Source organism: Nocardia sp. MDA0666 (assembly GCF_003023875.1).
GTDB classification, from domain to species: Bacteria; Actinomycetota; Actinomycetes; order Mycobacteriales; family Mycobacteriaceae; genus Nocardia; species Nocardia aobensis.
Map to the genome: position 1 here is coordinate 1 of NZ_PYHT01000022.1, position 57671 is coordinate 57671.

General features: G+C 68.8%; 49 protein-coding genes and 1 pseudogene (1 of these 50 running past the window's edge). 25 read left to right on the plus strand and 25 right to left on the minus strand.

Translation table 11 applies throughout. The features are described 5' to 3' along the window. The 5 genes and pseudogenes from C8258_RS33340 to C8258_RS25165 form a co-directional block, all read right to left on the minus strand. A pseudogene (locus tag C8258_RS33340) lies at positions 1-227 on the minus strand (hypothetical protein); the annotation flags it as partial. Positions 228-360: 133 nt separating this feature from the next. Next, a complete protein-coding gene (locus C8258_RS25150) occupies positions 361-2448 on the minus strand; it encodes an AMP-binding protein (protein WP_106957300.1) in 2088 nt (695 codons plus the stop codon). A gap of 305 nt (positions 2449-2753) precedes the next feature. Further along, positions 2754-3566, minus strand: a complete 813-nt coding sequence (locus C8258_RS25155) for an SAM-dependent methyltransferase (protein ID WP_158271310.1) — start codon at positions 3564-3566, stop codon at positions 2754-2756. Between the two features lie 5 nt (positions 3567-3571). Then, positions 3572-4870 (minus strand): diguanylate cyclase domain-containing protein, encoded by a 1299-nt coding sequence (locus C8258_RS25160; RefSeq protein ID WP_106957302.1) that lies wholly within the window; start codon positions 4868-4870, stop codon positions 3572-3574. A gap of 177 nt (positions 4871-5047) precedes the next feature. Continuing rightward, positions 5048-5383, minus strand: coding sequence for an Lsr2 family protein (locus C8258_RS25165; RefSeq protein WP_036503185.1), 336 nt, complete (start codon positions 5381-5383; stop codon positions 5048-5050). A gap of 349 nt (positions 5384-5732) precedes the next feature. Between C8258_RS25165 and C8258_RS25170 the strand changes: the two genes are divergently transcribed. Together C8258_RS25170 and C8258_RS25175 are read left to right on the plus strand one after the other, a co-directional pair. Beyond that, complete coding sequence (locus tag C8258_RS25170) at positions 5733-6746, plus strand: cation diffusion facilitator family transporter (RefSeq protein ID WP_036503181.1); 1014 nt, start codon at positions 5733-5735, stop codon at positions 6744-6746. Positions 6747-6814: 68 nt separating this feature from the next. Then, positions 6815-7807, plus strand: a complete 993-nt coding sequence (locus C8258_RS25175; RefSeq protein WP_106957363.1) for a cytochrome c oxidase assembly protein — start codon at positions 6815-6817, stop codon at positions 7805-7807. Positions 7808-7864: 57 nt separating this feature from the next. Here C8258_RS25175 and lexA read toward each other — a convergent pair whose 3' ends face one another. Next, on the minus strand, positions 7865-8635 hold the full coding sequence (gene lexA, locus C8258_RS25180; RefSeq protein ID WP_233225329.1) for a transcriptional repressor LexA: 771 nt from the start codon (positions 8633-8635) through the stop codon (positions 7865-7867). 300 nt (positions 8636-8935) lie between these two features. On the opposite strand from lexA, the gene C8258_RS25185 reads away from it, so the two are divergent. From C8258_RS25185 to nrdR, 3 genes are all read left to right on the plus strand, one after another. Then, positions 8936-9427: a LysM peptidoglycan-binding domain-containing protein gene (locus tag C8258_RS25185; protein ID WP_106957303.1), complete on the plus strand. Its 492-nt coding sequence runs from the start codon at positions 8936-8938 to the stop codon at positions 9425-9427. Positions 9428-9562: 135 nt separating this feature from the next. Continuing rightward, entirely contained in the window at positions 9563-10816 is a 1254-nt protein-coding gene (locus C8258_RS25190) for a hypothetical protein (protein ID WP_106957304.1), read from the plus strand. Between the two features lie 159 nt (positions 10817-10975). Then, complete coding sequence (gene nrdR / locus C8258_RS25195) at positions 10976-11452, plus strand: transcriptional regulator NrdR (RefSeq protein WP_106957305.1); 477 nt, start codon at positions 10976-10978, stop codon at positions 11450-11452. On the opposite strand, the gene hrpA is transcribed toward nrdR, so the two are convergent. Then, entirely contained in the window at positions 11453-15562 is a 4110-nt protein-coding gene (gene hrpA, locus C8258_RS25200) for an ATP-dependent RNA helicase HrpA (protein WP_106957306.1), read from the minus strand. A gap of 138 nt (positions 15563-15700) precedes the next feature. On the opposite strand from hrpA, the gene C8258_RS32395 reads away from it, so the two are divergent. The 4 genes from C8258_RS32395 to C8258_RS25215 all read left to right on the plus strand — a co-directional run bounded on the left by C8258_RS32395 (position 15701) and on the right by C8258_RS25215 (position 18769). Next, a complete protein-coding gene (locus C8258_RS32395; protein WP_146161325.1) occupies positions 15701-15889 on the plus strand; it encodes a hypothetical protein in 189 nt (62 codons plus the stop codon). A gap of 119 nt (positions 15890-16008) precedes the next feature. Continuing rightward, on the plus strand, positions 16009-16641 hold the full coding sequence (locus tag C8258_RS25205) for a Pr6Pr family membrane protein (RefSeq protein WP_106957307.1): 633 nt from the start codon (positions 16009-16011) through the stop codon (positions 16639-16641). Positions 16642-16768: 127 nt separating this feature from the next. After that, positions 16769-17992, plus strand: a complete 1224-nt coding sequence (locus tag C8258_RS25210; RefSeq protein ID WP_106957308.1) for an aspartate aminotransferase family protein — start codon at positions 16769-16771, stop codon at positions 17990-17992. A gap of 126 nt (positions 17993-18118) precedes the next feature. Beyond that, on the plus strand, positions 18119-18769 hold the full coding sequence (locus tag C8258_RS25215) for a DUF5134 domain-containing protein (protein ID WP_146161326.1): 651 nt from the start codon (positions 18119-18121) through the stop codon (positions 18767-18769). 10 nt (positions 18770-18779) lie between these two features. Here the strand turns inward: C8258_RS25215 and C8258_RS25220 are convergent, their stop codons facing one another. The 3 genes from C8258_RS25220 to C8258_RS25230 form a co-directional block, all read right to left on the minus strand. Next, the gene (locus C8258_RS25220) at positions 18780-19475 is read right to left on the minus strand and encodes a PhzF family phenazine biosynthesis protein (protein WP_106957310.1); all 696 of its coding nucleotides are present in this window, start codon (positions 19473-19475) and stop codon (positions 18780-18782) included. 85 nt (positions 19476-19560) lie between these two features. Then, on the minus strand, positions 19561-20100 hold the full coding sequence (locus C8258_RS25225; protein WP_036503144.1) for a carboxymuconolactone decarboxylase family protein: 540 nt from the start codon (positions 20098-20100) through the stop codon (positions 19561-19563). Positions 20101-20124: 24 nt separating this feature from the next. Then, on the minus strand, positions 20125-20712 hold the full coding sequence (locus tag C8258_RS25230) for a peroxiredoxin (protein ID WP_030517257.1): 588 nt from the start codon (positions 20710-20712) through the stop codon (positions 20125-20127). 134 nt (positions 20713-20846) lie between these two features. Between C8258_RS25230 and C8258_RS25235 the strand changes: the two genes are divergently transcribed. The 3 genes from C8258_RS25235 to C8258_RS25245 all read left to right on the plus strand — a co-directional run bounded on the left by C8258_RS25235 (position 20847) and on the right by C8258_RS25245 (position 23310). Next, the gene (locus tag C8258_RS25235) at positions 20847-21755 is read left to right on the plus strand and encodes a hydrogen peroxide-inducible genes activator (RefSeq protein WP_106957311.1); all 909 of its coding nucleotides are present in this window, start codon (positions 20847-20849) and stop codon (positions 21753-21755) included. A 60-nt stretch (positions 21756-21815) separates the two neighbouring features. Beyond that, complete coding sequence (locus C8258_RS25240; RefSeq protein WP_106957312.1) at positions 21816-22610, plus strand: MBL fold metallo-hydrolase; 795 nt, start codon at positions 21816-21818, stop codon at positions 22608-22610. 247 nt (positions 22611-22857) lie between these two features. After that, a complete protein-coding gene (locus tag C8258_RS25245) occupies positions 22858-23310 on the plus strand; it encodes a gamma-glutamylcyclotransferase family protein (protein WP_106957313.1) in 453 nt (150 codons plus the stop codon). Between the two features lie 160 nt (positions 23311-23470). On the opposite strand, the gene speD is transcribed toward C8258_RS25245, so the two are convergent. The 4 genes from speD to C8258_RS25265 form a co-directional block, all read right to left on the minus strand. After that, positions 23471-24688, minus strand: coding sequence for an adenosylmethionine decarboxylase (gene speD, locus C8258_RS25250; RefSeq protein WP_106957314.1), 1218 nt, complete (start codon positions 24686-24688; stop codon positions 23471-23473). Positions 24689-24696: 8 nt separating this feature from the next. Beyond that, complete coding sequence (locus C8258_RS25255; protein ID WP_369974817.1) at positions 24697-25758, minus strand: type III PLP-dependent enzyme; 1062 nt, start codon at positions 25756-25758, stop codon at positions 24697-24699. A gap of 287 nt (positions 25759-26045) precedes the next feature. Next, positions 26046-28553 (minus strand): RNA helicase, encoded by a 2508-nt coding sequence (locus tag C8258_RS25260; RefSeq protein WP_106957315.1) that lies wholly within the window; start codon positions 28551-28553, stop codon positions 26046-26048. A gap of 89 nt (positions 28554-28642) precedes the next feature. Beyond that, a complete protein-coding gene (locus tag C8258_RS25265) occupies positions 28643-29575 on the minus strand; it encodes a PAC2 family protein (protein WP_106957316.1) in 933 nt (310 codons plus the stop codon). A gap of 424 nt (positions 29576-29999) precedes the next feature. On the opposite strand from C8258_RS25265, the gene C8258_RS25270 reads away from it, so the two are divergent. Further along, positions 30000-30611: a DUF5642 family protein gene (locus tag C8258_RS25270; protein WP_146161327.1), complete on the plus strand. Its 612-nt coding sequence runs from the start codon at positions 30000-30002 to the stop codon at positions 30609-30611. A 707-nt stretch (positions 30612-31318) separates the two neighbouring features. Continuing rightward, a complete protein-coding gene (locus C8258_RS25275) occupies positions 31319-32782 on the plus strand; it encodes a DUF4192 domain-containing protein (protein WP_158271311.1) in 1464 nt (487 codons plus the stop codon). Positions 32783-32817: 35 nt separating this feature from the next. On the opposite strand, the gene galE is transcribed toward C8258_RS25275, so the two are convergent. Together galE and C8258_RS25285 are read right to left on the minus strand one after the other, a co-directional pair. After that, the gene (gene galE, locus C8258_RS25280; protein WP_106957319.1) at positions 32818-33798 is read right to left on the minus strand and encodes a UDP-glucose 4-epimerase GalE; all 981 of its coding nucleotides are present in this window, start codon (positions 33796-33798) and stop codon (positions 32818-32820) included. Positions 33799-33801: 3 nt separating this feature from the next. Next, positions 33802-34488, minus strand: a complete 687-nt coding sequence (locus tag C8258_RS25285) for a metal-dependent transcriptional regulator (protein ID WP_106957320.1) — start codon at positions 34486-34488, stop codon at positions 33802-33804. Between the two features lie 252 nt (positions 34489-34740). Between C8258_RS25285 and C8258_RS25290 the strand changes: the two genes are divergently transcribed. From C8258_RS25290 to ppc, 3 genes are all read left to right on the plus strand, one after another. Continuing rightward, the gene (locus tag C8258_RS25290) at positions 34741-35973 is read left to right on the plus strand and encodes an acetoin utilization protein AcuC (RefSeq protein ID WP_106957321.1); all 1233 of its coding nucleotides are present in this window, start codon (positions 34741-34743) and stop codon (positions 35971-35973) included. Continuing rightward, on the plus strand, positions 35966-38665 hold the full coding sequence (locus C8258_RS25295) for a bifunctional GNAT family N-acetyltransferase/acetate--CoA ligase family protein (RefSeq protein ID WP_106957322.1): 2700 nt from the start codon (positions 35966-35968) through the stop codon (positions 38663-38665). Before C8258_RS25290 ends, C8258_RS25295 begins: the two co-directional genes overlap by 8 nt. 80 nt (positions 38666-38745) lie before the next feature. Further along, the gene (gene ppc / locus C8258_RS25300) at positions 38746-41532 is read left to right on the plus strand and encodes a phosphoenolpyruvate carboxylase (protein ID WP_106957323.1); all 2787 of its coding nucleotides are present in this window, start codon (positions 38746-38748) and stop codon (positions 41530-41532) included. A 200-nt stretch (positions 41533-41732) separates the two neighbouring features. Here ppc and C8258_RS25305 read toward each other — a convergent pair whose 3' ends face one another. The 3 genes from C8258_RS25305 to C8258_RS33345 form a co-directional block, all read right to left on the minus strand. Beyond that, entirely contained in the window at positions 41733-42701 is a 969-nt protein-coding gene (locus C8258_RS25305; RefSeq protein WP_030517242.1) for a sigma-70 family RNA polymerase sigma factor, read from the minus strand. Positions 42702-42824: 123 nt separating this feature from the next. Beyond that, positions 42825-44411 carry a methyltransferase gene (locus C8258_RS25310; RefSeq protein ID WP_106957324.1) on the minus strand — a complete coding sequence of 529 codons (1587 nt, stop codon included), beginning with the start codon at positions 44409-44411 and terminating at the stop codon, positions 42825-42827. Between the two features lie 66 nt (positions 44412-44477). After that, positions 44478-44774 (minus strand): DUF3099 domain-containing protein, encoded by a 297-nt coding sequence (locus C8258_RS33345; protein WP_051024742.1) that lies wholly within the window; start codon positions 44772-44774, stop codon positions 44478-44480. A 396-nt stretch (positions 44775-45170) separates the two neighbouring features. Here C8258_RS33345 and C8258_RS25320 point away from each other — a divergent pair, with 396 nt between their 5' ends. Together C8258_RS25320 and C8258_RS25325 are read left to right on the plus strand one after the other, a co-directional pair. Continuing rightward, the gene (locus C8258_RS25320; protein WP_030517239.1) at positions 45171-45404 is read left to right on the plus strand and encodes a DUF3039 domain-containing protein; all 234 of its coding nucleotides are present in this window, start codon (positions 45171-45173) and stop codon (positions 45402-45404) included. Positions 45405-45525: 121 nt separating this feature from the next. Continuing rightward, complete coding sequence (locus C8258_RS25325; RefSeq protein WP_106957326.1) at positions 45526-46560, plus strand: PHB depolymerase family esterase; 1035 nt, start codon at positions 45526-45528, stop codon at positions 46558-46560. A 69-nt stretch (positions 46561-46629) separates the two neighbouring features. Here C8258_RS25325 and C8258_RS25330 read toward each other — a convergent pair whose 3' ends face one another. Next, a complete protein-coding gene (locus tag C8258_RS25330; RefSeq protein ID WP_233225336.1) occupies positions 46630-47760 on the minus strand; it encodes a YihY/virulence factor BrkB family protein in 1131 nt (376 codons plus the stop codon). A 251-nt stretch (positions 47761-48011) separates the two neighbouring features. Here C8258_RS25330 and C8258_RS25335 point away from each other — a divergent pair, with 251 nt between their 5' ends. Then, positions 48012-49730, plus strand: coding sequence for a DEAD/DEAH box helicase (locus C8258_RS25335; protein ID WP_232329592.1), 1719 nt, complete (start codon positions 48012-48014; stop codon positions 49728-49730). A gap of 55 nt (positions 49731-49785) precedes the next feature. Here C8258_RS25335 and C8258_RS25340 read toward each other — a convergent pair whose 3' ends face one another. Continuing rightward, positions 49786-50400 carry a TetR/AcrR family transcriptional regulator gene (locus C8258_RS25340; RefSeq protein WP_106957328.1) on the minus strand — a complete coding sequence of 205 codons (615 nt, stop codon included), beginning with the start codon at positions 50398-50400 and terminating at the stop codon, positions 49786-49788. A gap of 102 nt (positions 50401-50502) precedes the next feature. On the opposite strand from C8258_RS25340, the gene C8258_RS25345 reads away from it, so the two are divergent. Beyond that, entirely contained in the window at positions 50503-51240 is a 738-nt protein-coding gene (locus C8258_RS25345; RefSeq protein WP_036503068.1) for an SDR family oxidoreductase, read from the plus strand. Positions 51241-51252: 12 nt separating this feature from the next. Here C8258_RS25345 and C8258_RS25350 read toward each other — a convergent pair whose 3' ends face one another. After that, positions 51253-51843, minus strand: coding sequence for an SWIM zinc finger family protein (locus C8258_RS25350; RefSeq protein ID WP_106957329.1), 591 nt, complete (start codon positions 51841-51843; stop codon positions 51253-51255). A 1-nt stretch (position 51844) separates the two neighbouring features. Beyond that, complete coding sequence (locus C8258_RS25355; protein WP_369974814.1) at positions 51845-53557, minus strand: DEAD/DEAH box helicase; 1713 nt, start codon at positions 53555-53557, stop codon at positions 51845-51847. Positions 53558-53682: 125 nt separating this feature from the next. On the opposite strand from C8258_RS25355, the gene C8258_RS25360 reads away from it, so the two are divergent. Further along, positions 53683-54453, plus strand: a complete 771-nt coding sequence (locus C8258_RS25360) for a TetR/AcrR family transcriptional regulator (RefSeq protein WP_106957331.1) — start codon at positions 53683-53685, stop codon at positions 54451-54453. A gap of 64 nt (positions 54454-54517) precedes the next feature. On the opposite strand, the gene C8258_RS33350 is transcribed toward C8258_RS25360, so the two are convergent. Then, positions 54518-54712, minus strand: coding sequence for a hypothetical protein (locus tag C8258_RS33350; RefSeq protein ID WP_030517230.1), 195 nt, complete (start codon positions 54710-54712; stop codon positions 54518-54520). A gap of 430 nt (positions 54713-55142) precedes the next feature. Between C8258_RS33350 and C8258_RS25370 the strand changes: the two genes are divergently transcribed. From C8258_RS25370 to C8258_RS25380, 3 genes are read left to right on the plus strand one after another with little or no spacing between them, the layout of a single operon-like run. Next, positions 55143-55517 (plus strand): DUF952 domain-containing protein, encoded by a 375-nt coding sequence (locus C8258_RS25370; protein ID WP_106957367.1) that lies wholly within the window; start codon positions 55143-55145, stop codon positions 55515-55517. Positions 55518-55532: 15 nt separating this feature from the next. Further along, complete coding sequence (locus C8258_RS25375) at positions 55533-56015, plus strand: cation:proton antiporter regulatory subunit (RefSeq protein WP_036503064.1); 483 nt, start codon at positions 55533-55535, stop codon at positions 56013-56015. Between the two features lie 4 nt (positions 56016-56019). Continuing rightward, positions 56020-57198, plus strand: a complete 1179-nt coding sequence (locus C8258_RS25380) for a cation:proton antiporter (RefSeq protein WP_063014600.1) — start codon at positions 56020-56022, stop codon at positions 57196-57198. On the opposite strand, the gene C8258_RS25385 is transcribed toward C8258_RS25380, so the two are convergent. Continuing rightward, positions 57163-57671: the 3' portion of a rhomboid-like protein gene (locus C8258_RS25385; protein ID WP_199195847.1), read on the minus strand. Its footprint extends 358 nt past the window's final position; only the last 509 of its 867 coding nucleotides appear in the window; its start codon lies off the right edge, out of view — the gene reads right to left on this strand; its stop codon occupies positions 57163-57165. The two genes, C8258_RS25380 and C8258_RS25385, sit on opposite strands and share 36 nt — an antisense overlap.

Genomic DNA, 57671 nt, shown 5'->3' on the forward strand with positions numbered 1-57671 from the left:
CGGGTGATGGTGGTGATGTCGCCGTGGATGGCGTCGCCGGGGAGGGTGCCGCAGGGGGCGACGTTTTCGACGAAGTGGCCGACCATGTGCCGCGACAGCGACCACACATCCTTCAACGGCGACGACAGCAGTTGACCGGACATGGTCAGGCCGGGGCGCGTCGAGGTGGCGGTGGCGTCACCGGATGCGCTCGACGAGGCGGCAGAACCCGGCGTGGCAACAGACATTGGCGAAAACTTCCTTCCCCCGCCCGTTTACTGCGCTGCCTTTATAACGTAACCGTAACGAGACCCCGATGGATGTCTTTCGCCCATCCTCGTGACAAATGAGGAGGCCACCCGGGTGTGGCCTGGTGAGCGGTCACAACTCGGCCGCCGGATGAAACGGGCCGGTCAGTTCGGCGTTCCCGCCGATCAGCAGGCGCTTGAGCACCTTGCCGGTTTCGCCGCGCGGCAGTGCCGACAGGAAGGTGACGTCGCGCGGCACCGAGAACCGGCTCAGCCGGTTGCGGACGTAGGTGCGGATCATGTCCGGGTCCAGGCCCGAACCCTCCCGCTTGACGATGAACGCGGCCAGCCGTTGCCCGAATTCGTGGTCCGGCACGCCGACCACGGCCACGTCGGCGATCTGCGGCAGATGCGACAGTGCCTCCTCCACCGGCCGCGGGAAGACGTTCTCACCACCCGAGATGATCATCTCGTCGTCGCGGCCGGCGATGAACAGCCGGCCGTCGGCGTCCAGGTACCCCAGGTCGCCGGTATCGAGCATGCCGTCGGTCTCGTCGGGCGGCGCCGAATTGACATATCCGTCGAACAGCATGTGGTTGCCCACGTAGATGCGCCCGGTCGCGCCGATCGGCACGGGCTTCCGATCCGGGCCCAGCACAGCGATTTTCGTGCCGAGCGGCGGCCGCCCGGCGGTGGTCGGCGCGGTCCGCAGATCCTCGGGGGTGGCGATGGTCGCCCACGACACCTCCGTGGAGCCGTAGATGTTGTACAGCACATCGCCGTAGTTGTCGGCGAACCGCAGCACCGTGGCACCGGACAGCGGGGCGCCGCAACTGGCCGCGATACGGAGGCTGGAGGTGTCGTAACGGGCCCGCACATGGGTCGGCAGATCCAGGATCCGCTGCACCATGGTCGGCACGAGAATCACTGTGCCGACCCGGTTCTCGGCGATCCGGCGCAGGGTGTCGCGGGCATCGAACTGCTCCGGCAGGACGACGGTGGCGCGCAGCGCGGTACTCAATTGCAGCGCGGCCAGACCCCAGGTGTGGAACAGCGGCGCCGGAATCAGCATGGTGTCGTTCATCCGCAGCGGAATGCGCGACAGCAGGGCCGCCACGGTGGCGAACCCCTTGGCGTGCGGTCGGCGCGCGCCCTTGGGGGTGCCGCTGGTCCCGGAGGTCAGCACGATCAATCGGCCCGGCCGCGCCGGTTTGTCGAAACCGTTGTCGCCCTGGGTGATCAGATCCTCGATGGTGGTGCGGCCGGGGGTGCCGTCGTCGGTGGCGATGCGGACGATGTCGGAGTGCAGGTAGTGGATCAGTTCTTCCAGTTCGGCGTCGACGAAGACGTGCGCCAGCCGGTGCCGCTGCACGATCTCCTCGATGCGCCGGGCCGACAGACCCGCGTTCAGCAAAATCGTGTCCACACCGAGTTTGCCCGCCGCGACCATGGTTTCGACCATTCCGGCGTGATTGCGGGCGAGCAGGCCGATCGCATCGCCGGTGCGCAGGCCCAGTCCGGCCATCCCCCCGGCCAGTGCGGTACTGCGCCGGTCGATGTCGGCGAAGGTGCGGCTGCGCCGATCGTCGACGACGGCGATGCGGGTGGGGGAATGCGCGGCCGCGGCGGCGTAGCCGCCGGCCAGGTTGAATCCCCACCGTGCGAGTCCGCGCAGCTGCCCCACACTGCGGTCCGGCCGCGCGGTGCGTACCACGCCCGTGCCGAGGATGTGGCGAGCGACGTCCGCGTTCCGCCGCAGGGGCGTGTTCTCGCGGTTGACCACGACCGAAGTCGGTGCGGCCGTGACCAATTCGCGCAGTCGCCGCAGCCCGGCGTCCAACCAGGCCTGCGCGCCGGCGGTCGAGGTGCGCGCGGCGACCGGATGTATCCGGCCGGCGGCGAAACAGGTGATCACCGCCCGGGTGCCACCCTCGATATCGCGCAGCCGCACGGAGGCGAAGCTCCCGGTTGCCGCGCAGTACAACTCGAAGGCCTCCCCGCGCGGGCCCAGCCGCACCGTCAGCGACAGGGTCCGGATCTCGGTGTCGGCGGTTCCGATGCGCAGCTGCCACAGCGGCGCGCCGGCGACGGTCTCGAGCCGTTCACAGGCGCCGATTCCGGTGAAGATGCGCGGATACAGCTGGGGGTCGACGAGCAGCTTCCAGACGGCGCTGCGCTCGACCGGCAGCTCGACGGCGGTGTCGAAAACCTCGGTAGCCAACTTCTTACACTTCTCGCGGGCCGGTTCCTCGAGCGCACCGGCGGGAATTCCTTTGTAACCGGGATTGACTTCGCGCAGAAGATGCCTTGTGACAATTCCCGGCGCGCCCGGGCCCGCGGTTGTGAGTTCGCCGCCGATCGTCCGGAGCGTGATGTGCGTCCGCAGCCCGGAACGGAACGTCGTCCGCCGCCTCGATCGTCGAGCGCTCCACGCCGGGTGGGTTGCACGACTGGCGGTATCGGGAGCGGTCCCCGTACTTGGCGGGGCCGGGTTTCGCGCGGGCGCTCGCCGGTCAGCGGCTCGGATCAGGGCTTGCGGGCGACACCCGCGTAGCCGTCGAGGGGCCGGACCTCCGGCAGGGGCTCGTCCGGATCCGGCCGCCACCGGGCCAGATATTCCAGGCCGGGTTCGACCAGGACCAGATCGCCGAGCAGATCCATGATCTCGGCGCGGGTGCGCAGCCGATCGCCGCGGCCGGTGACGCGTTCGGTCACCGCGAGCATGCGGTCCATCTGCTCGGGCGGTCCCTCACTGGTCAGATGTGACAGCGCCAGATAACTACCGGAAGCGATGGTGGCGCGCAGTCGCTCGAATACCGTCGCGGCCAGGGCGTCGTCGGCCACGAAATGCAACATCGATACCAGCAGGACGGCGACCGGCCGATCGAAATCCAGCAGTTCGCGGACCTGCGGATGCTCGAGTACCCCGTCGATATCGGTGAAATCCCCGTGCACCGCGGTCGCGTTCGGATTGTCCGCCAGTAGCTTGCGGCTCATGGTCACCGCGACCGGATCGATATCGACATAGACCACCCGCGCGCCCGGGACGACGCGCTGCGCGATCTCGTGCACGTTGCCCGCCGTCGGAATTCCGGAGCCCAGATCGAGGAATTGATCGATACCCGCCTCGGCGAGAAAACCGACCGCACGCTGCAAGAATGCGCGGTTTGCCCGGGCCGTGCGCGGAACTTCGGGAATGACCTCGATCATTTGCGCCGCGACCGACCGATCCACCTCGAAATTGGCGAATCCTCCCAGCAGATAGTCGTACACTCGCGCCGGGCTGGGAATCCGGGGGTCGATGTCGTCGGCCGCCCAGTCGGGTAACAGAGGTTGCACGCCGCTCATCCTAGGCCGCGCACCCGGGCGGCGACATCAGCCGCATGAAGGACCCAGCGGTTGCGTCCGCTGGCCTTCGCGCGGTACAGCCCGGCGTCGGCGGCATCGAGCAGCCGCTCGGCGTCGGTGCCGGTGACAGGGGTGACGATCGCGCCGATGCACGCGGAGATCATCAGGTCGTGATTGTCGACGGGGATGGGTTCGCCCAGCGCGTCGAGCAGGCGCTGGGCCACCGCGGCGATGTGGTCGGTGTCGCAGGTCGGGCGTACCAGCCCGACGAATTCGTCGCCGCCCACCCGGGCCAGCATGATAGCCGGAACCGCCGCAGAGAGCCGCTCCGCGACGGCCGCGAGCAGCCGATCACCGACTCCGTGGCCGTAGGTGTCGTTGACCGATTTGAATCCGTCGAGGTCGATGAAACACAAGCCGACGCAGTCCTCGGGCCCGGCGTCGGTGATGATGGCCGAGAGCACCTCGACCAGTTGCCGTCGATTGGGTAGGCCGGTCAGCGGGTCCAGCCGGGCCTGGCGGTGCAATTCGGCCTGCAATTCCCGCCGCTGCGTGGTGTCCTCGCCGACCACCAGGAGATACGCCGCCCGCCCGCCGGTCGCCGGCACCAGGGTGATCGCCCACGCGGCCCAGCCGTCGACGCCCTCGGGACGCGGATAGCGCAATTCCATCCGGATCGTGCCCGAGCCGGCGCGGAAAAGCTCGCCCAGTACCCGGCGCCGCAATTCCACGCGGTCGTCCGGATGTATCAGATCGGTGACCCCGCGTTCGAGCAGATACTCGCGGCTGACGCCGAGCATCGCGGCCATCGCGGGATTGACGTCGACCACCCGGCCCTCGGCGTCACCGATACCGATGGCGATGGCGGCATTGTCGAATACCACCCGGAATCGGGCCTCGGCGGCATTGCGGGCGTCGGCCATCGCCGAGTGCAGCATTTCCTGATGCCGCGCCCGGGTGGCGAGTAACTCCTCGGTATATCCGCGGGCCATCTCGCCCAGAACCGCGATCACCCGATCGCCCGGCGGGAACACGGTGGTGGCCAGCGGTGTCAGCGCACGAGCGGAGCGGGGCATGACCTGCGGATCGGTGAGATTGGCGCGGACCAGGGCGGCGCCGATCGTGGCCGCGGCCGCGGCGTCGAACGGTTCGGCCCCGACAATCGCGACGAACTGCTCGAGCAGACCTGCCAGCAGTTGCTCCAGCTCGCGCATGGACATGGGAACGAAGCCGGTGTCGGCGATCGCGATGCGCCATCGTCGAGCCAGTTCACCGATCCCGGTTTCCCCTGTCATGCACACCAACCCCGCCTCGGAACTACTCCCAGCGACTTGTGAGTACGGCGCGGCGCCGAACCAGAGAACCAGATTACCGCGCCGAGCGGGCCCGCAAGATCACGGCTGTGACGTGAACCTGCGGGCCCGCTGGGTGCGTAGCGTACGTGCGATCTCGGTCGAAAGATCGGATGCCGGCTACTTGCTCGCTTTGTGATAGGCGGCGACAACCTCGGAGGAAATGCGGCCGCGCGCGGAGACGTTATAGCCGTGTTTCTTGGCCCATTCCCGGATCGCCACCGTCTGCTCGCGGTCGGCCGCCGACTTGGTGCGGGTCCCGCCGCCGGACTTCAGGCGGCCCACCTTGCGGGACTTTTCCGTCCAGGGTTCGAGTGCCCCACGCAGCTTGCCGGCATTCAATGTCGACAGGTCGATTTCATACGCCACACCGTCGATCGAGAACTGCACGGTCTCATCCGCTTTGGACTTCCCGTCGTAATCATCGATGAGTGTGACGGTGACTTTCTTGGCCATGATCGAGCCCTTTCGCACTGACACGGAGCAACTGGGATTGTGTATACCGTACCGTATTGCGACCGGCCGTAGTGAATCCCGTGCTATTCGGGCGGTTTCGATCGTGAATGTTCCCGGAATGAGAAAAGAATCGGCAGGACGCATTTAGTGCGAGGCCCGCAAAAGTTATCCGGAATGCTCGCGGTCTTCGGACACCGCCCGGGAGTTCGGAACGCGGGGTTCGGATAAAGGGATCGGCGCGCGGGTACCCGGCTGTCGACCCTTGTGGCGGGTACGAGCAGGGGATATTGCATACATAGTGATGTATGCATATGATGACGAGCGGTAGCGACGGAGAGGAGTACGGAGCATGGGTGCCGGACATACACACGGCTCGGGCCACGGGCACGCGCACAGTCATGCGCACGCCACTCCCGACAGCGATCGGCGCTGGCTGGCCGGGGCGCTCGCGGTCATCGTGGTCTTCCTCCTCGGCGAGGTGGTCGTGGGTGTGGTGGCCGGCTCGCTGGCCCTGCTGTCCGATGCCGCGCACATGCTCACCGACGCCGCCTCGATCGCGTTGGCGCTGTGGGCGATTCGCCTCGCGGCGCGACCGCCGGCCGGTCGGATGACCTTCGGCTGGAAGCGGGTCGAAATCCTGTCCGCGCAAGCCAACGGCCTGACGCTGCTGGTCCTGTCGGCCTGGCTGCTCTACGAGGCGATCCGCCGCCTGATCCAGCCACCCTCGGTCACCGGTGGACTGGTGCTGGCGACCGCGCTGGTGGGTGTGGTGGTGAATCTCGCTGCCACCTGGATGATTTCGCGCGCCAATCGCAGCAGCCTGAATGTCGAGGGCGCGTTCCAGCACATCCTCACCGATCTCTACGCCTTCCTGGCGACCGCGGTGGCTGGGGTGGTCATCATGCTCACCGGCTTCGAACGCGCCGACGCGATCGCGACGCTGGTGGTGGTCGCGCTGATGGTGAAGGCGGGTGTCGGCCTGGTCCGTGCGTCGAGCCGGATCTTCCTGGAGGCCGCCCCGGCCGATATCGATCCGGCGGCGGTGGGTGTCGGCATGGCCGCCCGCGACGGGGTGGTCGAGGTGCACGATCTGCACATCTGGGAGATCACCTCGGGGTCCCCGGCTCTCTCGGCGCACGTGCTGGTCGAGCCCGGCCGCGACTGCCACGCGGTGCGCCAGGATCTGGCGCGGTGGCTGGCCGCCGACCATCACATCGAGCACGCCACGCTGCAGGTGGATCACGCACAGCCCGAACTGATCGAACTCGGCGCCGTGCCGAGCGGCCACTGCGCCGAGTCGCACGGCCCCGCGCATCGCTCCCGGGATGTCGCGCACACCCACGAATCCGGTAATCAGAACTAACCGGACACCCCGTCGGACCGGCGCAAACGCTCCCGAACGCCGGGTGGATACTGGCTGCCGTGGGATGGATCGACACGCCGCTGACCGTGCAGTCCGTCATCGAGGAATGGCGCTGGGACACCTCGACGATCGTGGTGACCGCCGCGCTGGGGATCGGCTACGGCCTGGCTCGCCGGCGGGCCGACCGGCGCGGGAGTGCGGAGTCGGCGGGACGCAGTTGGGCGTTCGGCGCGGTCGGCCTCGGAGTGTGGTTGCTGACCGGCATCAGCGTGATCGGCGTGTACTCGGGCACCCTGTTCTGGATGCGGGCGCTGCAGATACTGCTGCTGCTCTACGTGGTGCCGTTCGGCCTGGCGACCGGTCGGCCGCTGACGGTGCTGCGCGACGGGCTCGGCCCGGCGGGACGCGAGCGGCTGGACCGCGTACTCGCCTCGGCGCCGGCCCGGGTGGTGACCTATCCGCTGGTCCCGTCGATCGCCATCCTGGCCACACCTTGGCTGCTGATACTGACGCCGTGGTTCGAAGCGATGCTGCGGCACGGGATGGTCGACGCGCTCACCCGGCTGCTGCTGGTGGCCGTCGGATTCCTGTACTTCTATTCGCGGCTGCAGACCGATCCCGTTCCGCATCGCTATTCGCAGGCCGTCTCGTTGTTGATCACGGTGTTCGAATCACTGGCAGACGGAGTGCTGGGGCTGGTGCTGTGGTTCGGGCCGCTGGTGGCGGTGGACTACTACACCGAGATGGGCCGGACATGGGGCCCGGATCTGCGGATGGACCAGATCATCGGCGCGGGCATCATCTGGGTGCTCGGCGACGTGCTCGGCCTGCCCTATCTGCTGACCCTGATGCGGTCGTGGGCGGCCGACGAACGTCGCAATGCCGCGCGGATGGACGCCGAACTCGATGCGGCCGAAGAACTTTCGGCGCCGCCGGCGAGCGAGCCGGCGCGGACCTCGGCCGCGCCCGCCGCCGCGACGACGGCGCATGCGGAAGCCCCGGTCCAGAGCGGACTGTGGTGGGAAAACGATCCCGTGCTGCGCGACCGCTTCCGGCGCTGACGGATCCGCCCTTCCGGGCGGCAGCCGACGAGGCCGCGCCCGGACGAGCCACCGCGCTCAGATCTTGCGGATCACCGTGACGACCTTGCCCAGGATCTGGGCGTCGTTACCGTCGATCGGGTCGAACAGCGGGTTGTGCGGCATCAGCCACACCTGATCGCCGGTGCGTTTGAACGTCTTGACCGTCGCCTCGCCCTCGATCATCGCGGCGACGATATCGCCGTTGTCGGCGACGTTCTGCTGGCGGACCACCACCCAGTCACCGTCGCAGATCGCCGCGTCGACCATCGATTCGCCGACGACCTTCAGCAGGAACAGCGAACCCTCGCCGACCAGTTCGCGCGGCAGCGGGAACACATCCTCGACCGCTTGTTCGGCGAGGATCGGCCCACCGGCGGCGATGCGGCCCAGCACCGGCACGTAGGTGGGCGCCGGGGTCGCGTCGGAGCTTTCGGTCGCCACCGCGCGCAGCACCGGCGCGGCACCGGCCGCCCGCACGGCGGTCTCGTCCAGGCCGCGGACGTCGACCGCGCGCGGACGATTGGGATCGCGGCGCAGATAGCCCTTGCGCTCGAGCGCGCGTAGCTGATGCGCGACCGACGAGGTGGAGGTGAGTCCGACCGCGTCGCCGATCTCGCGGATGCTCGGGGGATAGCCGCGTTCGTTCACCGAGGTCCGGATGACCTCGAGTACCTTGCGCTGGCGGACGGTGAGATCCGCTCCGTTGCCGGGGGTTTCGGTGTCTCCGGCCGGCGCCTGGGCACCGTCGGGGGAGACCGTGCCGTTGCCGGCCGCCTCCTCGTGTCCGACCACCGTACGTTCGCTCACGCTCGCCGTCCTCCGTTCGTCTGTCTGCCGGGGCGTGTCTGTCGGGTTCTGCCGACGTGGGTTCTGCCGGCGCGGGGTTCTGCCGGCGCCGCCGGATCGCGTGCTTCGAATGTAGTCCGCCCGCGGCCAGGTTTCAAACATCTGTTCGACGCATGTCGGCGTGGCTGGTGACTTTGTCGGCCCCGCGTGGTAAGAATTCGAACATCAGTTCTTCGAACAGATGAGCGAATACGCCACAACTCTCATACCCCTGTGATCCATCCGCCCAGCACTCGTCACAGCATTCATGGAGGTCGTCAGATGCGTACCGCGGTCGATGAATTCAGCACGATCGGCACCCGGGCCGGTTCGTCCGGCGATGCTCCCGTCCATACCGTGCGGCCGGTCCGGCGCCACCGCCGGGCCGACCTCCGGCGTCCCCGCGGTCTGCAGCGCCCGCATGTCGTGGCCGGCTACGACCGGGTGCCGGTCACCGCGCCGGCCCGCGGGCCGCATCCGCTCCAGCGGGTGGAACAGGCCCGTATCGGGCTGGCCACGCTCGCTGCGACCGCACTGCTCACCGCGGCGGCGGTCTGCGGACTCCTGGGAGTGGCGCAGCTACGTGACCCGGGCGGCCCGGCATCCACGCAGACGGTCCAGGTGCAGCCCGGCGAGTCGCTGTCCGACCTCGCGCAGCGGGTGGCGCCGGGGGATGCGGTGCGCGACACGGTGGCTCGCATCGTGGAATTGAACGGACTGCGTGGCACCGAAGTGGCCGCCGGGCGCACGCTCGTGGTTCCGGCGTCGCGATAGGCCGTGGCCGAGGGCTCCCGGGACACGCAATCGCGTGGCCGGATTTATTGATCCACAACTGAAACATGTTGCTACTCTGCTCGGAATGTGATCGGGGCTACATTCTCCGCCAACGGATTTCGAGGACGAGGCATCATGGTGCACACCCTCCATCGGGCGCTGCCGCGACTGTTCGCACGCACGGCCGCACTGCTCATCTGTTTCCTGATCGCCTGTGCCGCGGCACCCGCCGTGCGCGCGGAGGCGGGATACACCGCATATCTGGACATTCCGGTAGTGAACGGGGCTGGGGAGAGCGCCGGTGGCCTGAATCCGGAGCTGCCGCTGGATACTTCGACGCTGGCCGCGGCGCTCGAGCAAGCCCGCGCGGGCGGGATCGCGCCACGGCGGTATGCGGCCCTGCTACACCAGTATTGGCTGACGGTGGCCACCGCCGATGCCGATATCGACCTGGCCGCGTGGGATCCGATCCGCGGGGTGGCCGCGAATTCGCGCATCTTCACCCAGGTCTACGTGAACTACCTCCGGCTGACGAATGCCCATCCGGAGTTCTACTGGACCGGGCTGGCCGGACTGGCAGGCGGATCGTTCGCCTCCGGATTCTTCGATATGAGCGATGTGGCAACCATTCTCAGCGTGCCGGGTATCCACCAGATCGGCGGCGCGGTCGCGGATCTGCTGCGGGCCACACCGCCGCAGCTCGTCGCGGCGCTGCCCGCCGACATCCGGCTCCTGGCCGCCGAGGGTCCGCGGCTCACCGCCGGGGATCTGGCGTGGTTCCAGACCCGGCTGATGATCATGCAGAAACACATCTTCCTCGACCAGGTGCCGATGCACGAGGCCTATATCGCGGGAGGATTGCCCGCGATCGAGGAGATGTACGCCGCCGGAGTGCTCGACGACAACGCGGTGCAGGCCTGGCGCTCACTCGCCACGGGCACGGTCGCCGGGTACGACGACGCGCTGATGCGGATGACCGATCGCGAACAGAATCAGATCATCGCCGATCAATGGGATGTCACCGCACGGGGACAGGGCGCGATGGGCCGGGTGATGACCTACGTCAGCACCCTGGCGGCGAAACCCGCGGTTCCCGGGGTGCGCGCACCCGGTGTGTTCGCACCGAGCACCGTCTCGGCCGAGGTCGACGGGCGCACGATGACGCTGCGCACTCCGTTGCCCGCCTTCAACTGGGCCGACCGCGACCCGCGCTGGACCTACATCACCGGCGATCTGGTGCCCTGTTACGAACGGATGCAGGCCGCTCCGGGGCTCACCCGCCAGGTGCTGTCGGTTCCGTTCGCCGGTGATCTCGCTGCCGGACGGTTGCTGAATCGCTTGCCGGATCTGCTCACCGACCTGACGAGCCAGTGGCAACTGACGGCGTGAGCGGGCCCGGTCGCGGGTCCGCATGGGCCGGGGCGAACGCTGTACGGGTATCCTGAAAGACGCTCAGGACATACGTGGTGAGTGCGGCTGTATCGGCGGAACAGGTCGAGGGCAGGCAGCTCGTCGCGAACCGACGCAGGCATCGACGAAGGATCCCGGATGCATTGCCCGTACTGTCGGCACCCGGATTCGCGGGTGGTCGACTCGCGTGAGGCCGAGGAAGGCAGCGCAATCAGGCGCCGTCGCGCATGTCCGCAGTGCGGGCGCCGCTTCACCACGGTCGAGACCGCGATCCTCTCGGTGGTCAAGCGCAGCGGTGTCACCGAGCCGTTCAGCCGCGAGAAGGTGATCCGTGGCGTCCGCCGGGCCTGCCAGGGGCGTGAGGTCGACGACGACGCCCTGAACCTGCTCGCCCAGCAGGTCGAGGACGCGGTGCGCGCGAAGGGTTCTCCGGAGGTGCCGAGCCACGAGGTCGGTCTGGCCATCCTCGGGCCGCTGCGCGATCTGGACGAGGTCGCCTATCTACGCTTCGCGTCGGTCTACCGGTCCTTCAGCTCCGCCGACGATTTCGAACGCGAGATCGACGATCTGCGCCGCCACCGCGCCGACCGTTCGGTGGCCGCCGGCACCGACTGATCAGCGGGGCCGGGCCCCGGCCGGCGCCGCGCCGATTCCGTCGATGACCTTGATGATTCGCTTGGCGGACACCGGATACGGCGTGCCCAGCTGCTGTGCGAACAGGCTCACCCGCAGCTCCTCGATCATCCACCAGATCTCGGTGACGTCGGCGGCCGTGCGACGCGCGCCCGGAAGACGGTCGAGCAGTCGCGCGTACGCGGCATGCACCCGATCCAGCTCGGCCGCGCCTCGACGGTCGCGATCGGCCGAGGCGGGCAGCGCGAGCAGCCGTGCCTCGGCGGCGTGCAGATACCGCGGAATCTCGCGGAGCCGGGTGGTGCCGAATTCGCTCACGAAACCGGCGAAGACCAGTTCGTCGAGCTGCCCGGCGACATCGTCGGTGATATCGCGATCAATGGTGTCGGCCAGGGCGGTCCGCACCCGGTGCGCGGCCGCCAGCACCGGGACAACCAGTGCGAGGACGCGCGCGACCGCACCGGCGAACTGCGGTCGCACCTGGTCGACGAGCCGGGTGAACTGCTCCGGACTGCGTACCGGCCCACCGTGTGCGGCGATCAGTTCGTCGGCCGCGCAGGCGCGGCAGTCGTCGAGCAGCGCGTCCATCGATCCGTACGGGCTCTGGCTCAGTGCGAGGCGGTCGGCGGCCGACAGTCCCGAGGTGACCGAGCGCTGTGCGGCCGGCATCTCGCGCAGCAGCAGCGCCCTGGTGCCGGTGCGCATCGCGGCGCGCTGCGCCGCCGGCGACGACAGCACGCGCACGGCAACCCCGTCACCCTCGCTGACCAGGGCGGGATAGCCGGTGATGGTCTGACCGCCGACCTCACGCCGAATGGTCTGCGGTACGGTACCCAGCGTCTGCGCCGTCCACACTGTCGCCGGCGCTCGTTCGGCCGCACTCGTCGCTTTCGCCACCGATTGCGAAACCTGCTGGGACAGCTGGGTTTTCAAAGCGGCCAGGCTCTTGCCCCGGGCGAGGTCGGCGCCGTCGGGACCGGTGACGGCGAACGTCATCCGCAGATGATCGGGCAGGGCGCCCGGGTCGAGGTCGGCCGGCGCGATCGAGGTCGACGCCAGTGCCGACAGCTCACGGGCCAGTCCGGTGCGCAGCGGTTCGGCGCGCGGGGTCAGCCGTGCCAGCGCGGCCTTCGCGAAGTCCGGCGCGGGAACGACGCTGCGGCGCAGCTGTTTCGGCAGGGTCTTGATCAGTGCGGCGGCGAGTTCCTCACGCATGCCGGGGACCAGCCAGTCGAAGCCCACGGCCCGCACATGGGCGAGCTGGGCGACCGGGATGTGCACGGTCACGCCGTCGTCGGCCTGTCCCGGCTCGAACTGGTAGGTGAGCGGGAAACTCAGTTCGCCCTGCCGCCAGCTGTCCGGGTAGGCGGCCGGATCCAGCTGGGCGGCTTGCGCATTGACCACGGTGGCGGTCGAGAAGTCCAGCAGATGCGGATCCTCGCGTTCGGCCTTGCGCCACCAGCTGTCGAAATGCCGCACCGACACCACGTCGGCGGGGACGCGCTGATCGTAGAAATCGAACAGCACCTGGTCGTCGACGAGAATGTCGCGCCGGCGCGCCCGATGCTCCAAGTCGGCCACGTCGTCGAGCAGTTCGCGGTTGCGGTGGAAGAACCCGTGCCGGGTCTGCCATTCGCCTTGGACGAGTGCGTGCCGGATGAACAGTTCCCGCGACAGCTGCGCATCGATGCGGCCGAAGTCGACGCGGCGCTGGGTGACCAGCGGAATGCCGTAGAGGGTGACCCGCTCGTAGGCCATCGCCGCGCCCCGCCGGGAGGACCAGTGCGGTTCCGAGTAGTTGCGTTTGACCAGGTCACCGGCGAGCCGTTCGGCCCATTCGGGCTCGATCCGCGCGGCCATGCGGCCCCACAGTCGCGAGGTTTCCACCAGTTCGGCCGCCATCACCCAGCGCGGCGGCTTCTTCGCCAGGGCCGATCCGGGGAAGATCATGAACTTCGCGCCGCGGGCGCCGAGGAACTCCCGCGATTCCGCTTCGCGTACACCGATATGCGACAGCATGCCCGCCAACAGCGCGCGGTGGATCCCGTCGCCGTCCCACGGCAGCGCTTCCGGATCCTGTTGCGGGGCGATCGATTCCGCGGCGGACCAGCCGAGGCTCTTGGTGATGGTGCGCAACTGCCCCTGCAGATCCTGCCATTCCCGGATGCGCAGATAGTGCAGGAACTCGTCGCGGCACATCCGCCGGAACTGATTGGACGACAATGATTTCCGCTGGCCGCGCAGATAGTCCCACAGGCGCAGATAGGCGAGGAAGTCCGACCCCTCGACGGTGAACCGGGCGTGTTTGGTGTCGGCGGCCTGCTGGAATTCGGCCGGCCGTTCCCGCACGTCCTGGATCGACAGCGCCGCGACGATGACCAGCACTTCGGACAGGCAGCCGTTGGCCTCCGCGGCGACGAGCATGCGCGCCATCCGCGGATCGACCGGGAGCTGGGCCATCTGCCGTCCCACCGCGGTGAGTGCCAGTTCGTCTCCGCCCTCCGGCGCGCGCAGATGGCCTCCGGCGGCGGCGTCGCTGCCGCGTCCGCGGCGCCGGCGAGCACCACGCGCGGGCGCGGACGTCTCGCCGGGCCGCCCGAGCGCGCCGAGTTCCAGCAGCAAGGCGATACCGTCGCGGATCGCCCGCCGGTCCGGTGCCTCCACGAACGGAAAGCTCTCGATGTCGCCGAGCCCCAGCGCGGTCATCTGCAGGATGACCGCGGCCAGGTTGGTGCGCAGGATCTCCGGTTCGGTGAAGGCCGGGCGGGCCTCGAAGTCCTCCTCGGAGTAGAGCCGGATGCAGATACCGTCGGCCACACGTCCACAGCGCCCGGACCGTTGCCGTGCGGAGGCCTGTGAAATCGGCTCGATCGGCAGGCGCTGCACCTTCGTGCGCATCGAATACCGGGAGATGCGCGCGGTGCCCGGGTCCACCACGTAGCGGATGCCCGGCACGGTGAGCGAGGTCTCGGCGACGTTGGTGGCCAGCACCACACGGCGGCCGGTGTGCGGCTGGAAGACCCGATGCTGTTCGGCCGCGGACAGGCGCGCGTACAGCGGAACGATCTCGGTCCGTGGCAGTTTCAGGTCGCGCAGGGTGTCGGCGGTGTCGCGGATCTCGCGTTCACCGGACAGGAAGACCAGCACGTCGCCGTCGCCCTCGGCGAGCAGTTCGCGCACCGCGTCGCCGATGGCGTCGGTCTGGTCGCGAGCGTCCTCGGCGCTGCCGCGTCCGCTCGCCCGGCCGCGACGCGGCGCCGGCTGCTCCTCGAACTCGTCCTCGTCGTCGGAGTCGGTCATCTCGGGAGCCAGCGGGCGATACCGGATTTCGACCGGATAGGACCGCCCCGACACCTCGACGATCGGCGCGGGCTCTCCGGAGACGGGATCGGCGAAATGGCGGGCGAACAGTTCCGGGTCGATGGTCGCCGAGGTGATGATCACCTTGAGGTCCGGACGCTTCGGCAGCAGCGACCTCAGGTAGCCGAGCAGGAAGTCGATGTTGAGGCTGCGCTCGTGCGCCTCGTCGATGATGATCGTGTCGTAGCGGCGCAGCAGCCGGTCGCGCTGGATTTCGGCGAGCAGGATGCCGTCGGTCATCAATTTGATCAGGGTGCGATCGGAGGCCTGATCGGTGAAGCGCACGGTGTAGCCGACGACGTCGCCGAGTTCGGTATCGAGTTCGGCCGCAATACGTTCGGCCACCGTCCGGGCCGCCAGCCGCCGCGGTTGGGTGTGGCCGATGGTGCCGCGGATCCCGCGTCCGAGTTCCAGGCAGATCTTCGGGATCTGCGTGGTCTTACCAGAGCCCGTCTCACCGGCAATCACCACGACCTGATGGGCGGCGATCGCGGCGGCGATATCGTCGCGATGGGCGGAGACGGGCAGTTGTTCGGGATAGCGAATGGCCGGGACGGCGGCGCGACGGGTCTCGATACGGGCCTGCGCGGCGGTTATCTCGCGCTCCAGCCGCTCGATCTCACCGTCGTTGCCGTGCGCCTTGTCCAGCCGTCGGCGCAGCCGGTGTTCGTCGCGGAGGGAGAGGTCGGCCAGGCGAGCGCGCAGCTCGCGGGTGGTGGCAGTCGAGGTCATTGCATCGACCAGCGTAGCGAAACCGGCCGTCCGCCCCGTTCCCGCGCTGGTCGGGGCGCCGAATCGTGAAGATAACCGAATCGTTGCTATTGGATGATCTTGGTTCCCGGCGGGGGCCGGGTATGTCACCATCGGGCCATGACTGCTGGTTCCGGAACGCCGATGTGGGTCCGTGGACTCCGCGTGGTGTCGGTGCTGCTGGGCATTGCCGCACTGGTTCGCGAGGGCGTGCACGCGGTCGCGACGGCCGCGTCGAACACGCTGCGCCGGCCGGTGGCGGCGGAGCCCGCGACGAGGCAGCGCACCTCACCGATCGCATCGGCCTAGGCCCGGAGAACGTGCCGTGCCACCGGATGACGCCGGTGGCAGCTGTCGTCGTCTGCCCGTGGCCCTGGTGCAGGTGGTGAAATCGCCTCCCGGGCCGACCGGTATGCGAGGATCGAACGATGATGGCCCGCGCGGGGACGCCGATCTGGATCCGGATCCTGCGGATCGCCGTCGGTGTACTGGGAATTGTTGCCCTGCTGTGGATTCCGATCCGCGCCCACGGATCGCCGGCCTTCTCCCTCGGTAACTACCTCGGCTACTTCACCATCCACTCCAATATCGCCGGCGTGCTGGTTCTGCTGGGCGGCGGCCTGCTGGATCCGGCCGCGCGGCGCTGGCAGGTGGTGCGCGGCGCGGCCACGCTGTATCTGCTGATCACCGCGGTGATCTACGCGGTGCTGCTGGCGAACATCGATGTGATGCTCACCGACAAGTGGATCAACGACACACTGCATCGGGTGCTGCCGATCGTGGTGGTCGCCGACTGGATTCTGGTGTCGGCGCGGCTGCGGGTCTCGGCCGCGCTCATCGGCGGGTGGCTGAGCTATCCGATCCTCTACTGCGGTTACAGCCTGATCCGCGGCGAGATCGTGGACTGGTATCCGTACCCGTTCCTGGATCCACGCGTGCAGGGCTATCCGTCGCTGCTGATCGGGGTGGTGATGCTGGCCGCGGTGATCACGCTGCTGGCGATCGCGGTGGCGTGGCTCGGGTCGCTGCATCACCGTCGCGACGCTCCCGTCCTCGTCTGACCGCGCGGTTGCCGGTGGATTGCGCAGACCGGACGACCGGGCCTGCTCGGGCGCGGCGCGGGTAGTCTGGCGGCGCAGGCGATCGGGTAGTCCCATCGCCACCGGATGACGGGAAGAGGAGCCGAGCATGGGTTCGCTGTGGCACGGATTCGCGGATATGGGCGCGGTGGAGCGCGACGGCGCCTTCGTGGTCGCCCGCGGTGAGGGCGCCTACATCTGGGACGAGGCCGGGCGGCGCTACCTCGATGCGACGGCGGGCCTGTGGTTCACCAACGTCGGTCACGGCCGCCGCGAGATCGCCGATGCGGTCGCGGCGCAATTGTCCACGCTGGCACACTATTCGAACTTCGGCGACCTGACCTCGCCGGTGACGCAACGGCTGGCCGAGCGGTTGTCGGAGCTGGCGCCGGTGCCGGGCAGCAAGATCATGTTCACCTCCGGTGGGTCCGATTCGGTCGACACCGCCGCGAAACTCGCCCGCCGGTTCTGGCGTGAACAGGGCCGTCCGGACAAGACGCTGCTGGTCGGCCGCCGGCTGGCCTATCACGGAATGCACGTCGCCGGAACGGCGCTGGCCGGCATCGAGGTCAATCACGAGGGCTACGGCGAGTTGATGGCCGATACCCGCACGGTGGAATTCGATCAGGCGCAAGCACTGCGGGCACTGATCGACGAGGTGGGCGCCGACCGCATCGCGGCATTCTTCTGCGAGCCGATCATCGGGGCGGGCGGGGTGTATCTGCCGCCGGAGGGATATCTCACCGAGGTTCGCCGCCTCTGCCGCGACAACGACATCCTGTTCGTCGCCGACGAGGTCGTCACCGGCTTCGGGCGGATCGGCGGATCCTGGTTCGCCTCCACCCGATTCGGGCTCGAACCGGATCTGATGACCACCGCGAAGGGCCTGACCTCCGGCTATCTGCCGATGGGCGCGGTCTTCGTGGCGCCGCGGGTGGCCGAACCGTTCTTCGGTGGCGGGGTGTGGTTCCGGCACGGCTACACCTACGGCGGCCACGCCGGATCGGCCGCGGCCGCGATGGCCAACCTCGACATCATCGAACGCGAACATCTGCTCGACGCCAGCAAGAACATCGAATCGCTGCTGCACGAACACCTCGCGCCGCTGGCCGGACATCCCCGGGTGGCGCAGGTACGCAGTGGGCTGGGCGCGGTGGCCGGGGTCCAGCTCGCCGATCCGTCCGAGGGTCCGGCCATGGTGAAAGCGTTACGCGCCGAAGGGGTTTCCACCCGCTCGGCCGGGCAGGGCGCGCTGCAGATCTCGCCGGCGTTCGTCATCACCGACGAGCAGATCGCCGAGCTGGCGGCGGCGATAGGCCGCGCGCTGGGCTGAGTCCGCGCCCTGCCCGTCAGCTGCCTCTTCGGTGCCCCCGCCCGCCCGACGAGCGGTGCCCGATGCCTCGCCGTGCGAGCATGGTGTGCGAAGGCGGACACGCCGCGCGTCGGAAGGTGGTGGGGTGTGGGCTCTTTCGTGACCGAGCACGAGATGTTGCGCTGGGGCGTGATCGTGGCGTTCGTCGCCGCGGCGGGCATCGTGCTCGTGCGGCACGTGGCGGTGCCGGTGGCGCCGGGAGGATCGGGTGGATCACGGCCGGGGACGTGGCCGATCGGCGTCGACGAGCACGAATCCGATGCGGCTCATCTCCTGATGTGCCTGGTCATGCTCGCGATGTTGCTGTTCCCCGCGGCCGCCGCGCCCGATGCGATTCGCGGGGTGCTCATCGCCATGATCGTCGTGTACGCGGGGCTGTCGATCGTGCGCATCGCGCACTGGCGGACGACATCCGGGGAAGGCGGCGCCGAATTCCGCCTTCCGGCGGTGGTCTACCACCTGGTCGCGGCGGCGGCGATGCTGTGGGTGATGGCCGGGCATCACCACGGTATGGGGCATGCGGAGATGCGCGGCGCGGGTGGCCCGCCGGTCGTGCCCGTGGCGATCGTGGCAGCCCTGTTCGCGCTCGACGGTCTCCTGCTGCTGTTCCCCCGGACGAGAACCACACTGCGCCACAGTATTTCGCATCCGGCCGGCGCGCCGGGCGCGATCGGCGTCGTTCCGCACGTGGTGATGGACCTCGGGACCGCGTACATGTTGATCGCCGCCGTCGCCTGAGTCCGTCTCCTCAGAGGAGTATGGGGTGGTCGGCCACGACGCGCCCGCCCAGGCGCACCCAGCCGTCGGAATCCCATTCGGTGAACAGCTGCGAGCCCGCGCCCTGGGTGATGATCAGGCTGCGGCGCAGCTTCGCGGTGAGTGCGATCGCGGCCGCGCCCGTCGCCTCGTCCTCGGCGATTCCCAAAGCGGGAGCGAACATTCGCGCGTGCACGGCACCGCGTGCCTCGTTCGTCCAAGCCCAGACGTAGTGCTGGCCGTCGGTGAAGTGGCGTGGATCGACCGTGTCGAGGAAGGCGGCATCGGAGAATTCGTCGAACGTGAATTCGGGTGCCCACTCGGCGCGGGCGCGAATCCAGACCAGTCCGTCGTCGAGCATCTGGATTTCGACGGGACCGGCGGCGACGTCGATGATCTTCACGGGGTGCCCCTGATCGGCCAGCCACCACGCCGCGCCGACCGTCGGATGTCCTGCGAACGGCAGCTCCCGCGCCGGGGTGTAGATGCGCATCCGGGTGCGGCCGGATACCGGATCGTCGAGGACCACCGTTTCGCTGTGACCGACTCGGGCCGCCAGCAATTGGTGATCGACCTCGGTCACCGCGTCCGCGCGCACGATGCCCAGTGGGTTACCGAGCCGGCCGGTGACGTCGGTGAAGACCCGAACCACCTCGACCTGCGTGCCGTCGCTTTCCCGTTGGCTCATGTTGCCCCAGCGTACCCGTAGCAACGCACACGATGCCCCGTCCCGATGGACGGGACGGGGCATCGTGAGAGACGCGTTTCGAGTATCAGACCGCGGCGGCGGCCAGGGTCTCGCTGGCCTGTACGGCCTGGCCGACGCCGGCGACGATCGCGGCGACACGCAGGGCCTCGAAGATCACCTCGCGGGACACACCGGCCTCGCGCAGGGTGTGCTCGTGCGCTTCCAGGCAGTGCTGGCAGCCGTTGATCGACGACACCGCGAACGACCACAGCTCGAAATCGGCCTTGTCGACGCCGGGATTGCCGATGATCTGCATACGCAGTCCGGCCCGCAGGTCGTCGTACCGACCCTCGAGGAACGCCCGGCCCCGGTAGAACACGTTGTTCATACCCATGATCGAGGCCGCGCCCAGTGCCGCGTTGTAGGCCTCCGCGGACAGGGTGTCGGCGGCCTCCTCGCCGATCTCGCGCAGGGTGGTGGCCGATCTGGTGGCGGCCGCCGCGGCGAGCAGGGTGCCCCACAGCTGCTGTTCGTTCAGCACGGTCGACCGCGCGATGGACGACAGGTTGAGCTTGAGGTCCTTGGCGTATTCGGGAAGCGAATTCTTCAGGTTTTCAACAGACACGGGCAGGCACTTCCTTTTCGGTGATCAGACGCTCGCGGACAGCAGTTCACCGGCGTCGATGGTCGGGTCACCCTTCTTCCAGTTGCAGGCGCACAGCTCGTCGGACTGCAGGGCGTCGAGCACGCGCAACACCTCGTCGACGTTGCGGCCGACCGAACCGGCGGTCACGGAAACGAACTGGACCTCGTTGTTCGGGTCGACGATGAAGGTCGCGCGGTCGGCGACACCGTCGGCGTTCAGCACGCCGGTCGCGGTGACGAGCTCACGCTTGAGGTCGCTCAGCATCGGGAAGGGGAGGGTCTTGAGGTCCTCGTGCTGGGCGCGCCACTGGAAGTGCACGAACTCGTTGTCGACCGACACACCCAGGACCTGGGCGTCGCGGTCGGCGAACTCCTCGTTCAGCTTGCCGAAGGCGGCGATCTCGGTCGGGCACACGAAGGTGAAGTCCTTCGGCCAGAAGAAGACGATGCGCCACTTGCCGGCGTAGTCGTCACTCGAGACCTGGGTGAAGTAGTCGTCGGGCTGCTGCGCGTTCACCTTCGACAGGTCACCGCCGATGACCGCCGTCAGGTTGTAGGCGGGGAACTGGTCGCCGATGGTCAGCAGAGCCATGTTGTCTCCTTCGTCGTAGTGGGACACAGGTGACGGGTCGCCCTTGTGCGGGACACCGTCGAAGCATTTCGCTGTCGATCATGCCCAAAACCCAGTAAAAGGTAAAGGTGATCAGTTGCACTATACTGATAGGCGTGACTGATCAGACTTATCAGCCCACCCTGTCACAGCTGCGTGCGTTCGTGGCGATTGCGGAATATCGCCACTTCGGGACCGCGGCGGCTCACCTGAATGTGAGCCAACCCACGTTATCGCAGGCGCTGGCATCACTGGAAAACGGACTGGGCCTGCAGCTGATCGAGCGCAGCACCCGCCGGGTGCTGGTGACCGCTGCGGGGAAAAGGCTGCTACCGCAGGCGATGGCGACTCTCGAGGCCGCCGACCGCTTCGTCGCCACCGCGGCCGGCGACAGCCTCGGCGGCACCCTGCGCATGGGCATCATCCCCACCGTCGCGCCCTATGTGCTGCCGACATTGCTGCCGGAGCTGCGCCGGCGGCTGCCCGCTCTGGTGCCGCACGTCATCGAGGATCAGACCGCGCGGCTGCTCGACGGATTGCGCAGCGGCGTCCTCGATGTCGCGATGATGGCGTTGCCGTCCGAAGCCACCGGCATGGTCGAAATCCCGCTCTACACCGAGGAATTCGTGCTGGTCACGCCCCTCGGGCACGCATTGGCCGGGCGGAGCGACATCGCGCCCGCGGCGTTGGACGAGCTGCCGCTGCTGTTGCTCGACGAGGGACACTGCCTGCGGGACCAGACGCTGGATCTGTGCCGGTCGCAGGACGTGCGTCCGGGACCGGTCGGCGATACCCGCGCGGCCTCGCTGACGACGGTGGTGCAGTGTGTGGGCGGTGGGCTCGGCGTGACGCTGATTCCCGAGATGGCCGTGGCGGCCGAAACCTCCCGTGGCACATTGGATATCGCCCGTTTCGCGGCGCCGGCGCCGGGGCGCACCCTCGGCCTGGTGTTCCGGGGTTCGACCGCGCGCGTGGAGGACTACGAACAGCTGGCGGAAATCATTCGGGCACAACGCCCGATATGAGAAATTCCATGGTCTCCCATCCCGATTGACCGGCCGGTGAGCGTCTGGAACGCTCGTCGCGTGCGGATTCATCACCTCAACTGCGGCACCATGGCCATGGGCATGGTGGACCACTGCCTGCTCATCGAGACCAGGACCGGGTTGGTGCTGGTGGATACCGGATTCGGGCTCGACAGCGTGCGCGATCCCGGCCGCTTCGTCGGCCCCGGCCGCTTCCTGCTGGGCATCCGGCCCGCCGAGCATCACACCGCGATCCGGCAGATCCAGGCGCTGGGCTACGACCCCGCCGATGTGCGCCACATCATCCTCACTCATCTCGATCTCGACCACGCCGCCGGACTGGCGGATTTCCCCGAGGCCACGATTCACGTGCACGGCCCCGAATTTCGCGCGGCGACCGCCGGCCGGACCCTGTCGGAGCGGCTGCGCTACCGCGCGGCCCAGTGGTCGCACGGCCCGCGCTGGATGGTCAACGAACTCGACGGCACCGACGAGTGGTTCGGTTTCCGCGCGGTACGCGACCTGCCGGGACTGCCGCCGGAAATCCTGGTCGTCCCGTTGCCCGGTCACACGCGCGGGCACGTCGGGGTCGCCGTCGACACCGGATCGGGCTGGCTGCTGCACGCCGGTGACGCGTTCTATGTCGCGAGCGAGATCGACCCGGCCGGACCCAAGACGCCGTTGTTCTGGTGGTCGTTCGAACTGGGCTCGATCGTGCGCGGCGCGTATCTGGAGAACCGCCGGCGACTGGTGGAACTGGGCCGTGCGCACGGCAATGCGATCACCATCGTCAACTCCCACGACGCGGACCTGTTCGCCCGGGTCACCGGAAATTCGGTGCGGCCCGTCGGATGAGCATGCGCGAGCAACCGCGCACATCCGGCGGAAGCAGGGTTTTCCTGGTACGGCGACTTCTCGGCAACCGTGACCAGCGAGGATGGGACCTGTGATGTAGGTCACGTTTACCCGGTGTGAGTCACCGCTGGCGCATTCGGCACAGTGGAGGGATGCGAAACGGGTGTGCGAGCAGGAACGGATGGTTCGACGTAACGACGGATAGGCGCGCGGAAAGCGGCGCCGGAGATGCCGGGCGGGTGATCCGATGACCACGGCGAAGAAGCCCGCGCCGCAACGCCGAGCGCGCCCCGACGACCCCGGTCCGGACCTGTTCGCCTACGGCACTCTGCAATTCGGCCCCGTGCTCGAGGTACTGCTGGGCCGCACTCCCGACATGGATGTCGCGGTCGCGCGGGGCTGGCGGGTGGCGGCGCTGCCACAGCGGCTCTATCCGGGACTGGTGGCCGAGCCCGGGCGGATGGCGGGCGGGCTGGTACTGCGCGGGCTGACCGCGGCCGACTGGCGGATCATCGAAGCCTTCGAGGATCCGGAATACGATCTGCGCCCGATCGAACTGATCGGATGCGAGGAGCCCGTGCGGACCTTCGTCTGGTCGTCGGCGGTCACGGGCAACGACTGGCTGCCCGAAGTGTTCGTCTCCCACCACCTCGACCGCTACGTCTCGCGCACGGCCCAGTGGCGACAGGAGCGCGCCTGAGCGTCGGTGGACGGCCACTGACCGCGAGACGCTGGTCCTGCGCGGCCGATTCGGTGGCATGGGTTACCCATACGCGGACCGCCCGGGACGGTTGTCCCGGGCGGTCCTTCTCGTATTCAGTTGTCGCGCAGGGGGTCCCGTGCTGTGAATGCCGGCCCTGTCAGGCTCGAGCGGCGATCTCTCGCAGGGCGTACGGTTCGATAGCGCCGCGCACCAGCGCGCGTTCGTCGACCGTCTCCGCGCGGTAGGGCAGTTTCGGCAGCTTCTCGCGCATCACCGCGACCGGGTCGTCGATGCGCTCGGCGACACCGAACAGGAACGTCCACTCGTGCTCGTCGCTGCCGTAGGGCACCACGGTGTCGAACAGATCGGTGAACCGCTGCCACGAACGCTTCAGCGTCTCGTTGCGCCACATCGTCGGGCACCCGGCCTGAGCGGCCAGCACGCCGCCCTCGGCCAGCAACGCCTTACATCGGGTGAGGAACTCCTCCTCGTAGAGGCGGTTGTGCTGGGCGTCCTCGACCCGCTCGTCGGGCAGATCGATGACGATCACGTCGTAGCGCACACCGGCGGATTCGGCCTCGGCCAGGAAATCCCAGCCGTCGGCGTAATGCATCCGGATCGCGCCGTCACCACCGACCGCGGCCTCCAGATCGGCCGGAGTGTATCCGTAGGGCAGATGCCGGGCGCACAGCTCGACCTCCATCCGGTCGATATCTACGTGGTCGACCCGCGTCGCGCCCGCGGCCACCGACATCTGGCTGGCCACACCCTCGCCGGAACCGATGATCAGCACGTTGTCGAGCTTGGCCGCCAGCGCGTAGGCCGGGACCAGCATCGCCTCGTGATAGGTCAGCTGGGAGAACTCGGTGGACTGCCGGTCGTCGTCGGAGAACAGCGACACACCCTGCGCGGTGCGCGCGATCACCATGTGCTGGAACGGAGTTCGCGCATCGACGATCACCTCCGACAGATCCCAGACGCGCGTCAGGCCCTCGCCGACCGGCTCGTGCACCCGGCGTGCGTGATGCCCGCGCTGCACGACCTCCATATGCACCGATTCCGGCTGCAGCGCATCCTGCAGCAACTCGACCGCCTTGGTGGCGCCGGCGCCGATGCTGCCGCAGGTGAACACGTCGACGAAGATGTCGCCGGATTCCGGATAGGTGTGGATCGACGCGTGCGATTCCGACAGCAGCGCCAGCACCGTCACGCCGTGGGGCTCGAACTTCTTGTGCACCACCTCGCAGATCGTCACTCCCGCGGCGAGCAACGATTGTCGAAGCGCTGTTTCGAGTCGTTCGAGATCGTCGCAGAGGGCTACGTCGACACCACCGAACTCGGCCAGCACGTGCCAGCCGGTGAATTCTGCCGTCATGGGCAAACTCACTCTCGCTCAGCGCCGATGACATGCACAGTCAAAGGCGGAAAACCGTTGAAGGACACCGACGAATAGCTCGCCGTATAAGCGCCGGTATCGAGGATCCGAACGGGATCACCGGCTCGCAGCGTGGTCGGCAGAAGGACTCGCGTGCGTTGATACAGTACATCGTCTCCGTCGCAGGTCGGGCCCGCGATCACCGCCTCGTCGGCGGGGTCACCGTCGCGGTCGGTTTCGATCCGGTAGGCGATGTACTCGTTCTCGGTCTCGGCCATACCGTTGTAGCGGCCGATGTCGAGATACACCCAGCGCCGCCCGTCCGGCGCGGTGCGCACGTTCACGACCTCGGCGCGGATCACGCCGGCATTGCCCACCAGGGCGCGGCCGGGTTCCACCACCAGGTCGGTGTGCTCGGGAAGGTGCCGCGTCGCCGACTCGGCGATCACGACACTCAGTTCGGACAGCTCCGGCGCCGGATCGGCGTACGAAATCGGAAGGCCCCCACCGATATTCACCGACGCCACCGGGATGTCCTTGACCGCCAGCGCTTCCGTGATGGCCGCGGCCTGCTCGATGCCGATCTGCCACGCCACCGGATCCAGCTGCTGGGAGCCCACGTGGAAATAGGGGCCGGCCACCTGCAGGCCCAGGTCGCGGGCGCGCACCAGCAGTCGCACCGCCTCACCGGGCGCGCAGCCGAATTTGGTGCCGAACGGGGTCTGCGACTGCGGCGCCGAGGCCAGGAACCGGCACTCCACCTCCGAGCCCGGCGCGAGTTCGGCGATCCGCTCCAGATCGTCCTCGGTGTCGAAGGCGAACCGGCGGACACCCGCGGCGTAGGCGGCCGCGATGTGGGCGGCCTTCTTGATCGGGTTGCCGTAGCAGAGCGTTGCCGGGTCGACGCCCAGCGCCACACACATCTCGATCTCGCCGATACTGGCGACGTCGAACTCGGCGCCCTCGGAATCGAGCAGCCGGATGATCTCCGGCATCGGAGATGCTTTGACAGCGAAGCGAATTCGTGCCGACGGGAAGGCCGCACGGAAAGCGTGGAAGTTGCCGCGCACCCGATCGAGGTCGATGACGAGACAGGGCGACTCGGGCGCGTTTGTACCGGTCAATCTAAGGGAACTCTCTTTCTTCTGGGCAGCCTCCCGCTGCAGGCAGCGAGCGAGAGAGTATCAGCGCGAGGGCACGGGAAACGAACCGGAACGAGGGTCGGCTTGATCACGCTCGGGTGAGCGCGGCCCGCACCGGGGACGGTGGCCGGATCAGATCAGCGCGTCGGCACCGGGTTTTCGGCGGCGTACGAGCGTCGTGGCGGGATCGCGGCGGAGGTCGAGGACGATCGTGCTCATCCGGCACGCACCGTCATCTCGTCGAAGACCACCTCGCCGGCGGCATCGGATTCGGCCAGATCCACGACGGCCTCGAGCGCCCAGCCGTGATCACCGGCCGGATCGTCGAGTATCTGGCGCACCCGCCAGAAGCCGGGTCGAGTCTCGACGGCGAACAGCGCCGGGCCGCGCGCGTCCGGGCCGGTGCCGATCGCACCGTATTCGTCGAAGTACGGGGCCAGATCGTCGGCCCAGTCCGGACCGTCGTCGAATTCGCCGAGTTCGTGCCAGCGCTGCCGGGCGGCCAGCTCGACCCGGCGAAACATGCTGTTGCGCACCATGACCCGGAACGCGCGTTCGTTCGCGGTGATCGGCCGCACGGTGTCGGCGCCGAAGGCGAGTTGGTCGTCGTCGGTCTCGGCGCCCGGATTGGTGAGTTGTTCCCATTCGTCGAGCAAGCTCGAATCGACCTGGCGGACAAGCTCTCCCAGCCATTCGGTGATGTCCTCGAGTTCCTCGGTGCGCGCCGACTCGGGGACGGTCCGGCGCAGTGCGCGGTAGGCGTCGGCGAGGTAGCGCAGCACCAGGCCCTCCGAGCGCGCCAGCTCGTACTGGGAGATCAGTTCGGCGAAAGTCAGTGAGCGCTCGATCATTTCGCGCACCACGGCCTTGGGGGACGGGCTGAATTCCGAGACCCACGGATGGCCCCCGCGATAGGTTTCGAAGGCCGGTTCGATCAGCTCGGCCAGCGGCTTCGGCCAGGTGATCTCCTCGATCAGCTCCATGCGTTCGTCGTATTCGATGCCGTCGGCCTTCATCTCGGCGATCGCCGCACCCCGCGCCCGGTGCTGCTGGGCGAGCAGCAACTGGCGCGGATCCTCCAGTGTGGATTCGATGATCGACACCACATCCAGTGTGTAGCTGGGAGCCGACTTGTCAAGCAGCTCCAGCGCTGCCAGCGCGAACGGCGACAGCGGCTGGTCGAGCGCGAAGTCGCGCTGCAGGTCGACGGTGAGCCGCGCCCGGCGGCCGGTGGCATCCGGTTCGTCGAGTTGCTGGACCACTCCCGCATCGCGCAGCGCCCGGTAGAGCCGGATCGCCTTCAGGATGTGTTTGCGCTGCGCAGGCCGGGGTTCGTGATTGTCCTCGAGCAGGTGACGCATCGCGTCGAAGCAGTTGCCGGGCCGGGCGATGACATTGAGCAGCATCGAATTGGTGACCCGGAATCGTGACACCATCGGTTCCGGCTGCGCGGCGACGAGCCGGTCGAAGGTGTCCTCGGACCAGGATACGAAACCCTCCGGCGGTTTACGCCGCTGGATTTTGCGCAGCTTCTTCGGATCGTCGCCGGCCTTGGCGACCAGTCTGGCGTTCTCCACTTCGTGCTCGGGAGCCTGGACCACCACCGTGCCGACGGTGTCGTATCCGGCGCGCCCGGCCCGGCCCGCGATCTGATGGAATTCGCGCGCCTTCAACCGCCGCGTGCGCACCCCGTCGAATTTCGTCAATCCGGTGAGCAGCACCGTGCGGATCGGCACGTTGATGCCCACGCCGAGGGTGTCGGTGCCGCAGACGACCTTCAGCAGACCGTCCTGGGCCAGCCGCTCCACCAGACGCCGATACTTCGGCAACATCCCGGCGTGATGGACGCCGATTCCGTGGCGGATCAGCCGCGACAGTGTCTTGCCGAATCCGGTCGCGAACCGGAAACCGCCCAGCGCCTGGGCGATCGCGTCCTTCTCCGCCTTGGACGCGAAGTTCACACTCGTCAGCGCCTGGGCGCGCTCCAACGCGGCGGCCTGGGTGAAGTGCACCACGTAGACCGGGGCCTGGCTGGTGGTCACCAGGTCTTCCAGGGTTTCCGTGATGGGGGTGCGGACATACGAGAACAGCAGCGGCACCGGGCGCTCGGATCCGGTGACGATGGCGGTGGAGCGTCCGGTGCGCCGTTCCAGATCCCGCGCGAAATGGTCCACCTCACCCAAAGTGGCCGACATCAACAGGAATTGGGCGCGCGGCAGTTCCAGCAGCGGCACCTGCCAGGCCCAGCCGCGATCGGGATCGGCGTAGAAATGGAATTCGTCCATCACCACCTGGCCGATATCGGCGTCCGCGCCCTCCCGCAGCGCGAGATTCGCCAGGATCTCGGCGGTGGCGCAGATGATGGGGGCCGTCGGATTCACCGCGGCGTCGCCGGTGACCATGCCGACCTTGTCGGCGCCGAACACCTCGCACAGCGCGAAGAACTTCTCGCTGACCAGTGCCTTGATCGGCGCGGTGTAGTAGCTGCGCTCACCCCGGTTCAGCGCGGCGAAGTGCGCGCCGACGGCGACCATCGATTTTCCCGAACCGGTGGGTGTGGCGAGGATGACGTTCGCGCCGGTCATCAGCTCGATCAGCGCCTCTTCCTGCGCCGGATACAGCGTCAGCCCCTGGGCGGAGGTCCATTCGGCGAAGGTTTCGTACAGCCAGTCGGCATCCACGTCGGGCACGGCACGGTCGGGAACCAGTTCGGACAGCTGCACGTGCGTCCACGTTACCGACGAACCGTCGCGGGTACCGCATCGCCCGGCGGCACGGCGGTGAACCGTGCCGCCGGGCGATGGAGTGCGGGTCAGTCCCGGGGCTCGTCGCCGTCGCCGAATTCGGTCTGCTCGGCGAGGAAGCGCTCGAACTCCGCGCCCAGTTCCTCACCGGTCGGCAGGTCGGCCTCTCCGGCGAGCAGGCTGGAGCGGCGCTCCTGCGCGGTGACGAAGCTGTCGTACTGGCGCTCGAGCGCCTGGACGACCGTCTCCACCTCGGCATTGCCGGCGATGTGCTCGTTGACCTGTTCGCGTACGCGGGCCGCGGCCTCACCGAGCGCCGCCAGCGGAAGTGCCAGGCCCGCGTTGTCGGCGACGTTCTCCAGCAGCGTCTGCGCGGCCTCCGGATACGCGGTCTGCGCCAGATAGTGCGGGACGTGCACCGAGAAACCGATGGATTCGTGGCCGTGTTGTCCCATGCGGTACTCCAGCAGCGACGACGCGCTGCCCGGAACCTGCAGCTCGCCGGGCCAGCGCTGATGTTCACCGATCAGATCGCGGTCGCTGGCGTGGGCGGTGATACCCAGCGGCCGGGTGTGCGGAATCGCCATCGGGATGGCGCTCAGGCCGATGCTGCGGCGCACGCCGAGCTGTTCGGCCAGCAGGCGCACGGCCGTCACGAACTTCTCCCAGCGCAGGTCCGGTTCGATGCCGGACAGCAGCAGGAACGGGGTGCCGGCGGTGTCGCGCAGCGCCCACAGGTTCAGTTCCGGATCCGCGTAGTCCGAGAAATGGTCGGTCTTGAAGGTCATCAGCGGTCGCCGCGAGCGATAGTCGAGCAGTTCATCGACGTCGAACGAGGCGACGAGCTCGGATTCGAGGCTTTCGCGCAGATGGGTCGTTGCCAGCCGTACCGCGTGGCCCGCGTCGGTGAAACCTTCCAGGCCGTGCACCAGCACCGGACCCTCGCCGTCGGCCGAGGACAGCTGCGGAGCGGGGAACTCCAGCTCGTACATACTGCTCATTTGCCAAACTCCCTGGTCAAGCCCTGTCCGCCTCAGTCGTTTTCAGTAGTGGTCCGGTGCCGGATCTCGCCACCTCGCCACCGTCCAGGGTACGCGCGGGGGTGTCGCGTACCGGTCGGCGTGCGGGCGGTGACATCCGATGGAAACCGCCGGTCCACCGGGGGATGTAACCCCCGCAGAGTAGCGGTCGCGGAGCGTACCCGGCGGAGGTAGGCCACGCTCATGCCCTACCGGAGAACACAACTCCGGATCCGCGCCGGGTATTCCCGCGGGGTCGGCGTGGCAGATCCGCGGGGGCGGCGGCATCGGCCATAGTGGGGGAGTGAGCGTCCCGAATCCGCCGGCCTCGCGGAGGTGCCGCGGGTTCGGCCACACCGTCGGGTACGCGGCCTTGAGTTGTCTGCTCGCCGCGTGCGGTTCCACGGTGTCCGGGCATCCGACCGCGATGCGCCAGAGTGTGGTCACCCGGCATATCGACGGCGATCTGACAGCGATGCTGCCCGGCCAGGACCGATTCCCGGCGGGATATACGACCGTCGTCGCCTCCGGTGATCGCGCCGCGGCGGCGGCCGCGGATCTCACCGCGATTCCGCCGGGGGCACGGATCGATCCGCCCGGCTGCGCACCCGCCCCGCCCGATCCCACCGGGACCGCGGCGACGGTCGGGACCGACGACCGGACCCGAGCCACGATCACCGTCGTGCTGAGCCGTACCGACGAGCCGTTGTCCTCGCTGGGAGACCAGCTTTCGCGCTGCACCACGGTGCACGCTCGGCACGGCGCGATCGATCGCACGATCACCACCCGGCTGCTGCCGCCCCCGCCGGTCGACGCCGACGACACCGTGGCCTTCGGTCGCACGGCGACCGGCTCGCCGCCCGGCAGCTCCGCCGATCCGGCGCTGCGGACCCTGCTCGCCCAGATCGGCGACATCCGAATCGAAACCACGGCAATGACTTTCGGTGCCGCCGCGCCGGATACGACCGGCCTGGACCAGGTCTTCACGGCGGCGGTCGCCAAGGTCCGTACCCGCTGAGGCCGGTGGCGACTGTGCTCTCCCCGGCGCAACCGTAACAGCAGGCCCCGACATCCCTGCTCGGTCGCACCGCGTGTCGGCACCGCCATCCCCAGTTTTCAACGGACTCCCCAGACGAAATGAAAGCCCAGCTCAGCCCGCCGGCTCGGCAGTGGCGCACGGGCAGTGTGGACGCCATGACCACACACACCGACCCCGGCCGGCCCAGCACCGATAGCCACGATGCGGCGCAGGGCCCATCGCCGTCGAGCGCGGTTCCGCAGACGACGAGCGTGGCCTCGGCGGAGACGGGCATACCCCGAACCGCGCCGGGCCCCGGCACCCGGCCCGAATCGACGGAGCGAGAGGGCATGCCGGGCCGGGACAGCGGACCCGGCACCGCGGCTCATTCACGGAAAGCTGCGGAAACCGAAGCTGCTACCGATGACCAGGCTGTCGCCACTTCGCCGCCTCCTTCGCGGCGCGTCGGCGGATGCGCGAACCGGATGTGCCGGTCGCGCGGGGGAGTCGCCCGCGCGGCGGGCGGAACGGCAGGCGCGGAGGCCGGGGCGGGTCGAGTTCCGCTGCGATGCGGCGATATTCGGGGGAGTGTTCGCGCGGAGGTGCCGCCGGGCCGGTGTGCCGGCGCCGCGTGCGCCACCGTGCACGAATGCGTCGGTGCCGAGCACAGTGACTGCGGTGGCGACTCGATGGCGCCGGAGCGCTGCGTGCGCAGTGAGGTCGGCCGGATGGGGCGACCGCGCGCCGATTGCCGCGGAAACGACAGCGGTGCCGAGGAATACGGTCCTCCGCGCGACGAGGACGACATGGTGGATGCCGGTGGTAGCACGGCGAAACCGACACCGCCGCAGCGGGATACGCCGCCGGAACTCGCGGTGAGCGAGGCCGACACAACATTGGCCGGTCCAACATCGGAGTCGGCACCGTCCGGCACGGCGCACGGCCTCGCGGGCGAGGCCGAATCGGATCCGCCCGGCACGGGCGACGGTGACATGTCTCGTGAGCGAGGCAGCGGCGTGGAGGGCCGCCGCACCCGGGCGGGCGGCGCCGAACAGCTGTGGGCGGCGACCGCGTTGACGATGAGCGAACCGGCGGAATTCATCGCGGCCGTGCCCGCGCTGTTGGGGTTTCGCCCGCAGCGTTCGCTGGTGGTGTGCCTACTGCTGCGGTCGCAGAAGTATCCGGGCGCGGTCTATCTCGGCGCGGTGGCCCGCCACGATCTCGATGTGGCGGGATGCGGGGCGTGGGTGCGGCTGGCCGCGCAACTGGCCGCCATCTGCGGGCAGGAGCAAGCCGTCGGTGTGGTGGCGCTGATCGTCGACGATCGTGCGACGGCGCCGCGGGCGGGGCGGGCCGGGCGGTGTGCGGCCCGCCATCGCGATCTCGTCCGGGTGCTCGACGGTGCGCTGCAGAGCCAGGATGTGCTTCTCGCGGAGGCATGGGCCGTGGGCGAGATCACCCCGGGCGCCGACTGGTGGAGTGTGCTCGATACCGGCAGTGCCGGTACGCAAGCGGATCCGGCGGCCTCACCGGTCGCGCTCGCGCAGGTTCTCGACGGCCGCCCCATCCGGGGCTCGCGCACCGAGCTCACCGCCGCGGTGGCGGAGAACACGCCACTGCGTCTCCAGATCGACGCCGTGATCGGCAATGCCGCGGAGGCCGCCAGGCAGCGGTTCCGGCGCGCACTGCGTGCCGGGGAGCCGCGCTCCTACAGTCGCGCGGCCCTGGACATGGTGTTGTGGCAGATCAGCACTGTGGAATCGGGCGATGACCTCGATCCACGCGAACTCGCGGATCTGGCCGTCGCCGTGCGGGACACCGCGGTGCGCGATTCGCTGTTCGCGGTGGCGCTGGGTGCCCACGCCGCAGCGGCCGAGGCGCTGTGGTCTCGTGCCTGCCGCGGCCTCACCGGCCCGGACCGGGCCGAGCTGGCCACCCTCTTCGGCTACAGCGCCTATACCCGCGGTGACGGACCGCTGGCAGGTGTCGCGTTCGAGGCTGCGCTGCAGGCCGACCCGGCTCACCGCATCGCACGACTGCTGGACGCGGCGCTGCGCACCGGCATGCGCCCCGACGATGTGCGCAAACTCGCCGTCAGCGGCCGCGATATCGCCGCGGGGCTGGGTATCGACCTGGTCATCGCCGATGACGGCGAGCCGGAGTCGCGATGACAGCTTCCCGATCACGGGCCCGGAGGCCGCGCGTATCAGCGAGCGCTGTGCGCGCGGTCACCGAGCGAGGTGAGGAAATCCCAGGCGTCGGAGACGATTTCGTCGAGATCGTTGTGTTCGGGCTGCCAGCCGAGCTCGTCGATCGCCTTCGCGCTCGACGCGATCAGCACCGCCGGATCACCGGCGCGCCGCGGCGCGTCCACCGCGGGAATCGGCCGGCCCACGACGCGCTCACAAGCCGAGATCACTTCGCGCACCGAAAATCCCGTACCGCTACCGAGATTGAAGATGCGATGTTCGCCGGGCCGCGACTGCGCCAATGCCAGGACATGCGCGCGGGCGAGATCACGGATGTGGATGTAGTCACGCACCGCGGTGCCGTCCGGCGTCGGATAGTCGGTGCCGAACACGGAAATCGAATCCCGATGTCCGAGAGCCGTTTGCAGGATCAGCGGGATGAGATGGGTTTCCACCACCCGGTTCTCGCCGAGCCCTCCGTACGCGCCGGCGACGTTGAAATACCGCAAACTCGTCGCGGCCAGACGGTGCGCGACGGCGTACGAGGTGATCGCGTGGTCGATCGCGAGCTTGGAGGCCCCGTAGGGGTTGGTCGGGCGGGTCGGCGCGGACTCGAGAATCGGAACCTGTTCCGGCTCACCGTAGACCGCCGCGGTCGAGGAGAACACCAGCCGCGGGGTCTGCGTGCGACGAATCGCCTCCAGCAGCGCCAGCGTCTTGACCACATTGCCGTACCAGTACTTCTCGGGCTGCTGTACCGATTCGCCGACCAGCGACTGCGCCGCGAAATGCAGGACGCCATCGAAGGATTCGGATTCGATCAGCTCGACGCCGGTGGTCGCGATATCCCCGTCGACGAATTTCGCGCCGGCCGGCACACCCTCGGCGTTGCCGGTGGACAGATCGTCGACCACCACGACCTCGTGGCCGTCCTGAACCAGTACCTGGGCGCAGACTCCGCCGACATATCCGGCACCGCCGGTCACCAGAAGTTTCATCCGTCAGGCCAGCCTGACCTGGACGGCGTGGGCCATCTCGTCGGACAATTCGAAACCGACGTGCCCCGGCACCGAGATGATCACCACACCGGGCTTGGTCTCGACGGTCACGCGGGCATCGGGAACCACCCCGGCCTCCCGCAGCTGACCGATCACGTCCGGATCGGCCTGAATGTGTTCCGACAACCGGCGCACCACGACCGCCGACACCTGGCCGGGCGGCAGGTCGGAGAGCCGGACCAGGGTCTCGTCACCGGAATTGATGGAGTTGACGCCGAGTTCGTCCAAGCCGGGGATGGGGTTGCCGTAGGGCGAGGTGGTGGGGTGATTGAGCACCTCGAGCAGACGCAGTTCCACCTCCTCGCTCATCACGTGCTCCCAGCGGCAGGCTTCGGCGTGCACGTTCTGCCAGTCCAGCCCGATCACGTCGACCAGCAACCGTTCGGCCAGCCGGTGTTTGCGCATGACCGCCACGGCCATCGCGCGACCCTTGTCGGTGAGTTCGAGGTGGCGGTCGCCGGCGACCATCAGCAGACCGTCGCGCTCCATCCGCGCGACCGTCTGACTCACCGTCGGGCCGCTCTGCTCGAGGCGCTCGGCGATACGCGCCCGCAACGGCACCACGCCCTCCTCCTCGAGGTCGTAGATGGTACGGAGATACATCTCCGTGGTGTCGACCAGATCCTTCACCTGTTACCCCTTCGTCGGCACGAATTCTACCCACGCCCGGCTGCACAATCGGCGTCAGCATATTTCGCACGTCCTGCACGAACCTCGCCGATACCTGCGCGCGCGACCGGATGCGCGCGGGCGGCAGGCGCGCCCGGTGTCGTCTTGCATTTCTACTGCATGACAACGACAACGCGGGTGGTCTGCTTCCCGTGTCCCCGCCGGTGCGAGCAACGCCACGGCGACGGGCCGCGGTGGGCTAGCGTGACCGTTATGGCAGACGACGCCGCAGTGGTATGGACCGACCGCTTCCTGGACTACACCTGGACCCCGGAACATCCGATGAAACCGGCCCGGCTCCGATTCACGATGGCGCTCGCGCGCAGTCTGGGTTTGCTCGACGGCATCGAAACCCTCGCACCCGGCCCGGCCAGTGACGGTGAGCTGCTGCGCATCCACACCGCCGCCTACCTCGAGGCCGTGCGCCACGCCGTGCCCGCACCTCCGGGCACGACACCGCCGGCCGCACCCCCGCACGGGCTCGGTTCGATGGACAATCCCGTCTTCCCCCATATGCACGAGGCGGCCTCGGTGATCGTCGGCGGAACCCTCGCCGCCGCCGCGGAAATCGCGGCGGGCCGCGCCCGGCGGGCGGTCAGCATCGGGGGTGGTATGCATCACGCGATGCCCGACGCGGCATCCGGGTTCTGCGTCTACAACGATGTGGCGGTAGCCATTTCGTGGCTGCTGGACAACGGCTTCGACCGCATCGCCTACGTCGACGTCGACGTGCACCACGGCGACGGCGTGCAGCGTGCCTTCTACGACGATCCGCGCGTGCTGACCATTTCGCTGCATCAGCATCCGGCGACGTTGTGGCCCAACACCGGCTGGCCCGAGGAGATCGGCGCCGGCCCCGCGGAGGGCACCGCGATCAATCTCGCCGTGCTGCCCGGCACGCGGGATGCGCAGTGGCTGCGCGGATTTCACGCCGTCGTGCCCGGGGCGCTGGCCGCGTTCCGGCCGCAACTGGTGGTGAGTCAGTGCGGGGTCGACAGCCATCGCGAGGACCCCCTCGCCGACCTCGAACTCACCGTCGACGGCCAGCGCGCGGCGTTTCGGGCCATGCGCGAACTCGCGGACCGGTACGCCGAAGGGCGCTGGCTCGCGGTGGGTGGCGGCGGTTACGGACTGGTCCGGGTGGTGCCGCGCGCGTGGACCCACCTGCTGGCGACGGCGCTGGATCGCGAGATCGACCCGGGCACCGCCATTCCCGAGGACTGGCGTGAGCTGGTGCGCGGCTACGCCCCGACCGTGCCGGCGCCGACCACGATGGGCGACGGCGGCGACACCGCCTTCATCCCCTGGGAGGGGCCGGGCGGCGTGCTCGACACCGGCGACGCCCACCTCGACCGCGCGCAGCGCGCGATCGACACCTCGGTGCTCGCCACCCGCCGCGCGACCTACGGATTGCTGGGCCTGGACCCGGAGGACCCCCGTGACTGAATCATCCGTCCCCGCACCGGACGCCGAGAACACTCCCGCCGATCCGCCGCCGCCCCCGCAGCATTGGTTCGCCGATGTGCTCGCCGCCGACGGCGGTGTGGTCCGGCTGCGGCCGATCACCCCCGACGATGCCGAGCCGATGCAGGCATTCCACGCGGCGCTGTCCGATCGGACCCGTTATCTGCGATATTTCGGTCCGTACCCGCGGATGACACCGAAGGATCTGTACCGCACCACCCACGTGGACTACCACAACCGGGTGGGGCTGGTCGTCGAACTGGGGTCGGTGATCATCGCGGTCGGCCGCTACGAACTGCTCACCGATCGCGAAGGTCCCCGCGCGGCGGAGGTGGCGTTCGTCGTCGCCGACGAACATCAGGGCCGCGGCCTGGGGTCGATCTTGCTCGAGCATCTGGCCGGGGCGGCCGCCGAGAACGATATCGACACCTTCGTCGCCGAGGTACTCGCCGAGAACCACACCATGGTCACGGTCTTCCGGGAGGCCGGGTACCAGGTCCAGCGCAGCCGCGACGGGTCCGTGCTGCACCTCGAATTCGCCATCGACCCCACCGAAGCGCTGCTGTCGGTGCGGGATTCGCGGGAGCGGGCCTCGGAGGCACGCAGTGTCGGCAATCTGCTGGCGCCGCGGTCGATCGCCGTCATCGGTGCGACCCCGTCGTCGAGCCGGGTCGGCGGGGCGGTGCTGGCGAATCTGCTGTCCGGGGTGTTCCAGGGCCCGGTGTATCCGGTGAATCCGAATCGGACCTCCGTGCGCGGTGTGCGCGCGTATCCGACCGTGCACGACATCCCCGACGAACTGGATCTGGCGGTGGTCGCCGTACCGGCCGAGGAGATCAAATCGGTCCTCGACGACTGTATGGCCAAGGGGGTCAAAGGCCTGGTCGTGCTGACCGCCGGATTCTCCGAAACCGGGCCGGCGGGCTTCCGCGCCGAGCGCGATCTGGTCGACGCCGCACGCGGCCACGGCATGCGCGTGGTGGGACCGAGCGCGCTCGGTATCGCCAACAGCGATCCGGCGGTCTCGCTGAACGCGACGCTCGCGCCGGTGCTACCGGGCCGCGGCCGGGTCGGATTCTTCTGCCAGTCCGGGCCGCTGGGCGCGGCCATCCTGGCCGAGGCGGCGGCGCGCAAGCTCGGACTGTCGACCTTCGTCTCGGCCGGCAATCGCGCCGATGTGTCGGGTAACGACCTGCTGCAGTACTGGGATACCGATCCCGACACCGACGTCGTGCTGCTGTATCTGGAGACCTTCGGCAATCCGCGCAAGTTCTCCCGCATCGCCCGCCGGGTGGCCCGCACCAAACCGGTGGTGGCGGTGAGCAGCGGCCGCAACGCCGCCAACGTGCCGGTCAGCGGTCTGGAACGTTCGGTGGAGCGCGATCTGTTCGCCCAGGCCGGCATCGTGCAGGTCGATACGATCGCCGAACTGTTCGACTGCGCCATGCTGCTGGCCTACCAGCCGCTGCCGGACGGCCCGCGGCTCGCGGTGATCGGCAACAGCGCCGCCCTGGGCTGGCTGGCGGTGGACGCGGCGCGCGGGGAGGGACTGGAGGTCGGGGAGCCGACCGATCTGGGGCCCCAGGCCGAACCCGCCGACTACCTGACCGCCGTCGCGAGTGCGATGGATTCGGCCGAGGTCGACGCTGTCATCGTCATCTTCGCGCCGCCGGTGCCGGCGGCGGTCACCGCCTTCGCCGAGGCGATCCGGGCCGGCGCGCAGGATGCGGTCAAACCCGTGCTCACCACCTTCGTCGCCGATCACGGTATGCCTAATCTGCTCACGGTGCGCGGTGCGGGCGGCATCGTCGACCGCGGTTCCATTCCGTCCTACCCCGATCCGGAACGCGCGGCGCGAGCGCTGGCAAGGGTGCGGCGATACGCGGCGTGGCGGACCCGCCCGGCCTCTCTGGTGGTGCGCCCGGACGGTCTCGAGGTCGGCCGGGCGCGAGACCTGGTGGAGCAGTGGATGTCTCGCAATCCGGACGGGGACTGGCTCGGCGATCTGGAGGCCGCGGAACTGCTCGCCTGCTACGGCATTCGCGTGGTGGAGTTCCGGGAAGCACGTGATCCCGACGCGGCCGTCGCGGCGGCCGCGGAACTGGGATATCCCGTCGCCGCCAAGGCCACCGGCGAAATGTGGCGCAGCCGACCGGATTTCACCGGTGTCCGCCTCGACCTGTGGCGCGACACCGCGGTCCGGCGCGCCTACACCGATCTGGCGGAACTGACCGGCAACGCGGTGGTCCACATCCAGAAGATGGCGACCAAGGGGGTGGGGTGTGTGCTGCGGGTGCAGGACGACCCGTCGTTCGGATCCGTCATCGGATTCGGTCTCTCCGGAACCATCATCGACCTGCTCGGCGACCGCGCCTACCGGGCGTTGCCGCTGACGCAGGCCGAGGCGGTCGAATTGATCGACGCCCCGCGCGCCGCCCCGTTGCTCGACGGGCAGGCCGGATCGGGCCGCACCATCGGGGAACCGGTGGACAAGAAGGCGCTGGCCGCACTGGCACAACGCATTTCGGCGCTGTGCGACGATCTGCCGGAGGTGCGGGAACTGTCGGTGGAACCGGTGCTGGCCTCACCGGAGGGCGCCGCGATCCTGTACGCGCGCGTGCGGATCGGCCCGGAACCGAGCCGCTTCGACAACGGTCCGCGCCGGCTGGTGTGAGGCGTTCGGTGCCCGGCCCGCCATACCGTGGTGACCAGCGCCACCGCGGCCGGTCCGCGGACATGGTCGATACTGGCCGTATGCGCGAAGATCAGATCGAGAGCGCTACGGCGCCCCTGCGGGACGATATCCGGTTTCTCGGTGCGATCCTGGGCGAGACGATCCGTGACCACGAGGGCCCCGAAGTGTTCGACCTCGTCGAACGGGTGCGGGTCGAGGCCTTCCGGGTGCGGCGGTCGGAAGTGGAGCGCAGCGCGGTGGCGGAAATGCTGCGCGATACCGAGCTGCCGGTGGCGATCCCGCTGATCCGGGCGTTCAGTCATTTCCTGCTGTTGGCCAACCTCGCCGAGGATCTGCAGCGCGACCGCCGCCGCGCGGTGCACGTCGCCGCCGGTGAGCCGCCGCAGGAATCCAGCCTGGCCGCGACGTATCGGGCGCTCGACCACGCTCGCGTCGACGGCGCGCTCGCCGCGGAGGTGCTCGAGGACGCGCTGGTCTCGCCGGTGATCACCGCTCATCCCACCGAGACACGCCGCCGCACCGTCTTCGACGTTCAGGCGCGCATCACCGAACTGATGCGCCGGCGGGCCCGCTACCGCGAGGACGAGCCCGAGTACGCCACCATCGACCACGACATCCGCCGCCAGATCCTCACCCTGTGGCGCACCGCGCTGATCCGCCTCGCGCGGTTGCGGATCTCCGACGAGATCGAGGTCGGACTGCGCTACTACGACCTCACCTTGCTCGAGGTGATTCCGCGGATCAATGCCGAGGTCCGCGAGGCGTTGCGGGCGCGGTGGCCCGGATACGATCTGCTCGCCCGGCCGATTCTGCGGCCCGGTTCCTGGATCGGCGGCGACCGCGACGGCAACCCGAACGTGACGGGCGAGGTGGTGGAACGCGCCACTCGCCGGGCCGCCACGGTGATCTTCGGCCACTATCTGAAAGAGCTCGTCGCCCTGGAGAAGTCGCTGTCGCAGTCGATTCGGCTGGTCGCGATCACTCCGGAACTGTCCCGGCTGGCCGACGCCGCCGGTGACGATTCACCGCAGCGCGCCGACGAACCGTATCGTCGCGCGATCCGCGGCATCCGCCTGCGCCTCGCCGCGACCGCCCAGCGTGCGCTCGGCTCGGCCGCCGAATTCCCCTCGGTGTTCGAACTGTCCGGTGAGCAACTCGCCCGCGTCTCGCCGTACGAGGGCCCGGACCAGCTGCTGGACGATCTGAACACCGTCGACGCCTCCATGCGCGAATCGGGTGACGGCCTGCTGGCCGACGACCGCCTGGCCGCGCTGCGCGGCGCGGCGGAGACCTTCGGGTTCCACCTGCAGGGCTTGGACATGCGCCAGAACTCGGAGGTGCACGAACAGGTCGTGGCCGAACTGCTGGCCTGGTCGGGTGTGCACGCGGACTATCGCAGCCTGTCCGAACCGGAGCGCGTCGAGCTGCTCGCAGCCGAATTGAGCACGCGACGGCCGCTGCTGGGCCCGCACGCCCGGCTGAGCGAACTCGCCACCAAGGAGCTGGGCGTGGTGCGCGCGGCCCGCGCCGCGATCGACGCGCTGGGGCCCGATACCGTGCCCAACTACATCATCAGCATGTGCACCTCGGTGAGCGACATGCTCGAGGCGGCGCTGCTGCTGAAAGAGGCCGGAATTCTCGATCCCGGCGACGACCAGACCCCGCCTCACTCCCCGGTCGGGGTGGTTCCGCTGTTCGAGACGATTGACGATCTGCGCGGCGGAGCGGCGACATTGGCCGCGGCACTGGAGGTTCCGGCCTATCGCCGCCTGGTCGCCGCCCGCGCGATGGCGCAGGAGGTGATGCTCGGCTATTCCGACTCCAACAAGGACGGCGGATATCTGGCGGCGAACTGGGCGTTGTACCGCGCCGAACTCGACCTGGTGGAAACCGCCCGCAAAACCGGAATCCGGTTGCGGCTGTTCCACGGTCGCGGCGGCACCGTCGGCCGCGGCGGCGGCCGCAGTTACGACGCGATCCTCGCCCAGCCGGCGGGCGCGGTGCGCGGTTCGCTACGGCTGACCGAGCAGGGAGAGGTGATCTCCACCAAATACGCCGAATCCGGTTCCGCCCATCGCAATCTGGAATCGCTGGTCGCCGGCACACTGGAGTCGTCGCTGCTGGATGTAGAAGGTCTGGGATCCGGCGCCGAGGCGGCCTACGAGGTGTTCGAGGAGCTCGCGGAGGCGGCGCGCGACGCCTATGCGCGGCTGGTGCACCGGACGCCCGGCTTCGTCGACTACTTCCGGGCCTCCACGCCGATCGCCGAGGTCGCCGACCTCAATCTCGGCAGCCGGCCCGCCTCCCGCAAACCCACCAGTTCGGTATCGGATCTGCGGGCGATTCCCTGGGTGATGGCGTGGAGCCAGTCGCGGGTGATGCTGCCGGGCTGGTACGGCACCGGCAGCGCGATCCAGGAGTGGGCCGGTACCGACTCCGAGCGCTGGCAGACGCTGCGCGACCTGTATCGGCGCTGGCCGTTCTTCCGCACCGTGATGTCCAACCTGGCGCAGGTGATGGCCAAGGCCGATATGGATATCGCCGCCAGTTATGCCGAGCTGGTCGAGGATGCGACGTTGCGCACCACCATCTTCGGCATGATCCGCGACGAGTTCGACCGCACCGTCCAGGTCCATGCGGCGATCACCGGCAGCGATCAGCTGCTATCGGACAACCCGGCGCTGGCCGAGTCCATCCGCAACCGCTTCCCGTACCTGGAACCGTTGAACCAGATGCAGGTGGACCTGCTGCGGCGCAGGCGCGCCGGGGACGAATCGGAGTTGGTCGAGCGCGGCATTCTGCTCACCATGAACGGCCTGGCGACGGCGCTGCGCAATTCGGGGTAGCCGCGGCAAACCCCGGGTAGCCGCGCAATTCGGAGTCGCGGCAACGGGATTCGCGCCGGGGGATCGATACAGCACGCCGGCCGACGGATGTGCCCCGGAGGGGGAAGGGCACACCGGCGTCGGCCGGCGCAGCGGAGGTGACCATCCGGTCACCGGGATGGTGCTGGGCCGGATTCCGGGCGGCCCAGCGTCTGTGTGACCTAGCTGGCGTAGGCGCGCAGGCGGTCCGCCCGCTCACCCTTGCGGAGCTTGGCCATGACTTCGCGCTCGATCTGGCGCACGCGCTCGCGCGAGAGACCGAACAGCTTGCCGATCTGGTCGAGGGTGCGCGGCTGGCCGTCGTCGAGGCCGAAACGCAGCCGGATGACCTGCTGTTCGCGCTCGTCGAGGGTGGCCAGCACGCTGCGCACATCGCGGTGCATGAGCCCGGCGATGACGGCGCTCTCGGCGGAGGTCGCCTCCGAATCCTCGATGAAGTCGCCCAGCGGGGCTTCCTCGTCGTTGCCGACCGGCATGTCCAGGCTCACCGGGTCGCGGCTGTGGTCGAGCAGATCGGCGATCTTCTCCACCGGAATACCCGATTCGGCCGAGAGTTCCTCGTCACTGGCTTCGCGGCCGAGCTGCTGATGCAGTTCGCGCTTGATCCGGGCCAGCTTGTTGACCTGTTCCACCAGATGCACGGGGAGGCGGATGGTGCGGCTCTGATCGGCCATACCGCGGGTGATGGCCTGCCGGATCCACCAGGTGGCGTAGGTGGAGAACTTGAAACCCTTGGCGTAGTCGAACTTCTCCATCGCGCGGATCAAACCCAGGTTGCCTTCCTGGATCAGATCCAGCAGCGGCATACCGCGGCCGGTGTAGCGCTTGGCCAGCGATACGACCAGGCGGAGGTTGGCCTCCAACAGATGCTGACGGGCGGCCTGACCGTCGCGGACCAGGATCGCCAGATCCCGCTTGCGGGTCGCCGAGAGCCGCTTGCCGGTCTCCAACAGGTGTTGGGCATAGAGGCCCGCCTCGATGCGCTTGGCCAACTCGACCTCGTCGGCGGCCGTCAGCAGCGCGGTCTTACCGATCCCGTTCAGGTACACACGTACCAGGTCGGCTGCCGGGCTCTGGGCGTCGAGGTCCGAATCGATGGCGCGCACTCCAGTGGTGGCGGGGCTTGTCATGACTTGCCTCCTGTCGGTGGTGTCTCACTCCGAACAACGGACCCGACACAGGGAAAGTTCCCCGACTTGGCGCCGATAAACCGTGCTGAGCTGCGGCTTTCGCAACCTCCGTCTGAGAAGTTCTTAAGAAGGGAACTCCGTGGACATGGGGGAGGGCGCGGGGACGCGCGCGGCGTCGGCCGGGGTCGCGTCGAGTTCGTCCGGTGTGATCAGTCCGTGACGGACCAGTCCGGTGACCGCCGACAACGCCTCGGCTCGGAATTGCGGCGTCGCGGTGGTTCCGGTGTGGCCGATTGCGAGCAATTCGACCAGTTCTTCCAACGGCAGCCCGTCGGGCCGCATTCCCGCGAGCAACGCCGCCAGCGTGTCGTCGATCTCGTGCTGCCAGCGGGGGCCGTCACCGCGATGCAGCCGGAGCACCCGCTCCTGCCAGCCCTCGGCGCCCGGCAGCAGGACGCGTTCGAGCGCGGTCGCGGCGTCGACGGTGAATCGCGCACGCCAGGCGACCTCGTTGTCCGCCAGCACCGTCCGCAGCCACGCCGAACGGCGGAAGTAGGCCGGCGCCTCCGCGCCGAGCGGGTCGTCGAAACCGTGGTTCAGATCCTCGGCCAGGACCTCGGTGGGCCCGTCGATCGCGCGCAGATAGACGAAGCCGAAGCCGATGCCTTCGACCTGCGCCGCGTCGAAGGCGGCCAGCCACTGCTCGGCCCGCCGCTGTGCCTCGGGGTCGCGCGGATCCAGTCCGGCATCGCGCAGCCACGTGCCGACATACAGTGCCGGATCGGCCACATCACGCTGCACGATCCAGGCGTCGACCCCCTGATCGGGCAGCCAGCTCGCCACTCGGCTGCGCCAGTCCGCATCGCCGGCGTGCACCCAGGAGGCGAGCATCGCCGCGGTACCGCCCGGGTTCAGCAGACCAGGCGCCTGCGAGACGACCAGTTCGCTGGCACCGTCGAGCGCCAGGCCAGAATCGCGATAGGTGTGCTCGATCCGGGCCGGCCCGACCACGAACGGAGGGTTGGCCACCACCTGATCGAAGCGGCGTCCGGCGACCGGCTCGAACCACGAGCCCTCGACGAACTCGATGTCGAGGTCGTTGAGCGCGGCGGTCGCCTCGGCCAGCCACAGCGCGCGGCCGCTGACATCGGTGCCGGTCACCGTCTTCGCATAGCCCGCGGCGTGCACCGCCTGCACACCGCAGCCGGTGCCGAGATCCAGAACGGATCCGACGGGATCGGTCGGCGTCGCGCGCAGCAGCGACAGCGACGCCTGGCCCACGCCCAGGACGTGGTCGGCGCTGAGGGTGCGCCGCCGCATCGAGTCGTCGAGATCCGACAGCACCCAGCGGGTGCCAGAACCCAAATCCAGGGGCCGCAGGTCCAGGGCGGCGCGGATCGAATCGCCGTCGCGCTCGAGCAGGCCCGCGGCGAGGGCCCGGTCGATGTCGAGCGGGGCGAAGGCCGCGGCCACCTCCCGTTCGGGCAGGGCGTCGCCGAGCAGCAGCAGCCGGATCAGCGTGCCGAGCTCACCGGCGTCGCGCGCGGCCCGGCGCACCGGTACCGGCTCGGAACGTCCGAGAGCGGCGTGGGCGTCGGCGCCGATGGCCTCGAGCACGGTGTCGGCGTCGTAACGGACCCGGCTCAGCGCGGCGCGCAGCGCGGGTGCGAGGGCGGTGAGCAGGGAGGCGGTGGTCCGGTCGGCAGGCACACGAGAACTCTGCCACCTGGTGCGGGGCGCCGCTCTCGCCGGGTCCGGGCAGGTCGCCCGTGTCGTTCAGCCGTCGATGGAACGGTGCTGTCCCGATTCGAGCGCTTTCGCCGCGCGGCGCTCGTCCCATCGGCTGGGCTCGTCCTTGCTGCGCGGGGGCCGGTCGTTCGCGATGAGTACGGCGATCCAGGGCAGCGGGATGGAGACGCCGATGATGGCCAGCGAGATCAGCGCATTGCTCCACAGGCCGTACGCGGCCGCCGCCAGCACCAGGCAGGGAATGCGGAAACCCATCAGGATCATGTAGCGCTTCACGCGGGCGCGGTGCTGCTGGTCCAGCGAGGGTGCGGCCTCGGTGATCAAGACCGGATGCTTGTCCTCGCCGGGGAAATAGCCGGTCGAGGCGCGGGTGGGGCGGGGGACCGAACCGGGTGGCCGGCGTTCGAACGTCGCGCCCGAAGGCCGCGCATCGCCCGGCGCCTCCGAGATGTCCGGAGTCTCGGCGGTATTCGCGGAGCCGCCGGGTTCGGCCGCGCGCGCGTCGTCGTGCTCCGAACCGACCCGCCCCGGGCCCGACGTCCGGGACTCGGGCGGTAGATCGGAGGAGTCGCCGTCGCGCTGCATACGTCGAGTCTTCCACTCCGCATGATCGAATGCACACGCGCCTGCCACCGTGCAAGCACCGCCGATCCGCGGATGTTCGATGAGGTTGGCGACACCTGCTCACCGGCCGCGCGCGCCGATGGCAGAATCGATGGGGTGAGCACCGACACCCTGGTTCGTCCGGATACGACCACCGACGAGACGACCGACAGCGATACTCCCAAATTCTTCCACTACGTGAAGAAGGACAAGATCGCCGAAAGTGCCGTGATGGGCACGCATGTCGTGGCGCTGTGCGGCGAAGTGTTCCCGGTGACGCGCTCGGCCAAGCCCGGCTCGCCGGTCTGCCCGGACTGCAAACGCATCTACGAAATGATGAAGAAGGACTGAGCTTGTAGGACGGATCGAGCGGCCGTTCCGGTCCGTCTCGTCCGTCTGCGCCCGCGCCTGCCGCGCTTGTGTGATCATTGTTCTCTTCGGTGAGAACGATATTCCGCAAGGTGGGCAGTACATGTATATAGCGACGTCCCGGTGGTTTCGCACGGTCTCGTCCATCGCGGCGGCACTCCTGACGGCTGCCGCCCTCTCGACCGCGGCCACCGCTCGTGCCGGCGAACCGGAGAACGTACCGGCTCAGCCCTCGCCGGGATGTTCGGCGTCGCCTCCGACCGGCACCTCGATCGAAAGCTTCGCGGCGGCCGGGAAATCCGGGACCTACATTCTCGACGTTCCCGCCGCCACCGCACCGCTGCCGCTGGTCGTCGATCTGCACGGCTATCTGGAACCGGCCGCCCTCGAGTATGCGGGCACCGGTCTGGGGTCCTTCGGCACAGCCAACGGATTCGCGACGGTCACGCCGCAGCTGGACGAACCCGGGGTGCCACGGTGGGATTTCGGCGAGCACAGCGCCGATATCGCGTATCTGTCCGACCTGCTGACCCATGTCGAGGCGAACCGGTGCGTGGACGAACGCCGCGTCTATGTGACCGGGTTGTCGATGGGCGCCTTCACCACCTCGTCGCTGGCGTGTCAGCTCGCGGATCGGATCGCCGCGGTGGCACCGGTGGCCGGACTGCAGGACTTCGCGTGGTGTGATCCGGTTCGCGCGGTCCCGATGGTGGCCTTCCACGGCACCGAGGATCCGATCGTCGCCTATACCGGCGGTGTCGGGCCCAATGCGAAATACCTGCCCTCGGCCGACGGAACGGGGTCGGCGGCTCAGCGCGGCGATACGCGGCCCAGTGGGGTGGACGGTCCCGGACCGGTGAGCATCCCCGAGCAGGCGGCGGCGTGGGCGCGACGCGAAGGATGCGGGACCCAACCGCAACAGCAGCAGGTCGCCCCGGACGTCGTGCGCTACACCTATCCCTGCCCGGAGCAGACGGCCGTGCAGTTGTACGCGGTAGTCGGCGGCGGCCACACCTGGCCGGGCACCGCGTCGGTGATCTCGCCGGAACCGCTGGTCGGCCGCACCACGACCGCGATCAGCGCGAACCGGATCATCTGGGACTTCTTCCGAGACCATCCGCTGCCCGCCGGGAAGTGAGGTACGCGCCGATCGAGGCGGATCCGATGGCGATGGTCCGAGTGCCGGCGCAGGGTCGGGCGTGGCCGGTTATCCCGCGGGGCGGATTCGGCCGTGGTCGAGAACGGACGGTGGACGGGTGTCGGCGCGGTAGGCAGAACCACCGGCGGGATCCTCGGGGCGGACGTCCCGAGGCAGGCCGTCCGAGTGTTGCGGATCCGCGGCTTTGGGGTCATCGGACCGAGTCAACGGCAGATCCGAGGGCGGTTCGTTGTCGCTTCGCGCTGTCTCGATCTCGTCGTCGCTGCCGTCGTGCCGGTGCTTGCGTCGGGCCCACCAATCTTTGAACTGTTCGAACCGGGTCGCCCGGGCCGGCCAGAACTCCTGCACGGTGGCATTGAACTCCGCGCCCAGAATCACCGCGAACGCCAGGAAGAACGTGAAGAGCAGGAAGGCGATCGGTGTCGCCAGCGCCCCGTAGCTGACGCCGGCCCGCGCCGCGTAGGTCAGATAGCGGCGCAGGATGTCGCTGGCCGCCATGAAGAAGATGCCGGCCACCAACGCCCCGCCGAAGAGCCGATGCCACGGCAGCGACCGGTGCAGCGCCAGTTTGTACAACGTGGTCAGGCCGACGATGAGCAGCAGCCCGGCCGCCGGATAGTAGAAGGTGTCGATCAGGCGCAGCCCGGGTTCGCGCCAGTTCGGTGGCAGCGTGCGCCCGATCAGGGTCGGACCCAGAGCCACCAGCGGCAATACGAATACGGCCGCCACCAGGAACAGCAGATACAAGCCGAGCGCGAAGATCCGCTGCCAGACCGGATGGCGGGCATCGGCCTGGCCGTGCGCGGCGACGATGGAATCGACGAAGGTCGCCATGGCCGAGGACCCCGCCCACAGCGACAGCACGAAACCCACCGACACCACCGCACCACGGCCGCGCTGGAGAACGTCGCGCACGGTCGGCGCGATCATCTCGTCGACGACGTTGGCGCTGAACAGGTTGCGGCTGAAGCTGACGATCTTGCCCTCGACGATATGGACGGTGTCGGGGCCGAACAGTCCGCCGACGTAACCGATACTGCCCAGCAGTCCGAGCAGCAGGGGCGCCAGCGAGAGGGTCTGCCAGAACGCGGCGGCGGCCGATTTGGCGAAGATCGAATCTCCCCACGCCTTCTCCGCGACCCGTGTGATCACCTGCCAGATCCGCCGCAGCGCGGCCATGACTCGACCGCGCAGCCGCTGCCAGGAGCGCGCTGCGCCGGACGTCGAGGCCGGTCGGTCGGAACACATCGTGAGTACAGCATTGCCCACCGAGGGCGTCACGGCAGCAACGGGCCGCGAACGTGTCGTCAGTGTTCTGCCGCACAGGCGCGCGGTGATCTGCGAGGTGAGCCGGGCCGTCGCCGGATTCGTGGCAGATCACGTGGTGTCGAATTGGCTAGGTGTCGGTGCCGGTCGCTACTGTCTGTCGAGTGACTTCGGGTGGTGGCGGTTCGTTACGAGCATGGCAGCGCAGAGCACTCACCAGATATCTGACGACCAAACCACGTGATTTCCTGGCTGTGGCGACGCCCGGCGCGGGTAAGACCACGTTCGCGTTGCGGCTGGCGACCGAGCTGCTCACCGACCGCACCGTCGACCAGGTCACCGTGGTCGCGCCCACCGAACACCTCAAGCATCAGTGGTCGGCGGCGGCGGCGCGGCTCGGCATCCAGCTGGATTCGAACTTCTCCAACAGCACCGGCGGCACCTCCGGCGATTTCCACGGCGTCGTGGTCACCTACGCCCAGGTCGCCTCGCATCCGTTCAAGCATCGGGTGCGGACCGAGAATCGCCGGACCCTGGTGATTCTCGACGAGATTCACCACGCCGGCGATGCCAAGAGCTGGGGTGATGCGGTGGCCGAGGCGTTCGGTGACGCCACCCGCCGCCTGGCGCTGACCGGTACTCCCTTCCGCAGCGACGATTCGCAGATTCCGTTCGTCAACTACGAACCGGACGAATCCGGTTTCCCGCGGTCGAGTGCCGACTACACCTACGGCTATTCCGAGGCCCTCGCCGACGGTGTGGTCCGGCCGGTGGTCTTCCTCGCCTATTCCGGTGAGGCGCAGTGGCGGGACAGCGCGGGTGAGGAGTATTCCGCCCGGCTGGGTGAACCGCTGAGTGCCGAACAGACCGCGCGCGCGTGGCGTACCGCCCTCGATCCGGCCGGCGACTGGATGTCGAAGGTGCTGACCGCCGCCGACACCCGGTTGCGGCAGTTGCGCGCCACCGGCATGCCCGATGCGGGCGGCCTGGTGATCGCGACCGATCAGGAGAAGGCTCGCGATTACGCCGAACTGCTGGAACATATTTCGGGCAGCAAACCGGCGGTGGTCCTCTCCGACGACCCCACCTCCTCCCAGCGGATCGGGGAGTTCGCCAACAGCACCGATCCGTGGATGGTCGCGGTGCGCATGGTGTCCGAAGGTGTGGACGTGCCGCGTCTGGCCGTCGGCGTCTACGCCACCAGCGCCTCTACCCCGCTGTATTTCGCCCAGGCCATCGGCCGTTTCGTGCGTGCGCGCCGGACGGGGGAGACCGCGAGCGTCTTCCTGCCGTCGGTGCCGGTGCTGCTCGATCTGGCCGCCCAGCTCGAAGTGCAGCGCGATCACGTCATCGGCAAACCGCATCGGGAGAAGAACGCTCTCGACGACGAGCTGCTGATCGACGCCAACAAGCAGAAGGACGAGCCGGGCGAGGAGGAACGCGCCTTCGTCGCCCTGGCGGCCGACGCCGAACTGGATCAGGTGATCTACGACGGCGATTCGTTCGGTACCGCGACATTCTCCGGCAGCGACGAGGAGGCCGACTACCTCGGCATTCCGGGCCTGCTGGACGCCGAGCAGATGCGGGCCCTGCTGCGCGACCGCCAGACCCGCCAGATCCGCGAACGCAGCGCCGTCTCGGTGGCCGAGGCGCCCGACGCAGGCCCCTCCGCGGCGGCCGCGGCCGAGCGCGTCGCGACCGCCGACCGGCTGGGGGAGTTGCGGCGCGAACTCAACTCGCTGGTCGCCATGCATCATCACCGCACCGGGAAGCCACACGGGGTGATCCACGGCGAGCTCCGGCGCGAATGCGGCGGACCGCCGACGGCACTGGCGACCGCCGATCAGTTGTCCCAGCGCATCGCGGCGTTGCGGCGCATGTAGCTATCGCCGCTGCGGTGAAAAGCCTCGGCCCGCAGCGTTTTCGGTCGTCGGCGCGTCAGCGCTGTTCGGCGGGCGTGGATTCCGGCCAGGCCTGCAGTGCCCGGTCGATCGTCCGGCCGAGCCGGTGCAGGTCCATTCCGTCACCGGCCTGCACCGACAGTCCGAACAGCACGGCGGTGTAGAAGTCGGCGAGACCGTCGATATCGGCATCGGCCCGCAGGTCGCCGTCGTGGATGCCGCGATCGAGTCGTTGCCGCACCGCTTCGGTGGTGTGGCGGCGGCACTGCGCGAGCAGATCGCGGACCGCGCCGTGGCGAGGCCCCGCCGTATTGCCCGCGACCACCACCAGGCATCCGCGCGGCGTGGCGGGGTCACAGTAGGCGGCGGCGTTGTCGCACAGCATCGCCTCCACGGCCGCGCGAGCGGTGGGCGCGGTCTCGAGCGCGCGGGCGGTGTACCCGCCCTCGGTGCGCCCGTAGAGTTCGACGGCCTCGCGGAACAGCTGCTCCTTACATCCGAAGGCGGCGTACAGGCTGGGGGAATTGATTCCCATCGCGGACGTCAGATCGCTCATCGCGGCGCCCTCGTAGCCGTGTTCCCAGAACACCTCCATCGCGCGCCGAAGCGCGATGTCGCGATCGAATCCGCGAGGTCGTCCGCGTTCGGCCATCGAATCCTCTTTCTGTGTCGATCACTAAATATATCTCTTGACGGCTGTGGGTACGACCTGCTTGTCTATTTCTGTATTGATCGACACAGAATTGGAGTGCAGATGAGCGAGTCGACCACCGTGGCTCTCGTGACCGGAGGCAGCCGAGGCATCGGTGCCGCGATCGCGCGGCGGCTGGCCGCCGACGGTGTGGATGTGGCGCTGACCTACCGCGGCGGCGCCGAGGCGGCCGAGGCGGTGGCCGCCGATATCCGAGCCCTCGGGCGGCGCGCGATCGCGGTGCGCGCCGACAGTGCCGATGCCGGGCAGGTCGCCGCGGCGGTCCATCGCACCGCCGCGGAACTGGGCGGGGTCGACATCCTGGTCAACAACGCGGGCATCTTCCCGGCCAAGCCGTTCACCGATTTCACCGTCGCCGAGATCGACGAGGCGCTGCACATCCATGCCCGGGCGGCTTTCGTCGCGGCGCAGGCCGCACTCGCGTACATGGGCCGCGGCGGGCGCATCATCAGCATCGGCTCGAATCTGTCCGAACGCGCGCTGTTCGAGGGGCTGACGCTCTACAACCTCAGCAAATCCGCCCTCAACGGATTCACCCGTGCCCTCGCCCGGGAACTGGGCCCACGCGGAATCACGGTCAATCTCGTCCAGCCGGGCTCCACCGACACCGATATGAACCCGGCCGCGTCCTCCCACGCCGAGAACCAGTTGCGGCATTCGGCGCTCGGCCGCTTCGGCGAGGCCGACGACGTCGCGGGCGTCGTCGCCTTCCTCGCCGGCCCGTCCGGCGCCCGGCTGACCGGGGCGACCCTCACTGTCGACGGCGGTACCAACGCGTGACTCCCGCGCCGCCTAACCGGCAGAGGGTCGCCGCACCGGCTCATCCGTCGCCATGCCGGTGAAAAACGTTGCGGGGTCGAAAGAATCGAGCGGTGTCCACCGCGCGGGCGGGGAGTCCGCCGCTCCACCCTCCGGCGCGCCACCGGACCGGTAGCCCTGCAGATCCAAGGACAGCCAAGGGTTTTCGTCCACCGCCCGGGCGAGGGCGTAGCAGGCCGCCAGCAGATGCAGGCAGCGTGGATTGCGGGCCGGGCACGAGCAGTCGGTCGCGCCGAGGCGTGGTATCGGGGCCAGCCCGGCGGCGGTGAGGACGGCGTGCACCTCATCGGTGAGTTGGACCAGGTGCGCGGGAATGTGCTCGGCCATGGCGTTCACCACCGACACCGGCAGCGGTGCGATCTCCAGCAGTGTCACCGACGCCTGCCCGCCGCGGTGGATATGCGCCGAGACCGTCGTGCCGTGGACATCCAGGCGGACGCCGCCGTTGCGGGCGATACTGCGGGCCCGGGGCAGCAGCGGCTCGGGACGTGCGGTCCGGATCGGCTCGGCCAGGCGCACCCAGCCCATACCCCACGGCGTATAACCGAATTCGTTGTCGGGCATGTCAGTTGCCTCGCTTCCGGCGCAGTACCGCCAGCAGATGGTCGTCGTCCAATCGGGCCAGCCGCGCCACCGCCGACCGTCCGTCGCCGGCGCCGAGTCCGGCCAGCGCGGATTTGCGATCGTGCATGCCGGCGATATGTTCCTCGACGGTGGTGGCGCTGGTCAGTGTGGTGATCGTGACCGGGCGGGTCTGCCCGATGCGATGTGCGCGGTCGGACGCCTGCGCCTCGACCGCTGGATTCCACCAGCGGTCGTAGTGCACCACGTCCGCGGCGCGGGTCAGGGTCAGGCCGGTTCCGGCGGCGCGCAGGCTCAGGATCAGAATCGGCGGGCCGTCGGCGCTCTGGAATGCCGTGACGATCGCGTCGCGCTCGGCCTGTGACAGGCCGCCGTGGAATACCGGCGCCGCCACACCGAATCGCTCGGCGCAGTGTCGTGCCAGCAACTCGCCGGTGCGCCGATACTGTGTGAAAACCAATGTCGGGCAGTCCAGTTCGAGGTTGTTGGCGAGGATGTCGGAGCAGACGTCGAACTTCCCGCTGCGTCCGGTGAGCTCGTCGACATCGCCGGTGACCAGCCCGGGATGGTTGCAGACCTGCTTCAGGGCGGTCAGCGCGGCCAGCACGCGCGCATTGCGTTCGGCGCCCACACCGAATCCGTCGGCCTCGGCGCGGTCGAGCAACTCGTCGTAGAGGCGCTGCTGTTCCGTGGTCAGATCGCAGACCAGATCGGTGTGGATCTTCGGCGGTAAGGTCGCGGCGACCTGAAGTTTCCTGCGGGCCAGCACGATCGGCTCGATGGTGTCGTGCAGTCGCCGCACGGCCGCGGTGGAGCCCTCCTCGATGGGCCGGACGAAGCGCCGCCGGAACTGTGCCTTGTGGGTGAACGCGGCGGGCGTGACCAGATTGAGCAGTGCCCACAGTTCGTCGAGATGGTTCTCCACGGGCGTACCGGTCAACGCGACCCGCGCTCGCGCGGATACGCCTCGCGCCGCCCGCGACACCTGCGTGCGGGGATTCTTCAGCACTTGTGCCTCGTCGAAAATCGCGGTGGCCCACTCGATATCGGTCAATGTCGGCCCGTAGCCGCGCAGCGTCGGATATCCGGTGACGATCACCGCATCGGGTGCGAGATCGCCGAGCTCCCCGCCGCGCCACGCGGTCGGGCGTAGTCCGGGCGCGAAGCGGCTGATCTCGTGCACCCAGTTGCCGACCAGCGAGGTCGGGCAGACCACCAGTTGCGGACCGTCGTCGGCGCGTCCGAGCAGAAAGCCGATGGCCTGCACGGTTTTTCCCAGGCCCATCTCGTCGGCGAGCACCGCGCCGCCGTATTCTGCGGTCGTCCGGTGCAGCCAGGCGATCCCGCGCGCCTGATAGGGCCGCAACCGCGCGCGCAGGGGCTCGCGCAACGCCCGCACGACCTCCTCGGTGTCGCGGTAGGCCCGCACCGCCCGGTCGGCGGAGACGATCGCGGTGGCGGCCGCATTGGGTACGGCGTGGCCGGCGGCGGGCAGCAGCTCCGGCCCGCCCGCCTCCCGCGCGACGCGCTGCCAGGCCGACAGCGACGAACCGGGGTGGCCCACCTCGACCGCATCGAGCCGATCGGCGTCGAACACGGCGCAGGCGACCTCGCTCACTTCGATCGCGGTGCCGTCGGGCTCCGGCACGGCGAGCCGGACGGTGTCGCGCGCGCCGTGCGGCGGGGGTTCGGTCACCCGGCCGGCCCAGTTCCACAGGGCGAACGCATGGCGATCGGGCAGATAGGTGGCATGTGTGGTGTGCAGAGGACCCTCGCTTATCTACGTATAGCGTACGGAGTATTATAACCCCGTACGGTGTAATGAGATTCCCGAGGAGTGTGGTGGCACAGAAATCCGCGTCCGACCGGGCGCGACAGGTGATCGCACTACTGTGGCGCCGCGAACTCCCGGCCAGGCCGGTGTTACGCGGCCCGAAGCAGACGGTCGAGGTCGACGAGGTGATTCGCGCGGCGGTCCGCATCGCCGACCGCGACGGCTACGGCGCGGTGTCCATCCGCGCGGTGGCCACGGCGCTCGGGCTGGGCCCGATGAGTCTCTACACCTACGTACCGGACAAGCAGGCGCTGATCATCGCGATGGTCGACTGGGTGGCCGGCGAGGACGCGTCGATCGATCCGGCCGCGCCGCTGCGCGAGCGTCTGGCCGCGATCGCTCGCGGCGTGCGTGCCGAACTGCTCGCGCATCCGTGGCTGCTGGAGGTGCCGCCGTGGCGGCTGGATCTGGGCCCGGGGCGGCTGCGGCGCTACGAACGGCAGTTGCGCGCGCTGGAAGGGGCGGGGCTGACCGATGTCGAGATGGATCGGACGATCGCCGTGCTCTCGGATTTCGCGACCGGCAATGCCCGCACCGCGGTCGCGGCCCGGCGTGAAGCCGATGAGATGAGCGATGCGCGGTGGTGGGAGGTGTACGGGCCGCTGCTCACCGAGGCCATGACGGGCCAGTCGTTTCCGCTCGCGGAGCGGGTGGGTACCGCGGTGGGGGAGCAGTATCAGGCGCCCGGAGATCCCGATGGCGCCTTCGAGTTCGGGCTGGGGCGTCTGCTGGACGGGCTCGTACCCGGGCCGGTGTGACCGGAGACACGAAAAGGGCGGCCCGAAGGCCGCCCTTGGCTGACAGTGGACGTGAGGAGCCGGCCTATAGTGCCGGTGCCGACTCTGTATCGATGACTGCCTCCAGCTCGCGCAGGCGCTCCATGTGCTCGTTCGCGTGGTGTTGGCAGAAGAGCAACTCGCCACCGGCGGGAAGTGTCGCGCGCACGCGCGCGGCCGCCCCGCAGCGGTCGCAACGATCGACCGCGGTCAGTGGGGTGCTTGTCAGTGTTCCTGGCATGACTCCTCCGTCCTGGCTCCCGGCGCAGAAAGCCGTTCGCCTGGTGTGGGGCCCACGGTCCCTTCCGCGGGCTCGCTACCGCTACTTCCCAGCAGTGGCTGATGACTACTCTGTCAGACGTTCGGGACGGGGGCTTTGTTCCCGAAGATGTTTGTATGTGTTTTCCCTAACATGACCAGGTATTTCGCTGTCGGCGAACACCATGGCCATCCTTGGGAACCTCGGTTCACCACCTGTGGTTCAACACTTCGGAAAAAGGCCGATCCAGTTGTCTGATCGCAGATTACCCGCGCCCACCGACAATCAACCGCTCAATCAAACGTCCGCTTCGTTCCTTTCGGCGGGTCGCGCGCGCCACGCTGGGTATGGTGCTGCCGTGACTGCCGACAACGTTGCCGCCGCCGCCGAGACCGAGAACATCAACGGGCGCATGCTGGTTCACCTCTGTACCCCCGCGGAGTGGGAGCAGGCGCAGCGGATCGGCGAACGCGTGGCACCCTCGCTGGAGAGCGAGGGGTTCCTTCATCTGTCCGCGCCGCATCAGGTGCACCTGCCGGCGAACCGGCTGTTCGCCGGTCGCGACGATATGCTGCTGCTCTGGGTCGACGTCACCCGCCTGACCGCGCCGCTGCGCTGGGAGCCGGGTGTGCCCGGCGATCCCGGTTCGATGCGCTTTCCGCACCTCTACGGCCCACTTCCCGTCACGGCGGTGGTGCGCACCAGTTACTATGCCCTTGATGGAAAAGGGACATTTCCGGCGCTCACCGCTGATCCGGATCAGTGGCCTGCCTCTCGAAGTGCTTGATCTAGGCTGGATTTCGTGAACGTCGATGTGACACAACTGCCCGGAATTGGCGTCCGTAAGGACTTCGAGGCGCGGTCCGGTCGCCGGATCGGAGTGGTCGCGCATCGCGACGGTGGCATCGATCTCATCGTCTCCAAACACGACGATCCCGACGACTGCGCCGCCCAGGTACCGCTCACCGTCGACGAGGCGGCCGTGCTCGCCAATCTGCTCGGCGCGCCGCAGCTGGTGGAGAAGCTCAAGGACGATCATCGCGATCTGCCGGGCATCACCACCCGCCAGCTCCCGATCGGCGACGAATCGCCGTATTCGGGGCGGGCGCTCGGCGACACCCGCATACGCACCCGCACCAAGGCGTCCATCGTGGCCGTGATGCGGGCGGGGCAGATCTATCCCTCGCCCGGTCCGGACTTCGTGCTCGTCGCGGGCGATCTGCTGGTCGTGGTCGGAACCCCGCAGGGCCTCGACGAGGCGCTCGAGATTCTGACCGGCGGGTGAGCCGGTGGAGTCGACCGCACTAGCCCTGTTCGAGCTCGGAGCGGTCCTGTTCGCCCTCGGTGTCCTGGGGCGCGTCGCAGGGCGTTTCGGCATGTCCCCGATCCCCCTCTACCTGCTCGGCGGCCTGGCCTTCGGCGACGGCGGTGTGCTGACCGTCAAGGCCGCCTCCGAATTCGGCCATCTCGCAGGCGAAATCGGCGTCGTCCTGCTGCTGTTGCTGCTCGGCCTGGAATACACCGCACCGGAACTGGTGTCGGGAATGCGCAAGTCCTGGCTGGCGGGCCTGCTCGACATCGTGCTCAACGCCACGCCCGGCGCGGTGGTGGCGCTGCTGCTCGGCTGGGGGCCGACCGGCGCGATCACCCTGGCCGGCGTCACCTACATCTCCTCCTCCGGCATCGCGGCGAAGGTGCTCAACGACCTCGGCCGGCTCGGTAACCGGGAGACGCCGGTCGTGCTGTCGGTCCTGGTGTTCGAGGATCTGGCGATGGCGATCTACCTGCCGATCCTGACCACCATCCTGGCCGGTGTCGGCTGGATGGCGGGGTTGCGCTCGCTCGCGCTCGCCCTGCTCGTGATCGCGATCGTGCTGGTCATCGCGCTGCGCTACGGGCGCTTCGTGTCCGCGATCGTGGACAGCAAGGATCGCGAGGTGTTCCTGCTGCAGCTGCTGGGGGCGGCGCTGCTGGTCGCGGGCATCGCCTCGGGGCTGAACGTGTCGGCCGCGGTCGGCGCGTTCCTGCTGGGCATCGCGATCTCCGGGTCCACCGCGCAGAGCGCCGCGAAACTGCTGGAACCGCTGCGGGATCTGTTCGCCGCCATCTTCTTCGTGGCCTTCGGCCTCAACACCGATCCGCACAAGATCCCGCAGGTTCTCGGCTGGGCGGTGTTGCTGGCCGTGATCACCACGCTGACCAAGATCGGAACCGGCTGGTTCGCGGCCAAGCGGCAGGGCATCGGCCGTCTGGGTCGTGCGCGCGCCGGCGCCGCCCTGGTGGCCCGCGGTGAATTCTCGATCGTCATTGCGGGACTTGCCGTTTCGGTGGGGGCGGTGCCGGGCAAGCTGGCGGCGCTGGCCTCGGCCTACGTTCTGCTGATGGCGATCCTCGGACCGGTCGCGGCGCGGGTGGTGGAACCGGTGGTGCGCTCAATGCAGCGTCGATTCGCTCCGGCCGTCGGCTGAGGGCTGGTCCTCCCGCACCAGGGGGCCCGCCGGCGCCACAGGAGCGATCGGCCCGGATGCGGTGTCGCCCGGCCGGCGCCGGGTGCTCGCCGGCCGCTGGTCGCGGATCCGCTCGAGTCGTCGCGACAATGCCACCGCGACCGCCCCGACCGCGAAGCCGATGCACAGTGCTGTCAGGTGGCCGTAGTCGGTGAACGTGCGCCCGTGCCAGGCGGCGAAGCCGAACCAGGCCAGCAATCCCCCCGCCCATACGGCCCGGGGCGTGCCGCGTAGATGGAAGCTCAGTGCGGCCAGCACCGAGGTGGAGCCGTAGGAGGATCCGACATCCGAGGCGACCGCGATGCGCAGCGGGATCAGGTCGTGATGCACCGCGAAGGCGATGCCGGTGACCACGATCATCGAGGCGCCGACATGGCCGCAGGCGAACACCATGATCCAGCGCAACGTGCCCAGCCAGCGTTCGGCGAAGGCCA

Bases quoted from the DNA above. Each gene is read 5' to 3' on its own strand.
- C8258_RS25170 (WP_036503181.1), top strand. From the start codon at position 5,733: ATGGGTGCCGGACATACACACGGCTCGGGCCACGGGCACGCGCACAGT.
- C8258_RS25265 (WP_106957316.1), bottom strand. From the start codon at position 29,575: ATGAGCAGTATGTACGAGCTGGAGTTCCCCGCTCCGCAGCTGTCCTCG.
- speD (WP_106957314.1), bottom strand. From the start codon at position 24,688: ATGACGGCAGAATTCACCGGCTGGCACGTGCTGGCCGAGTTCGGTGGT.
- C8258_RS25350 (WP_106957329.1), bottom strand. From the start codon at position 51,843: ATGCCCGACAACGAATTCGGTTATACGCCGTGGGGTATGGGCTGGGTG.
- C8258_RS25340 (WP_106957328.1), bottom strand. From the start codon at position 50,400: ATGGCCGAACGCGGACGACCTCGCGGATTCGATCGCGACATCGCGCTT.
- C8258_RS25165 (WP_036503185.1), bottom strand. From the start codon at position 5,383: ATGGCCAAGAAAGTCACCGTCACACTCATCGATGATTACGACGGGAAG.
- C8258_RS25325 (WP_106957326.1), top strand. From the start codon at position 45,526: ATGTATATAGCGACGTCCCGGTGGTTTCGCACGGTCTCGTCCATCGCG.
- C8258_RS25160 (WP_106957302.1), bottom strand. From the start codon at position 4,870: ATGACAGGGGAAACCGGGATCGGTGAACTGGCTCGACGATGGCGCATC.
- C8258_RS25205 (WP_106957307.1), top strand. From the start codon at position 16,009: ATGATGGCCCGCGCGGGGACGCCGATCTGGATCCGGATCCTGCGGATC.
- C8258_RS25360 (WP_106957331.1), top strand. From the start codon at position 53,683: ATGAGATTCCCGAGGAGTGTGGTGGCACAGAAATCCGCGTCCGACCGG.
- C8258_RS25305 (WP_030517242.1), bottom strand. From the start codon at position 42,701: ATGACAAGCCCCGCCACCACTGGAGTGCGCGCCATCGATTCGGACCTC.
- C8258_RS25190 (WP_106957304.1), top strand. From the start codon at position 9,563: ATGGTGCACACCCTCCATCGGGCGCTGCCGCGACTGTTCGCACGCACG.
- hrpA (WP_106957306.1), bottom strand. From the start codon at position 15,562: ATGACCTCGACTGCCACCACCCGCGAGCTGCGCGCTCGCCTGGCCGAC.
- nrdR (WP_106957305.1), top strand. From the start codon at position 10,976: ATGCATTGCCCGTACTGTCGGCACCCGGATTCGCGGGTGGTCGACTCG.
- C8258_RS25330 (WP_233225336.1), bottom strand. From the start codon at position 47,760: ATGGCCGCGCTGCGGCGGATCTGGCAGGTGATCACACGGGTCGCGGAG.
- C8258_RS25370 (WP_106957367.1), top strand. From the start codon at position 55,143: ATGCTGGTTCACCTCTGTACCCCCGCGGAGTGGGAGCAGGCGCAGCGG.
- C8258_RS25290 (WP_106957321.1), top strand. From the start codon at position 34,741: ATGGCAGACGACGCCGCAGTGGTATGGACCGACCGCTTCCTGGACTAC.
- C8258_RS25220 (WP_106957310.1), bottom strand. From the start codon at position 19,475: ATGAGCCAACGGGAAAGCGACGGCACGCAGGTCGAGGTGGTTCGGGTC.
- C8258_RS25210 (WP_106957308.1), top strand. From the start codon at position 16,769: ATGGGTTCGCTGTGGCACGGATTCGCGGATATGGGCGCGGTGGAGCGC.
- C8258_RS25230 (WP_030517257.1), bottom strand. From the start codon at position 20,712: ATGGCTCTGCTGACCATCGGCGACCAGTTCCCCGCCTACAACCTGACG.
- C8258_RS25185 (WP_106957303.1), top strand. From the start codon at position 8,936: ATGCGTACCGCGGTCGATGAATTCAGCACGATCGGCACCCGGGCCGGT.
- C8258_RS32395 (WP_146161325.1), top strand. From the start codon at position 15,701: ATGACTGCTGGTTCCGGAACGCCGATGTGGGTCCGTGGACTCCGCGTG.
- ppc (WP_106957323.1), top strand. From the start codon at position 38,746: ATGCGCGAAGATCAGATCGAGAGCGCTACGGCGCCCCTGCGGGACGAT.
- C8258_RS25345 (WP_036503068.1), top strand. From the start codon at position 50,503: ATGAGCGAGTCGACCACCGTGGCTCTCGTGACCGGAGGCAGCCGAGGC.
- C8258_RS33350 (WP_030517230.1), bottom strand. From the start codon at position 54,712: ATGCCAGGAACACTGACAAGCACCCCACTGACCGCGGTCGATCGTTGC.
- C8258_RS25245 (WP_106957313.1), top strand. From the start codon at position 22,858: ATGACCACGGCGAAGAAGCCCGCGCCGCAACGCCGAGCGCGCCCCGAC.
- galE (WP_106957319.1), bottom strand. From the start codon at position 33,798: ATGAAACTTCTGGTGACCGGCGGTGCCGGATATGTCGGCGGAGTCTGC.